At 34.8% G+C, this 57,671-nt stretch carries 55 protein-coding genes (1 of these 55 running past the window's edge); 19 read left to right on the top strand and 36 right to left on the bottom strand.

Translation table 11 applies throughout. The annotated features are described in order from the left end of the window. On the top strand, positions 1-537 hold the 3' portion of the coding sequence (locus tag GGR32_RS05675) for a bifunctional 5,10-methylenetetrahydrofolate dehydrogenase/5,10-methenyltetrahydrofolate cyclohydrolase (protein ID WP_183477225.1). 351 nt of this gene lie to the left of the window's left edge; 537 of the gene's 888 nt are visible here — the last part of the coding sequence; its start codon lies off the left edge, out of view; it ends in the stop codon at positions 535-537. 74 nt (positions 538-611) lie between these two features. Here the strand turns inward: GGR32_RS05675 and lpdA are convergent, their stop codons facing one another. From lpdA to msrB, 3 genes are all read right to left on the bottom strand, one after another. Next, positions 612-2,003, bottom strand: a complete 1,392-nt coding sequence (gene lpdA / locus GGR32_RS05670; RefSeq protein WP_183477224.1) for a dihydrolipoyl dehydrogenase — start codon at positions 2,001-2,003, stop codon at positions 612-614. Between the two features lie 124 nt (positions 2,004-2,127). Next, complete coding sequence (locus GGR32_RS05665; protein WP_183477223.1) at positions 2,128-2,643, bottom strand: hypothetical protein; 516 nt, start codon at positions 2,641-2,643, stop codon at positions 2,128-2,130. A 5-nt stretch (positions 2,644-2,648) separates the two neighbouring features. Beyond that, positions 2,649-3,053: a peptide-methionine (R)-S-oxide reductase MsrB gene (msrB, locus tag GGR32_RS05660; RefSeq protein ID WP_246415182.1), complete on the bottom strand. Its 405-nt coding sequence runs from the start codon at positions 3,051-3,053 to the stop codon at positions 2,649-2,651. Positions 3,054-3,238: 185 nt separating this feature from the next. On the opposite strand from msrB, the gene GGR32_RS05655 reads away from it, so the two are divergent. Continuing rightward, complete coding sequence (locus tag GGR32_RS05655) at positions 3,239-4,054, top strand: M48 family metallopeptidase (RefSeq protein WP_183477221.1); 816 nt, start codon at positions 3,239-3,241, stop codon at positions 4,052-4,054. 88 nt (positions 4,055-4,142) lie between these two features. On the opposite strand, the gene secA is transcribed toward GGR32_RS05655, so the two are convergent. The 11 genes from secA to GGR32_RS05600 all read right to left on the bottom strand — a co-directional run bounded on the left by secA (position 4,143) and on the right by GGR32_RS05600 (position 16,085). Next, entirely contained in the window at positions 4,143-7,511 is a 3,369-nt protein-coding gene (gene secA / locus GGR32_RS05650; RefSeq protein ID WP_183477220.1) for a preprotein translocase subunit SecA, read from the bottom strand. Positions 7,512-7,591: 80 nt separating this feature from the next. Further along, positions 7,592-7,813 (bottom strand): DUF2795 domain-containing protein, encoded by a 222-nt coding sequence (locus GGR32_RS05645; protein WP_006989959.1) that lies wholly within the window; start codon positions 7,811-7,813, stop codon positions 7,592-7,594. Positions 7,814-7,952: 139 nt separating this feature from the next. Then, entirely contained in the window at positions 7,953-8,525 is a 573-nt protein-coding gene (locus tag GGR32_RS05640; RefSeq protein ID WP_183477219.1) for a cob(I)yrinic acid a,c-diamide adenosyltransferase, read from the bottom strand. Positions 8,526-8,531: 6 nt separating this feature from the next. Next, positions 8,532-8,696 carry a hypothetical protein gene (locus GGR32_RS05635; protein WP_183477218.1) on the bottom strand — a complete coding sequence of 55 codons (165 nt, stop codon included), beginning with the start codon at positions 8,694-8,696 and terminating at the stop codon, positions 8,532-8,534. 333 nt (positions 8,697-9,029) lie between these two features. Beyond that, complete coding sequence (locus tag GGR32_RS05630; RefSeq protein ID WP_183477217.1) at positions 9,030-9,560, bottom strand: hypothetical protein; 531 nt, start codon at positions 9,558-9,560, stop codon at positions 9,030-9,032. Further along, positions 9,557-10,177: a hypothetical protein gene (locus GGR32_RS05625; RefSeq protein WP_183477216.1), complete on the bottom strand. Its 621-nt coding sequence runs from the start codon at positions 10,175-10,177 to the stop codon at positions 9,557-9,559. The genes GGR32_RS05630 and GGR32_RS05625 overlap by 4 nt, the downstream gene beginning before the upstream one ends. A gap of 57 nt (positions 10,178-10,234) precedes the next feature. After that, positions 10,235-10,549, bottom strand: a complete 315-nt coding sequence (locus GGR32_RS05620; RefSeq protein WP_183477215.1) for a hypothetical protein — start codon at positions 10,547-10,549, stop codon at positions 10,235-10,237. A gap of 353 nt (positions 10,550-10,902) precedes the next feature. Further along, the gene (locus tag GGR32_RS05615; RefSeq protein ID WP_183477214.1) at positions 10,903-11,448 is read right to left on the bottom strand and encodes a hypothetical protein; all 546 of its coding nucleotides are present in this window, start codon (positions 11,446-11,448) and stop codon (positions 10,903-10,905) included. Further along, positions 11,449-13,311 carry an ATP-binding cassette domain-containing protein gene (locus tag GGR32_RS05610; protein ID WP_183477213.1) on the bottom strand — a complete coding sequence of 621 codons (1,863 nt, stop codon included), beginning with the start codon at positions 13,309-13,311 and terminating at the stop codon, positions 11,449-11,451. A 58-nt stretch (positions 13,312-13,369) separates the two neighbouring features. Then, positions 13,370-14,962 (bottom strand): apolipoprotein N-acyltransferase, encoded by a 1,593-nt coding sequence (gene lnt, locus GGR32_RS05605; protein ID WP_183477212.1) that lies wholly within the window; start codon positions 14,960-14,962, stop codon positions 13,370-13,372. A 55-nt stretch (positions 14,963-15,017) separates the two neighbouring features. Then, a complete protein-coding gene (locus GGR32_RS05600) occupies positions 15,018-16,085 on the bottom strand; it encodes a putative type IX sorting system protein PorV2 (protein WP_183477211.1) in 1,068 nt (355 codons plus the stop codon). Between the two features lie 124 nt (positions 16,086-16,209). Here GGR32_RS05600 and GGR32_RS05595 point away from each other — a divergent pair, with 124 nt between their 5' ends. Then, entirely contained in the window at positions 16,210-16,962 is a 753-nt protein-coding gene (locus GGR32_RS05595) for a CDP-alcohol phosphatidyltransferase family protein (protein WP_183477210.1), read from the top strand. On the opposite strand, the gene GGR32_RS05590 is transcribed toward GGR32_RS05595, so the two are convergent. Genes GGR32_RS05590 through GGR32_RS05570 form a run of 5 tightly spaced genes read right to left on the bottom strand, consistent with a single transcriptional unit; the run spans position 16,948 to position 20,559 of the window. Continuing rightward, entirely contained in the window at positions 16,948-17,610 is a 663-nt protein-coding gene (locus tag GGR32_RS05590; protein ID WP_183477209.1) for a hypothetical protein, read from the bottom strand. The genes GGR32_RS05595 and GGR32_RS05590 overlap by 15 nt on opposite strands. 21 nt (positions 17,611-17,631) lie before the next feature. After that, complete coding sequence (gene lptB, locus GGR32_RS05585) at positions 17,632-18,369, bottom strand: LPS export ABC transporter ATP-binding protein (RefSeq protein ID WP_183477208.1); 738 nt, start codon at positions 18,367-18,369, stop codon at positions 17,632-17,634. Positions 18,370-18,380: 11 nt separating this feature from the next. Continuing rightward, positions 18,381-18,740, bottom strand: a complete 360-nt coding sequence (locus tag GGR32_RS05580) for a carboxymuconolactone decarboxylase family protein (protein WP_183477207.1) — start codon at positions 18,738-18,740, stop codon at positions 18,381-18,383. 13 nt (positions 18,741-18,753) lie between these two features. Then, positions 18,754-19,593, bottom strand: coding sequence for a twin-arginine translocase subunit TatC (gene tatC / locus GGR32_RS05575; protein WP_246415177.1), 840 nt, complete (start codon positions 19,591-19,593; stop codon positions 18,754-18,756). A 3-nt stretch (positions 19,594-19,596) separates the two neighbouring features. After that, positions 19,597-20,559, bottom strand: coding sequence for a KpsF/GutQ family sugar-phosphate isomerase (locus GGR32_RS05570; RefSeq protein WP_183477206.1), 963 nt, complete (start codon positions 20,557-20,559; stop codon positions 19,597-19,599). A gap of 86 nt (positions 20,560-20,645) precedes the next feature. On the opposite strand from GGR32_RS05570, the gene recQ reads away from it, so the two are divergent. The 3 genes from recQ to GGR32_RS05555 all read left to right on the top strand — a co-directional run bounded on the left by recQ (position 20,646) and on the right by GGR32_RS05555 (position 24,911). Next, positions 20,646-22,844: a DNA helicase RecQ gene (gene recQ, locus GGR32_RS05565; protein ID WP_183477406.1), complete on the top strand. Its 2,199-nt coding sequence runs from the start codon at positions 20,646-20,648 to the stop codon at positions 22,842-22,844. Between the two features lie 123 nt (positions 22,845-22,967). Further along, complete coding sequence (locus GGR32_RS05560; RefSeq protein WP_183477205.1) at positions 22,968-23,897, top strand: peptidylprolyl isomerase; 930 nt, start codon at positions 22,968-22,970, stop codon at positions 23,895-23,897. Between the two features lie 108 nt (positions 23,898-24,005). Next, complete coding sequence (locus GGR32_RS05555; protein ID WP_183477204.1) at positions 24,006-24,911, top strand: DMT family transporter; 906 nt, start codon at positions 24,006-24,008, stop codon at positions 24,909-24,911. A gap of 24 nt (positions 24,912-24,935) precedes the next feature. On the opposite strand, the gene GGR32_RS05550 is transcribed toward GGR32_RS05555, so the two are convergent. Genes GGR32_RS05550 through GGR32_RS05540 form a run of 3 tightly spaced genes read right to left on the bottom strand, consistent with a single transcriptional unit; the run spans position 24,936 to position 29,739 of the window. Further along, a complete protein-coding gene (locus GGR32_RS05550; RefSeq protein ID WP_183477203.1) occupies positions 24,936-26,159 on the bottom strand; it encodes a T9SS type A sorting domain-containing protein in 1,224 nt (407 codons plus the stop codon). Positions 26,160-26,195: 36 nt separating this feature from the next. Next, positions 26,196-27,623 carry an HmuY family protein gene (locus GGR32_RS05545; RefSeq protein WP_183477202.1) on the bottom strand — a complete coding sequence of 476 codons (1,428 nt, stop codon included), beginning with the start codon at positions 27,621-27,623 and terminating at the stop codon, positions 26,196-26,198. 1 nt (position 27,624) lies between these two features. Beyond that, positions 27,625-29,739, bottom strand: coding sequence for a TonB-dependent receptor plug domain-containing protein (locus GGR32_RS05540; protein WP_183477201.1), 2,115 nt, complete (start codon positions 29,737-29,739; stop codon positions 27,625-27,627). A gap of 149 nt (positions 29,740-29,888) precedes the next feature. Here GGR32_RS05540 and GGR32_RS05535 point away from each other — a divergent pair, with 149 nt between their 5' ends. The 5 genes from GGR32_RS05535 (at position 29,889) to GGR32_RS05515 (ending at position 34,553) form a co-directional block, all read left to right on the top strand. Continuing rightward, complete coding sequence (locus GGR32_RS05535) at positions 29,889-30,737, top strand: heme/hemin ABC transporter substrate-binding protein (RefSeq protein ID WP_183477200.1); 849 nt, start codon at positions 29,889-29,891, stop codon at positions 30,735-30,737. After that, entirely contained in the window at positions 30,727-31,761 is a 1,035-nt protein-coding gene (locus tag GGR32_RS05530) for an iron chelate uptake ABC transporter family permease subunit (RefSeq protein WP_183477199.1), read from the top strand. The genes GGR32_RS05535 and GGR32_RS05530 overlap by 11 nt, the downstream gene beginning before the upstream one ends. Position 31,762: 1 nt before the next feature. Continuing rightward, complete coding sequence (locus tag GGR32_RS05525) at positions 31,763-32,539, top strand: heme ABC transporter ATP-binding protein (RefSeq protein WP_183477198.1); 777 nt, start codon at positions 31,763-31,765, stop codon at positions 32,537-32,539. Between the two features lie 42 nt (positions 32,540-32,581). After that, positions 32,582-33,616, top strand: a complete 1,035-nt coding sequence (locus tag GGR32_RS05520) for a hemin-degrading factor (protein ID WP_183477197.1) — start codon at positions 32,582-32,584, stop codon at positions 33,614-33,616. Between the two features lie 67 nt (positions 33,617-33,683). Next, the gene (locus tag GGR32_RS05515) at positions 33,684-34,553 is read left to right on the top strand and encodes a ChaN family lipoprotein (RefSeq protein WP_183477196.1); all 870 of its coding nucleotides are present in this window, start codon (positions 33,684-33,686) and stop codon (positions 34,551-34,553) included. 58 nt (positions 34,554-34,611) lie between these two features. On the opposite strand, the gene GGR32_RS05510 is transcribed toward GGR32_RS05515, so the two are convergent. Next, the gene (locus tag GGR32_RS05510) at positions 34,612-35,862 is read right to left on the bottom strand and encodes a phage integrase SAM-like domain-containing protein (protein WP_183477195.1); all 1,251 of its coding nucleotides are present in this window, start codon (positions 35,860-35,862) and stop codon (positions 34,612-34,614) included. Between the two features lie 295 nt (positions 35,863-36,157). On the opposite strand from GGR32_RS05510, the gene GGR32_RS05505 reads away from it, so the two are divergent. From GGR32_RS05505 to guaB, 4 genes are all read left to right on the top strand, one after another. Next, positions 36,158-36,430 carry a helix-turn-helix domain-containing protein gene (locus GGR32_RS05505; RefSeq protein ID WP_183477194.1) on the top strand — a complete coding sequence of 91 codons (273 nt, stop codon included), beginning with the start codon at positions 36,158-36,160 and terminating at the stop codon, positions 36,428-36,430. Between the two features lie 29 nt (positions 36,431-36,459). Then, complete coding sequence (locus GGR32_RS05500; protein ID WP_183477193.1) at positions 36,460-36,855, top strand: hypothetical protein; 396 nt, start codon at positions 36,460-36,462, stop codon at positions 36,853-36,855. A 74-nt stretch (positions 36,856-36,929) separates the two neighbouring features. Further along, positions 36,930-37,565 carry a hypothetical protein gene (locus tag GGR32_RS05495; RefSeq protein ID WP_183477192.1) on the top strand — a complete coding sequence of 212 codons (636 nt, stop codon included), beginning with the start codon at positions 36,930-36,932 and terminating at the stop codon, positions 37,563-37,565. Between the two features lie 206 nt (positions 37,566-37,771). Next, positions 37,772-39,244, top strand: a complete 1,473-nt coding sequence (guaB, locus tag GGR32_RS05490) for an IMP dehydrogenase (RefSeq protein WP_183477405.1) — start codon at positions 37,772-37,774, stop codon at positions 39,242-39,244. 59 nt (positions 39,245-39,303) lie between these two features. On the opposite strand, the gene GGR32_RS05485 is transcribed toward guaB, so the two are convergent. The 5 genes from GGR32_RS05485 to GGR32_RS05465 all read right to left on the bottom strand — a co-directional run bounded on the left by GGR32_RS05485 (position 39,304) and on the right by GGR32_RS05465 (position 44,769). Next, positions 39,304-40,278 (bottom strand): ABC transporter ATP-binding protein, encoded by a 975-nt coding sequence (locus tag GGR32_RS05485; protein ID WP_183477191.1) that lies wholly within the window; start codon positions 40,276-40,278, stop codon positions 39,304-39,306. A 130-nt stretch (positions 40,279-40,408) separates the two neighbouring features. Continuing rightward, complete coding sequence (locus GGR32_RS05480; protein WP_183477190.1) at positions 40,409-42,088, bottom strand: peptide-N-glycosidase F-related protein; 1,680 nt, start codon at positions 42,086-42,088, stop codon at positions 40,409-40,411. Between the two features lie 128 nt (positions 42,089-42,216). Then, on the bottom strand, positions 42,217-43,083 hold the full coding sequence (locus tag GGR32_RS05475) for a hydroxymethylglutaryl-CoA lyase (RefSeq protein WP_183477189.1): 867 nt from the start codon (positions 43,081-43,083) through the stop codon (positions 42,217-42,219). A 49-nt stretch (positions 43,084-43,132) separates the two neighbouring features. Then, positions 43,133-43,750: a LysE family translocator gene (locus GGR32_RS05470; RefSeq protein ID WP_183477188.1), complete on the bottom strand. Its 618-nt coding sequence runs from the start codon at positions 43,748-43,750 to the stop codon at positions 43,133-43,135. Next, positions 43,750-44,769: a quinone-dependent dihydroorotate dehydrogenase gene (locus GGR32_RS05465; RefSeq protein ID WP_183477187.1), complete on the bottom strand. Its 1,020-nt coding sequence runs from the start codon at positions 44,767-44,769 to the stop codon at positions 43,750-43,752. The genes GGR32_RS05470 and GGR32_RS05465 overlap by 1 nt, the downstream gene beginning before the upstream one ends. Positions 44,770-44,880: 111 nt before the next feature. Here GGR32_RS05465 and pepT point away from each other — a divergent pair, with 111 nt between their 5' ends. Next, a complete protein-coding gene (pepT, locus tag GGR32_RS05460; protein ID WP_183477186.1) occupies positions 44,881-46,122 on the top strand; it encodes a peptidase T in 1,242 nt (413 codons plus the stop codon). Between the two features lie 450 nt (positions 46,123-46,572). Here pepT and GGR32_RS05455 read toward each other — a convergent pair whose 3' ends face one another. The 6 genes from GGR32_RS05455 to rsfS all read right to left on the bottom strand — a co-directional run bounded on the left by GGR32_RS05455 (position 46,573) and on the right by rsfS (position 51,437). Continuing rightward, positions 46,573-46,851, bottom strand: coding sequence for an acyl-CoA-binding protein (locus tag GGR32_RS05455; protein ID WP_183477185.1), 279 nt, complete (start codon positions 46,849-46,851; stop codon positions 46,573-46,575). A gap of 3 nt (positions 46,852-46,854) precedes the next feature. Beyond that, positions 46,855-47,517, bottom strand: coding sequence for a phosphatidylserine decarboxylase family protein (locus GGR32_RS05450; RefSeq protein ID WP_183477184.1), 663 nt, complete (start codon positions 47,515-47,517; stop codon positions 46,855-46,857). Continuing rightward, the gene (locus GGR32_RS05445) at positions 47,507-48,310 is read right to left on the bottom strand and encodes a phosphatidate cytidylyltransferase (RefSeq protein WP_183477183.1); all 804 of its coding nucleotides are present in this window, start codon (positions 48,308-48,310) and stop codon (positions 47,507-47,509) included. The genes GGR32_RS05450 and GGR32_RS05445 overlap by 11 nt, the downstream gene beginning before the upstream one ends. Before the next feature lie 30 nt (positions 48,311-48,340). Continuing rightward, positions 48,341-48,952 (bottom strand): LUD domain-containing protein, encoded by a 612-nt coding sequence (locus GGR32_RS05440; protein WP_343066426.1) that lies wholly within the window; start codon positions 48,950-48,952, stop codon positions 48,341-48,343. A 117-nt stretch (positions 48,953-49,069) separates the two neighbouring features. Then, on the bottom strand, positions 49,070-51,046 hold the full coding sequence (gene ftsH, locus GGR32_RS05435) for an ATP-dependent zinc metalloprotease FtsH (protein ID WP_183477182.1): 1,977 nt from the start codon (positions 51,044-51,046) through the stop codon (positions 49,070-49,072). Between the two features lie 19 nt (positions 51,047-51,065). Beyond that, positions 51,066-51,437, bottom strand: coding sequence for a ribosome silencing factor (gene rsfS, locus GGR32_RS05430; RefSeq protein ID WP_183477181.1), 372 nt, complete (start codon positions 51,435-51,437; stop codon positions 51,066-51,068). Between the two features lie 98 nt (positions 51,438-51,535). Between rsfS and GGR32_RS05425 the strand changes: the two genes are divergently transcribed. Further along, positions 51,536-52,264: a biotin--[acetyl-CoA-carboxylase] ligase gene (locus GGR32_RS05425; RefSeq protein ID WP_183477180.1), complete on the top strand. Its 729-nt coding sequence runs from the start codon at positions 51,536-51,538 to the stop codon at positions 52,262-52,264. Here the strand turns inward: GGR32_RS05425 and GGR32_RS05420 are convergent. Then, complete coding sequence (locus GGR32_RS05420; RefSeq protein WP_183477179.1) at positions 52,261-52,653, bottom strand: SRPBCC family protein; 393 nt, start codon at positions 52,651-52,653, stop codon at positions 52,261-52,263. The genes GGR32_RS05425 and GGR32_RS05420 overlap by 4 nt on opposite strands. 4 nt (positions 52,654-52,657) lie before the next feature. Continuing rightward, the gene (gene pyrE / locus GGR32_RS05415) at positions 52,658-53,293 is read right to left on the bottom strand and encodes an orotate phosphoribosyltransferase (protein ID WP_183477178.1); all 636 of its coding nucleotides are present in this window, start codon (positions 53,291-53,293) and stop codon (positions 52,658-52,660) included. Between the two features lie 8 nt (positions 53,294-53,301). Here pyrE and GGR32_RS05410 point away from each other — a divergent pair, with 8 nt between their 5' ends. Together GGR32_RS05410 and GGR32_RS05405 are read left to right on the top strand one after the other, a co-directional pair. Beyond that, positions 53,302-53,946 carry an NUDIX hydrolase gene (locus GGR32_RS05410; RefSeq protein ID WP_183477177.1) on the top strand — a complete coding sequence of 215 codons (645 nt, stop codon included), beginning with the start codon at positions 53,302-53,304 and terminating at the stop codon, positions 53,944-53,946. A gap of 435 nt (positions 53,947-54,381) precedes the next feature. Continuing rightward, on the top strand, positions 54,382-57,671 hold a 3,290-nt coding region (locus GGR32_RS05405), incomplete at its 3' end, for a choice-of-anchor Q domain-containing protein (RefSeq protein WP_221403695.1).

Raw genomic sequence — 57,671 nt, 5'->3', positions numbered from 1 at the left:
GTAGATGGTTTTCACCCAGAGAATTTTGGGAAAATGTCTTTAGATATGAGTTCTTTTATTCCTGCAACACCCTTTGGTATTTTAGAGCTTTTAGAGCGTTACGATATTCCTACCGAAGGTAAACATACCGTGGTAATTGGGCGTAGCCATATTGTAGGACGACCTATGAGTATTTTAATGGGGCGTCAAGGTTTTCCAGGGAACTCTACCGTTACATTAACTCATAAGTATACCAAAAACATTAATCAAATTACCTCTCAGGCCGATATTATTATCGTAGCTGTAGGGATTCCTCATTTCTTAAAAGCAGAAATGATAAAAGATGATGCGGTAATTATCGATGTAGGAATTTCACGTGTGCCAGACGATAATGCTCCTAAAGGTTATGTAATAAAAGGAGATGCAGATTTTAATAATGTATCGCAAAAAGCATCTTATATTACGCCAGTTCCTGGTGGTGTAGGGCCAATGACGATTGCCATGTTGTTAAAAAATACGCTTTTAGCAAGAGAGCGTCATCAGGCCAAAAGAGCTTAATTAAAGTATTTAAGAGATATAAAAAAAATCCGAACGTTTAACGTTCGGATTTTTTATTTCTACAACTTGTCTTTTTATAGATGAATTACTTCATCGTAAGCAGCAGCTACAGCTTCCATTACCGCTTCACTCATTGTTGGGTGAGGGTGAACAGCTTTTAGCACTTCATATCCTGTAGTTTCTAGTTTTCTTCCTAAAACAGCTTCAGCAATCATATCGGTAACACCAGCACCTATCATGTGGCAACCTAACCATTCGCCATATTTTTTGTCAAAAATAACTTTAACAAAGCCATCTTTTTTACCTGCAGCACTTGCTTTACCAGAGGCAGAGAAAGGAAATTTTCCTACACGGATGTCATAACCTTGTTCTTTTGCTTGTTTTTCGGTAAGTCCAACACTAGCAATTTCTGGCGATGCATAGGTACAACCAGGTATGTTTCCATAGTCTAAAGCTTCTACGTGCATTCCTTTAATTTTTTCTACACATAGTATTCCTTCGGCAGAAGCAACGTGTGCTAAGGCTTGTCCTGGTACAACATCTCCAATAGCATAAACACCAGGAACGTTAGTTTGGTACCATTCGTTTACAATAATTTTATCTTTATCGGTTTTTATACCTAAGTCTTCTAACCCAATATTTTCGATGTTGGTTTTAATTCCAACAGCAGATAAAACTACATCGGCTTCTAGTATTTCTTCTCCTTTTTTTGTTTTTACTGTAGCTTTTACACCTTTTCCTGAAGTGTCTACACTTTCTACAGCAGCATTGGTCATTACTTTAATACCTGCTTTTTTGAAAGATTTTTCAAATTGTTTAGAAACATCTTCGTCTTCTACAGGGACTAAGGTTGGTAAGTATTCTACAATAGTAACTTCGGTTCCCATTGCGTTGTAAAAGTGAGCAAATTCTACTCCAATAGCTCCAGAGCCAACCACAATCATTTTCTTTGGTTGCTCTTTTAATGTCATTGCTTCACGGTATCCAATTACCTTTTTACCGTCTTGTGGTAAGTTAGGAAGCTCACGAGAACGAGCTCCTGTTGCGATGATAATATGGTCTGCTTCGTAGGTAGTTGTTTTACCATCATCGGCAGTTACGTCAACTTTTTTTCCTGTTTTTAATTTTCCAAAACCATTGATAACATCAATTTTGTTTTTTTTCATTAAAAACTGTACGCCTTTACTCATTCCTTCAGCTACACCACGGCTACGTTTAACAACGGCATCGAAATCGTGCTTAGCATCTTTTACGGTTAATCCATAATCTTCGGCATGTTTTAAATAATTAAAAACTTCGGCACTTTTAAGTAATGCTTTTGTAGGAATACATCCCCAATTTAAACAAACACCACCAAGATTTTCTTTTTCTACTACAGCGGTTTTGAAACCTAATTGAGATGCACGGATAGCAGTTACATAACCTCCTGGTCCGCTCCCTAAAACAATAATATCGTATTTGCTCATGATTGTATTTTTTGCTGAATTAATGTGTTGCGAATTTAAACAATAATCCCCATAACCAAAAAAGCTTTTTTAATTACTTTACTGATTTATGGGGAGTGTCTAATTTGTATTTTTATAACTTAACTTAGTTTATCTCTTTTAGTTGTAAGCCTTGTGCTTCTATACTGGTTTTTAAGGCTTGGTAACTGCTTGTGTTTACAAACGGATCTTCGAGTCTTGCTGAAGGAATAATTACAATTCTGAACCATTGATTTTGATAAAATTCTGGGGCAAGGTTATTTAAATTTACACTTCCTCCTAGCATAATTTCAACATCGTAGAAAGTATGGTTGTAGGTGTAGGCTAACTCTCTACCGTCATCAAAATAAAAAGTTCTAGGTAAAGGCGTCCATACACTAACATTATTGTTTTCCACTTCACTGTCTAAAGAGTGGTAAACCAAAATAGCTTCATCTTCAAATACCTCGATACCATTTGCAGCAAAATCATATAGGTATTGGTTTTGGTTACCAAAGTTTACTTGAAATTCAATAGTAGTTCCTATTAAGCCATCTTGACCAGGAGGACCCATAGGACCTCGGTCGCCTTCACAAGCGGCAAGTGTAATAATGCTTAGGGCTAATAAAATTAATTTTTTCATAATAATTATTTTTGAGTGTTAAATTGAATACTTATCGAGTTTACGCAGTAGCGTTTTCCTGTTTCTGTTGGTCCATCGTTAAAAACATGTCCTATATGTCCATTGCATTTGGTGCAGCGTATTTCTGTTCTGTGCATTCCGTGGCTATTATCTTCTTTGTAAGCTATGCTTCCGGCTATGGCTTCATCAAAGCTTGGCCAACCGCAATTGCTTCTAAATTTTGCTTCGCTATTAAATAATTTTTGGTTGCAGCCAGCACAATAATAGTTGCCGTTTTCGAAGTGTAAATTGTATTTTCCTGTATGCGGAGCTTCTGTGCCATTTTCTCTTAGAATGTGATATTGTTCAGGCGAAAGTTCCTTTTTCCATTCGGCATCTGTTTTTTCTGTAAATTTGGTGTGTGAGTTCATGTTTTTAGTAGATTCTTTTAAGGTGTTACCATCTTTGTTACTTTGGCAAGAAGTAAATAAAACAATTACCACGTATAACAAATGTAATACTTTCATAAAGTAGTTTTTTATAAAAACACAAATATTGTACCATGCTTTAGTTTTATATTTGCAGTATACATCTTAGCGAATTTAAATGATATCTTATGAAAAGAAAAACAATTTTTGCATTAACAGCATCTTTTGTGTTGGCCGCATGTAGCCAAAATCCTTTTACAGGAAAAAAAACATTGGCCTTAGTGCCTAACTCACAGATTTTACCAATGGCTTTTCAGCAGTACGATCAGTTTTTAACCGAAAATAAAGTAATTACCAATACAGCTGATGCCAATATGGTTAAAAATGTGGGGCGAAAAATAGCAACTGCAGCAGAACGTTGGTTAAATGCTAATGGCTATGCAGGCTATTTGAAAGATTATAAATGGGAATATAATTTGGTGCAAGATGATGCTGTAAATGCATGGTGTATGCCTGGAGGAAAAATAGTTGTGTATACAGGGATATTACCTGTTACAAAGAGCGAGACAGGATTAGCGGTTGTAATGGGGCACGAGGTAGCTCATGCATTAGCAAATCATGGTCAGCAGCGAATGAGTGCAGGGCAGTTACAGCAAATAGGTGCCGTTGCGGGTAACGTAGCTTTGAGTGATAATGCAGAAGCACAGCAAATTTTTAATACGGCTTATGGGGTTGGTTCTCAAGTAGGGGTGATGCTGCCATTTAGCAGAAGTCATGAAACTGAAGCTGATAAAATAGGCCTTACATTAATGGCAATAGCAGGGTATAATCCCGATGAAGCTCCTGAACTTTGGAAACGTATGAAAGCTAAAAGTGGAGGACAAGCTCCGCCAGAGATGTTAAGTACTCACCCAAGTAGTGATACTAGAATAAAAAATTTAACCGCTTGGGCTGGAGATGCTAAGGCCGAAGCAAAGAAATTTGGAGTTACTAAATTTAAATAATCAATTGTTTTTAGTAAAATAAATCTACTGAATAAAAAAATCCGAGTTAGTAGCTAACTCGGATTTTTTTATAAGTTCTTAATTTCTATTAAGCATTTTCTTCTACCAATACCCATTCTCCTTTTTGTAAAAGCGGAATTGCTTGTTTATATTTTAAGCTTTTGCTTTCTCCTGTTTTTATACTTTTTATGGTTACTTTATCATTTCTACCAATTTTTGGTTGGTCTCGTGTAATGGTCTCGGTAACTTGAGGTTGATTTTGTTGTGCTTGTGCTCCAGCAGCTCTGTGTTGTGCGGCTTGTTCATCCATGTTAAGCACTTCTTCTTTAGAAATTTCTAAATTTTCTTGCTTAGCGGCTTGCTGTGCTTGTTGTATGTCTTGTGTTTCAGGCTGAGGTATTTCTCCTTTAAATAAGAAAGAAATCACCTCTTTGTTTACCTTATCAAGCATTGCCTTAAAGAGTTCGAAAGCTTCAAACTTATAGATTAATAAAGGATCTTTTTGTTCGTGTACTGCCAATTGAACACTTTGTTTTAACTCATCCATTTTTCGGAGGTGTGTTTTCCAGCTGTCATCAATAATGGCAAGGGTAACATTTTTTTCAAAGTCGGTTACAAGCGATTTCCCTTCAGTATCATAGGCCTCTTTTAAATCGGTAGTTACTTGAATGGTCTTAGCGCCATCTGTAAACGGAACTAAAATACGCTCAAAGCGATCGCCTTGTTCTTCAAAAACACGTTTAATAACAGGTGTTGCTTGTTGTGCATCACGAGCCATTTTTTCTTCGTAATTTTTATAGGCAGCTTTGTAAACAATTCCAGATAGTTTTTGGGCGTTTGCTTTTTCGAACTCATTTTCGGTTATGGGGCTTCCTATGCCTAAATACCTGAAAATTTCAAATTCAAAATTCTTGAAGTCTGAAGCATTTTTATTTGTTTCAGAAATGCTTTCTGCCAAATCAAAAATCATGTTGGCTATATCTACGCGTAAGCGTTCTCCAAATAATGCATTATAGCGGCGTTTGTAGATTACTTCACGCTGTGCATTCATTACATCATCATACTCTAAGAGGCGTTTACGGCTTCCAAAGTTGTTTTCTTCTACTTTCTTTTGGGCTCTTTCTATCGATTTAGAAATCATGCTATGTTGGATAACTTCGCCTTCTTCAAGTCCCATTCTGTCCATAAGTTTCGCAATTCTTTCAGAACCAAATAGGCGCATTAAATTATCCTCTAAGGATACATAGAATTGTGAACTTCCTGGGTCTCCTTGACGACCTGCACGACCTCGTAACTGACGGTCTACACGGCGAGAATCATGGCGCTCTGTACCTATAATGGCAAGACCTCCAGCATCTTTTACTTCTTTGCTTAGTTTAATATCTGTTCCACGACCTGCCATATTGGTTGCAATGGTCACAATACCAGCTTTACCTGCTTCTTCTACAATTTCGGCTTCTTTTTGGTGTAGCTTTGCATTAAGTACATTGTGAGGTACTTTTCTTATTTTAAGCATTCTACTTAAAAGTTCAGAAATTTCTACAGAAGTTGTACCGATAAGTACAGGACGTCCTTGTTGAGAAAGTTTGGTAACCTCTTCTATTACCGCATTATATTTTTCGCGCTTGGTTTTATAAACTAAGTCTTGTTTATCTTTACGGGCTATAGGTCTGTTGGTAGGAATTTCTACCACATCTAATTTATAGATTTCCCAAAATTCTCCTTCTTCTGTTATCGCGGTACCTGTCATTCCAGATAGTTTACGATACATTCTAAAGTAGTTTTGCAGGGTAATGGTGGCAAATGTTTGGGTGGCGTCTTCAATTTTTACATTTTCTTTTGCCTCGATGGCTTGGTGAAGTCCGTCGCTATAACGACGCCCATCCATGATACGCCCTGTTTGTTCATCTACAATTTTTACTTTATTGTCCATAACCACATATTCGGTATCTTTTTCGAATAAGGTATAGGCTTTAAGTAATTGTCTTAGGGTGTGAATACGTTCACTTTTTACGCTAAAGTCTCGTAAAAGGGCTTCTTTTTTCTCTGCTTCTTCTTCTTTAGGAAGGTTTAGGTTTTCTATTTTAGAAATTTCCATTCCTATTTCTGGCATAACAAAGAAGTTAGGGTCTTCTTTTCCAGAAAGGAACTCTACACCTTTATCGGTAAGATCAATTTGGTTGTTTTTTTCTTCAATAACAAAATACAACTCTGCATCTACTTTGTGCATTTCACGGTTGTTATCTTGCATATATTGAGCTTCGGTTTTTTGTAAAAGAAGTTTTATACCTTCTTCACTCAAAAACTTAATTAAAGCTTTATTTTTTGGTAAACCACGATAAACTCTAAGCAATAAGAAGCCTCCGTCTTTAGTGTTGCCTTCTGTTATAAGTTTTTTTGCTTCGGCAAGAACGCCTACGAGGTATTTGCGTTGTACTTCTACAACTTTTGCTATTTGAGGTTTTAAAAGGTCAAACTCGTGGATGTTTCCTTTTGGGATGGGGCCAGAGATAATTAAGGGTGTACGTGCATCATCAATCAACACAGAGTCTACCTCATCTATAATGGCATAATTGTGTTCTTGTTGTACTAAATCTTCTGGGGAGTGACTCATGTTGTCACGTAGATAATCAAAACCAAACTCGTTGTTTGTACCATAGGTAATGTCTGCTTTATAGGCGGCTTTACGTTCTGGTGAGTTAGGGCGGTGGTTATCGATACAATCAATGCTTAATCCGTGGAATTGGAATATAGGTGCCATCCAGGCGCTATCTCGTCGTGCAAGGTAATCGTTTACGGTAACTAGGTGTACTCCGCGTCCGGTAAGTGCATTAAGGTAAACAGGAAGTGTAGCTACAAGGGTTTTTCCTTCTCCTGTTTGCATTTCGGAGATTTTCCCTTGGTGCATGGTAATACCTCCAATTAGCTGTACATCGTAATGTACCATGTCCCATTGTACTTCTTTTCCTGCAGCATTCCAAGTGTTTTTCCAGATGGCTTTATCTCCTTCTAGGGTTACATAATCTTTATCGGCAGATAGAAATCGGTCGTACTCAGAAGCGGTTACCTCTAAGGTTGGATTGTTTTTAAAACGTTTTGCGGTTTCTTTAACTACGGCAAAGGCTTCAGGTAGTATTTCGTTAAGCACAGCTTCCGATTCTTCATAGGCTTTATCCTTCAGACTGTCTATTTTATTATAGAGGTCTTCCTTTTTATTGATATCGTCTGTAGTTTTAGCTTCTTTTTGTAAAGCTGAAATTTCTTGGTTGGTAGCTTTAGTGGCTTCGGCTATTTTTTCTTTGAAGCTAATGGTTTTGTTACGAAGCTCGTCGAGCGAAATTTGCTCAAGTTGTGTTTCGAAACTTTTTATCTTATCAACAATTGGTTGAATTGTTTTTATATCTTGTTTCGACTTATCGCCGACAAACATTTTAAGTACCGAGTCTAAAAAACCCATAGTATGTAATTTATTTTTTGTTTAAAAATACATAAAAAAAAAGCCTCGTAGTAGAGACTTTTTAATTTGTTTTTGCTTGTTTAATATTCATCCTCATTCCAGAGATAGTCTTCGTCTGTGGGGTAATCTGGCCAAATTTCTTCAATAGAGTCGTACGAGTCTCCTTCATCTTCTATCGATTGAAGATTTTCTACAACTTCTAGCGGCGCTCCAGTTCGGATAGCGTAATCTATCAATTCGTCTTTTGTTGCAGGCCAAGGTGCATCACTTAAATAAGATGCTAATTCTAATGTCCAATACATCTGATTATCGTGTTTGAATTTGTGCAAAAATAAATTTTTAATTGTAAAAGTCAAGTAAAAAGTTTATTTTTTGATCGTTATTTTTAAGAACTTGTTTTTCAAGGGAAAACCCTTTGTTTTAAGCTGTAAAGATTATTGTTTATTCTTTTTCAGGAATCCATTTTACTTCTTCAGCGTTTAAATCTTTAGTCAATTTTCGTGCCAATACAAATAAATAGTCAGAAAGCCGGTTTAAATATTTTAATATATTTTCATCAAAGGTTTCTAGGCTATATAATTGGGTAGCTAAGCGTTCTGCACGACGGCATACACAGCGAGTTATATGACAATATGACACAGTTGGGTGTCCGCCAGGAAGAATAAAATGTGTCATTTGCGGTAAATCTCCGTTCATGGTATCCATCTCTGTTTCTAACTGTTCGATGTGTTTTTCTCCAATTACAACAATGTTAAGCCTGTCTTTACCGTTTTTTAACTTTGCTTTTTCAGGGTCTGTAGCCAATTCTGCACCAAGGGTAAATAAGTTGTGTTGGATGTCTTTTAAAACGGCTCTTGTATGCACGTCTTTTACATTATCTCTTACTAAGCCCACGTATGAGTTTAGCTCATCTACTGTTCCGTAGCTTTCTATGCGAATATGGCTTTTAGGTACACGTGTGCCTCCAAAAAGTGCTGTCGTTCCTTTATCGCCAGTTTTGGTGTATATTTTCATTTTAAATTAATTGTTCTTGTGTTTTTTTGTTTTCTCGTAAAACCCTTTTCTGAAATTTCGTTTTTGTTTTTTGGCTTGGTTGCGTTTATTATTAAAAATCACCAATACAAAAAGGATTGCTAAAACAATAATAAGGATAATAAGCTGGGTTTGCTCGGAGAGTTGAAACATATTTTTTAGGTAAATATACAAAGTTAGCTTTTATTTTACCATCGTATTGTAAAATGTTCTTTAGCTTGTTCTTGCCTGAAAAATAATATTCCTAAAGAAAAACAATCTATACTTACCTTAACTTCGGGGCGTTTGCATAATTCTTGCCCATAACAAATTGTGTTATTAAACAAAATACAGTTTTAAGATTTTTTCGAATGATTTAAATATATTGAAATTTAGAAGTAAAAATAGTATTCTATTAAAGGTCTTATTTGACGATAATTTGAAATAAAGGTTAGTCTATTACGAAGTTATCATGGTGTTTTATTGAAAAATTGAAGTAAATCTAATTTACTTTATATACGTTTTTAATATTGCTATATGTTCTTCTACGCTTTGCTGATAGGTTGTATGTAGAATTAGTTGATTATCTTTACCGAAAATCATAAAATCAGTATACCCCATATCTTTATGATTGCAGGTTTCGCAGATTGCTTTTATAAGTTTACTATGAAAATTTAAAAAAAATGAATCATCTATGATATAAAATGGTTCGCTATAGTTATTAAAAAACAAATGATCTAGAAGCTCTTCTTGTTTTTTCTTTGGGTTAGTAGTAACTACAAATAATTCGAAGTTATGTTGAGTAGCTTGTTTATACAAACTATCTACAGAAGGGAAGCCTTGTTGGGTTGCTGAACAGTACTGCTTAAATAAATAAACAATTTTAAAGTCTTTTTTGCTAAAAGCAATTTTGTCTTTAAGTGCGGCAATGCTTAAGGTTGTAATATTATATGTAGTGTTACTTTTTGTTGTTTGGGTAATACCAAGCTTTATAAAAAGAAAACAAAACAACAGGGATAGTATAAAGGTCTTCTTCATCGTTGATTATCGCGTATATTTTCTGGGTTATTTACTTGTTCTAACATCCAATCTTTGGTTTCCTGAGAAATATCCCAACTGTTTTGCAAGTCGGTGTTTAATAAAATGAGCTGTATATCGGGATTATTTTCTTTTTGACGAAGTAAAACCTCATACCATTTACTGATAAGTTTAGCGGACTTTATTTTATTCCAATGAATTCCCCAACTCAACACAAAAATATAACCGGTTTGGTTATGTGTATATACTTGGTTGGTTTTAAGCGATACTATTTTTTCTTCCCAATATTTAAAATCGGGTGAATTTTTACTTTTTTTCTTCCGTAAACGTTTTAAATTACTTAACTTTTTTTCGGCATTATAAAAATTAATATACTCCGTAAATTCACCTTTTTCATTAAAAACAAAAATGACTGGCGATACTAAATTTCCTTCGCTGGTATAGGTTTTATAATCTTCTATGGTTTTTAAAATATAGATATCTTCTGTTAAAAAGGCTAACTGTTGTTCGTTTATATAGTTATTGATAGTTGTGCTGTCTTCGAATTTAAAGTTTCTTGGATTTTGAGCAGTTAAACCAAGCGTAAAAACACATATAAGGTAAGTGATGATTTTCATGAAATAAAAATTAATAGCCTGTTAATATGATTCATTAACAGGCTTTGGTTAAAAAGATTAAAGTTTGATATAATATTTATTTATTTCTTCATTTTCATATTTTTGAATAGGGTAGGTACCTTTCTTTATGGTGTATCCTTCTTTTAAATTCATTTGTGCTGCGGTTTCTATATCAAAAATAAAATCTTCCTCCATAATAAAATGGGATCCTCCTTGAATTTCAATCAATTGGTTTATAGCGTTTTCAGTGATTTCTAAAACAAGCGTGTCTCGTAAGCCATCAATTCGGTCAATAAAATAATTTGTTTGTATTTGATATTGAGGTGACTTTGGGTTTGTGTAAATTATAGTTATATCGTCAACATCAACCATTACTTTATCTATGCGACAAATACCCAGTCCTCTACAATTTTTAGACTTTTTTCCAATAGTAAATTTGGCGCCACCACCACCTATTTTAATTCCATTAATAACAAAATTGTTATCTTTTATAGTTAAACTTTTAGAAGAAGTATTGTTAAGATGTATATCTTCTTCTGTGTCAGTAGTACAAGATACAATATTAAAAAATGCGAATATAACTAGAATAACTATACTTAAATTTACTAGTTTGTTTGTTTGTTTTTCATTTCTCTAAGTTTTATGAGTTAGGTGTTAAATTTAAATAAAACTTTCAGAGATAAATGTTAAAAAACAATATGTTTTTTTATAATAATAAATATACATTACCATCTTATTGTAAAATGTTCTTTAGTTTGTTCTTGCCTGAAAAATAATATTCCTAAAGAAAAACAATCTATACTTACCTTAACTTCGGGGTGTTTGCATAATTCTTGCCAAATATTGCTTGCATGTTTCTGATGAATATTTGTAAGAATTACTAGGCTATCGTTATGCGAATGTTTTAAAATATTTTGCCATAGTGAAGTGTTTATGCTTAAAGTTGTTAAAAGAAAAGCATCAATCTTCTTTTCTTCCGTGTTGGTTAACGATGTTGTAGGGATGTTGTTAACTCCATTAAGAGGAGGGAAATTTATTATGTTTGTACTTAAGTTTTTTACAGAGAAATAATCCAATAATTTGATTATTTTTTTATTGGTTTTAGAAAGTTTTCCTTCGTTATTTTTACATAAGTTTTGGTAGTAAACGGTATTTTTTTTTGCATAAAAACACTGTGTTACTAGACTAAATACAAAAGGAGAATGTACCCCATGTTGATTGGTAGATTTTTTTAAAAAAGCCAAGTAATTTAGCCGTGTTTTTAAATTCATTTAATCTTCAATTTTCATAGAAAGTTCAAACCAGCGTTCGGTTTTTGTTTCTAATTGATTAATGATGTCTTGTAATTGTCCAGATTTGGTATTGATTTCCTCTTCGGTTAATTCTTGTAAAAATTCTTGTTGGACTTGTTCTTTTTCGCGTTCTAGTTTTTGGATATCACGTTCTAGGCGTTTGTATTCTTTCTGTTCGTTATAATCTAATTTTTGTTGATTATTGTTTGATTTCCAGTTTTTTTTAGGGGTGTCGGTTTGCTTTTTTTCTTCCTGAGCAGGTTGGCTTCCTTCGTAGCTGCGATAATCTGAGTAATTTCCTGGGAAATCTAAAATTTCTCCTTTTCCTTTAAACACAAGAAGGTGATCTACAATTTTATCCATAAAATAACGATCGTGCGATACCACAATTAAGCAACCAGGGAAATCTATCAAGAAGTTTTCCAATACATTTAGGGTAACAATATCTAAATCGTTAGTAGGCTCATCGAGAATTAAAAAGTTAGGGTTTTGGATTAAAACCGTACATAAGTAGAGTCTTTTGCGTTCGCCTCCGCTTAGTTTTTCTACAAAATCGTATTGTTTTTTTCGGCTAAATAAAAAACGCTCTAAAAGCTGTTGTGCAGAGATTTGTCTTCCTTTTTTTAGCGGAATATAATCGCCAAATTCTCTAATTACATCGATTACTTTTTGACCTTCTTTTATGGTTATACCTTTTTGTGTATAGTAGCCAAATTTTACAGTTTCGCCAATAATTATTTTTCCGTTATCTGGTGTTATGTTTCCTGTTAAGGTATGCAGAAAGGTAGATTTTCCTGTACCGTTTTTCCCGATAATACCAACGCGTTCGCCTGGCTGGAAGTTGTAGCTGTATTGGTCAAATAGTACGTTGTCTTGATAAGCTTTAGAAATTTTATGAAGCTCAACAACTTTGTTTCCGAGGCGTTCCATGTTTATTTCAAGTTGTACTTCTTGTTCTTGCCTGCGTTGTGAGGCTCGTGCTTTAATCTCGTTAAAATCGTCTATTCTCGATTTAGATTTTGTGGTTCGGGCTTTAGGTTGTCGGCGTATCCAACCAAGTTCTTTTTTATAAAGTTGTTTTGCTTTTTCGGTAGTAGTTTTTTCGTTATCTAGGCGTGCTTCTCTTTTTTCGAGGTAATAGCTGTAATTTCCTTTGTAGTTATAAAGGTTTCCTTCGTCTAGCTCTATAATTTCGTTACAAACACGTTCTAGAAAATACCTGTCGTGAGTTACCATAAACAAGGTAAATTGCTGTTGCTTAAAAAAGCTTTCTAGCCACTCAATCATGTCTAGATCTAAATGGTTGGTAGGCTCATCTAAAATAAGTAAATCGGGCTTGTTAAGTAAGGTAGTGGCTAGTGCTAGTCTACGTTTTTGCCCACCCGATAACAAGTGTACTTTTTGTTTTAAATTATCTAGTTTTAGTTGTGAAAGTATTTGTTTGTATTGTGTTTCAAAATCCCAAGCTTGCTCAGCATCCATACGATCTATTGCTTTTTGCATGGCTTCGGTATCGTTAGGATTTTTTATGGCTTTCTCATAAGCTGCTATTACGCGTAGGGTATGGTTGTCGCTTGCAAAAATGGTTTCCTCTACGCTTAGCGTTGGGTCAAGGTTAGGTTCCTGCGGTAAAAAAGCTTGTTTTAGGTTATTGCGATAATTTACTTGTCCAGCATCGGGCATTTCGGTAAGCGAAAGGATGTTTAAGAGCGAGGTTTTACCTGTGCCGTTTTTGGCGATAAGACCAATTTTTTGCCCTTCGTTAATTCCGAACGATAAATTCTCGAACAGCACACGCTCGCCGTATGCTTTACTTATATTTTCTACAGAAACGTAATTCACAATAATGTTTGTTTTAAGAAATTTAATTTTATCCTTACTCTTAACTAGAAATAAGGGGTTAGTTGGTTACACGGCGTCTTGTTAAGGCGTATAAAAATATAAAAAGACTTAAGAATAGAGAAATACGAGCAATATAATCGCCGTACTTGCTATAAAAAGTTAACTTGTTATTAAGGTTTATTTGGGCTTGTATGGCGCCTTGTTTTTCGTAACCTAATTGATTTAGAATTTCTCCTTTTTCATTTATAAAAGCAGAAATCCCGGTATTGGCACTACGTGCAATGCTTTTGCGGGTTTCTATAGCTCGTAGTCGAGCATAAGAAAGGTGTTGTTTATGCCCTTGGGTATTGTCCCACCAAGCATCGTTGGTGATGATGGCTAAAAACTGAGCTCCATTTTTCACATAGTTGCCAACATATTGCCCATATACCGATTCATAGCATATAATTGGGGCAACTTTTTTATTGTTGTTTAATAAAAAAACTTCTCGTTTAGGTTGGGTGGTTTTCATGGCTACGGTTCCGCCCATATCTAGCATAACGTCGCCTAAAATTGGTTGTAAAATTTCCTTGTAAGGAAAAGTTTCTACACCAACCACTAGTTTAGATTTATGGTATAATTGAGGAGTTTGAGAATTGTTCCATAAAAAAGCACTGTTGTAATCGTTAAACCAAAAACCTTCTCTTAAAAAATTACTTTGGTAAGTGATTTCCGCAGGATTTCTAATGGGTTTGTATAACGAAATTCCTGTTAAGAAATTAGTATGAGGAAATTCTTGTAGCAGTTCTCTTGAACTTTGTATGGCTGTAGAATTTAATAAATTGTTGAGGTTGGTGCCATCGGCAAAAACAGTTTCTGGGGCTATGATAATCTGGGTAGAGTCGGTAGCATATTTTTTGCTTAAGCTATTTAGGAGCTTGCCAATGCGTTTATCTGTAGTGTTGTATTTTTCGGTATAAGGGTTTATATTGGGTTGCAATACAAGGGCGTTTATTTTCCCTGTAGAGGAAGGGGTGTATGTGTAATAGATACTTAAAGAAACCCCTATAGGAATTAAAATAAGTAATCCTCCTTTTACAGCCCCTCGTATTAAAATATTTTTTTCTTTGTATTTCTGAAAAAGTAAGAAGCTTTTAAAAAGGGTGAAGTTTACAGCCCAAACCCAAAGCGATCCGCCAAAGGTTCCGGTATATTCATACCATTGTATCCAAGAGAAATATTCGGAAAAGCCATTGCCTAAATTTAGCCAAGGCCATGAAAAATCCCATATTAAGTGAAGCTTTTCAAAGCTTATCCATAACGTAATTAGAAAAAGGCTGCCAATAAAAAAGTTTACTTTTTTTGCAATAATATGGTAAATAAGAAACACCAAACTCATGAGTAGGGTGTTTACAAGTACGGCAAACCACATGCCAAATGGCGTAGAAAAATAGAGCCAAGAGGTGGTAATGATGTTAAAAATAAAAAAGCTTAAGTATGCGTAAGCAAAAACTTGTATTTTTTTTGGGTTATTAGAAGGAGTTAATCTAAGTTGGTATTCTATCCAAAGTAAAGGGATAAATCCAAAAAATAACAACAAAGGGAAACCGTAAGTTGGCCAACCGCCAGCAAGTAATAGTCCCGAAAGTAATGCTAACACTATTTTTTTCATAAAAAATTGCCTTAAGTGGCAAAGGTAACAAAGATGCGGTTGTCTTATCTAATAATTACCTAAAAACACGCCAATCTATTTTTAGCGAAAAAACGTTGGAATATAAAGCGACACTTTGGTCGCCAATATCGGTAAAGGCATAATCTAAGTGCACACCTTTGTATTTAAAACCAACCCCAAAACCAGGTTGAAAACCTAAATTGGTTGTTCCGTCAAATTGCTCTACATTCTGAAAATTACCTACACCAGCTCTTAGGTAAACCATATCGATATAGCCAACCTCAAACCCAAAGGAAGGTGTTATGCTTACGGCTTTGGTGCTTATTAAATCGTTGGTTTGTGTAAAACGAGTGTGTAGGTTTAGCTCTGTTTTAAAATCGAAATCATGGCGTATGGTGAAGTTTTTTGCAATTCCCAATTGGAGTTTTGGCAGGGTGATTTCTGTGGTTTCAGGGAGCTCTTGATTTTTACCATCGATAGCTCCTTGAATTTTTTTGTATTCTTCTTCGTTTATATTCCAAGTATTGTATGTAGTGGTAATATCTCTTGCCATAAAACCAAAATGCCAATTGTTTTTGGTTTCGAATTGTATTCCTGCATCGAAGCCAAAACCCCAAGCATCGGCAAAATCACCAATAATTCTTCTAATAACTTTAGCATTTATTCCGTAAGAAAATCCATCTAAAGGCATTTTTCTAGCGTAGGAAAAGGTAAAGGCATAGTCGGCGGCAGAAAATAAACTTATTCTGTTGTAGTCAATATTTCCTTGCTCATCAATAAGCTGGGTAGTGTTCATAATATCGTCTACTCCAAACCTGATAAGGCTAAAAGCAGCTACGCTGTTGTGATCTAGCGGCATAGCCCCAGCAATATAATCGTAATTGGCAATGTTGGCAAAATAGTTGGCGTGCATTAAAGCTATCTGGTTGTCTTCGAGTTGTGTGAGTCCTGCGGGATTCCAATAAGCGGCATTAACGTCGTTTGTGTTGGCAACAACAGCGTTTGCCATCCCGAAAGCAGCAGCATCTACTCCAATGTTTAAAAACTCGTTAGAATATTTACGAGTTTGGGCATAACTATTTATACTAAAGAGTAAAATTAAAAGAATATAAATTTCTCTCACCTAATTTTTTTTTGGGTAAATATCTTATTATTTTATCATATAAACTTTATTTAGGCTTAGATATTGTTTTTCTGATGTAAATAGATAAACTTGCTTTTGTATTTTTGCTTAAAAATTTACCCTTATGTTTAAAAGAAATATTCCGAATTATATTACCCTACTTAATTTATTTTCAGGCTGTATAGCTGTGTTGTTTGCCGTTAATGGCGATTTTGTAGGTGCTGCTGCTTTTGTTGCTTTAGGAATATTTTTTGATTTTTTTGATGGGTTAGCTGCTCGAAGTTTGGGAGTGTCTAGTAAATTAGGGTTAGAGTTAGACTCCTTGGCAGATATGGTAACAAGTGGAGTAGTGCCAGGAATTGTTATGATGAAGTTGCTAGAGGAAAGCTTTACCATTTATTCTGGGAAGCTAAATATGCAACCCGAAGATTTTATGGGAGATGTTTTTAACTATTTGCCTTTAGTTGGTTTTGCGGTTACATTAGCGTCGGCTTATAGGTTGGCAAAATTTAATATAGACGATAGGCAAACAAGCTCATTTATTGGTTTGCCCACTCCTGCAAATGCATTGTTAATATTGAGTATTCCGTTGATAATAGAATATCAAGAAACTCCTGCATTAGAAGGGTTTTTGCTTAATCCGTGGTTGTTGTTAGGTTTAACGGCTTTTAGTAGTTACATTCTTAATGCCGAGCTTCCGTTGTTTGCTTTAAAATTTTCGAAATTTTCATGGAAAACACAAGGTTATAAACTGGTGTTTCTTGTGTTGTGTTTAATTTTATTAGGAGTGCTAAAATTTATTGCTGTTCCTATAATAATTATAGCTTATGTGTTACTGTCTGTAGTTCTTAATAAGCTGAAATTAACCCGAGATTAATTTTGTTACATTCTCGGCAATTCGAGAAATATCGGTTTTTAATCCTATAAATAAGACAACAGCGTCTAGGGTTACGCCTTGTACTTTTCTAAAATTATGAGACCAGCTCATTTCGGTAAACAATAAAAAGCGTTCTAATTGATAATCTAAACCAACTCCAGTACGCCAAGTAGGGCTTACACGTAATCTGTTTTTAATATGAACTACTTTGGTTTCGTGATTAACTTCGGCACGAGGCTCGGACATAAAACCAACTCCAGGACCTAAAAAGGCATATAGTTTTAATTGGGAGAATTGTTTTTTTATTCCTACAGAAAAATTGGCATTGTAGTAGTTGCTTTTACTTTTCTTAATGATGTAGGGGTAATCTTTATCCTGTTCTATTTGATTATAATTAAAGGAAAGAAAATCTATAGACGGGTACCAAAATAAAAATTCTTTATCGGAGGCTATGTTGGCGCCTAAAATATTAGAAAATTTTGGAGTGAAAACTTCTTTTGTTTCCTCGCCCATTGGAAATCCCCATCCTATACCACTAACAATATAAATTTCTCTTGTTGTATTAGGAATAGTATTATTAATGTTTTCTTCTTGGCTAAAACCTATTGTTACAAAGTATAGAAAAAATATGGTTAAAAATTTATGCATAAAAAATAAAAGAAATTATAGCTAGAAAAGCTTTTTTTTGCGGAGTTCGAAATTTTGCCCTAAGTAAACCTTTCTTACCATTTCATCTTCGGCTAGTTCTTCTGGTTGGCCGTGTTTAAGAATACTTCCTTCAAACATCAAATAAGTTCGGTCTGTAATTGCTAATGTTTCTTGGACGTTATGGTCGGTAATTAAAATGCCAATATTTTTGTTTTTTAGTTGGGCAACAATGCGTTGGATGTCTTCTACGGCTACGGGGTCTACACCAGCAAAAGGTTCATCTAATAGAATAAACTTAGGGTCTGTGGCTAGTGCTCTGGCAATTTCGGTACGTCGGCGTTCTCCTCCAGAAAGTAAATCGCCTCGGTTTTTTCTAATATGACCAAGACTAAATTCTTCTATCAGGCTTTCCATTTTATGAATGCGTTCTTTTTTAGAAAGTTTAGTTAATTCTAATACACTCATTATATTATCTTCTATACTTAACTTACGAAAAACCGATGCTTCTTGGGCAAGATAACCAATCCCGTGTTGTGCGCGTTTGTACATTGGGAATTTTGTAATGTTGAGGTCGTCTAAATGGATAGCACCTCCATTAGGTTTTATGAGCCCTACAATCATGTAAAAAGAGGTGGTTTTTCCTGCGCCATTAGGGCCAAGTAAACCAACAATTTCTCCTTGATTTACTTCTACAGAAATTCCTTTTACAACTTTTCTGCCTTTATATGATTTTACGAGGTTATCTGCTTTTAATTTCACAAATGTTTAATTTAATTATTATTCTTTTCTAAAGCTTCCCAATATTCATAAGCTCTGCGTAGGTGAGGTATTACAATAGTACCACCCACAAGTGTGCCTATGCTTAGCGTTTCTGAAATTTGTGCTTTAGTTACCCCGGCATTATAGCTTGATTCAAGGTGATATTTAACACAATCGTCGCACCTTAATACCAGTGATGCTACTAAACCTAATAACTCTTTTGTTTTTACATCAAGCGTTCCTTCGGCATAAGCATTAGTATCAAGATTAAAAATACGTTTAAGTACTTTGTTATCGTCTTCTAGAATTTTATCGTTCATCTTGGTGCGATAATCATTAAATTCTTTTATTAAATCTTTTTCTTTTGCCATTTATTGTGTTGAATTACGATTGTTGAGCTTTAATCTCGTTTTTCTGTTGTTTTTTTAGTACAATTTTAGAGATAAAAATACTTATTTCGTATAAAATTAAAACAGGAATAGCTACAATTATTTGGCTGGCAATATCTGGCGGGGTGATAATAGCCGATACAATAAGGATTCCTACAAGGGCAAATTTTCGGTAAGACCTAAGTGTTTCGGGAGTTACTAATCCTATTTTTGTTAGAATATAAATAAGGATGGGAAGCTCAAAAATGAGTCCGCTTGCCAGTACAGAGGCCCTGATTAAGCCAAAATAACTGCTCAAATCTATATCGTTAAATACTTCTTTGCTTACTTGGTAAGAGCCTAAAAAGTTGATGGATAAAGGGGAAACAATGTAATACCCAAAAAGGACACCAATAAAAAATAATATAGAAGCTACTAATATAAAGCCACGAGAGGCTTTACGTTCTTTAGAATGTAAGCCTGGGGCAATAAATTTCCAAAGTTCATAAATAATGTAGGGGAATGCGATGATAAACCCTGCTGTGATGGCCGTCCACATGTGTGCGCTAAATTGTCCAGCCATGGTTCTACTTTGAATACGAAAAGGAATTTCTGTAAAGCAAAAACTTTCATCTAAACCTATGCTTTTAGAAACATTGCAGAGAATGCGATAGGTGATAAAGTTAGGGTCTTTAGGGCCAAAAAGAATAACGTCGAAAATAAAGCTCTTTGCTAGAAAAGCGACACCCGAGATGATAATAATTGCTATAATGCTACGAATAAGGTGCCAACGTAGGGTTTCTAAATGGTCTAAAAAAGACATTTCCTGCGGATTGGCTTTTGTTTTTTTAGGCATAATTTATACGATTCCTTCTTTAATAAGATTATGTAAGTGTATTATTCCTTTATATAGACCGTTTTCTTGTGCAATTAGTTGTGATACGCCATAGTCCTCTAATAAATTACGCGCATCTATTGCCATTGCATTATTATCGATTAATTTAGGAGAAGTACTCATAATATCTTTAGCAGTAAGTAGAGAGAAATCTTTGTTTTCTTTAATCATTCTTCGTAAGTCTCCATCGGTAATAACACCAACAATTGTATTGTTTTCTATTACCGCTGTTGCTCCGAGCATTTTTTCAGAAATCTCTACGATTACTTCCGTAATAGGAGTATCGGGTGAAACTTGAGGTTTATTGTTATTCGCTGTAATATCACTAACCCGTAAATAGAGTTGCTTTCCTAAAGCACCACCAGGATGATACTTGGCAAAATCTTGAGAAGAAAAGCCTTTAAGTTCTAACAAGCAAACAGCCAAGGCATCGCCCATTACTAATTGAGCGGTAGTGCTGGTGGTAGGGGCAAGGTTGTTAGGGCAAGCCTCTTTGTCTACATAGGTGTTTAGTACATAATCTGCTTGGTTGGCTAAAAACGAAGCAGAATTCCCTGTAATGGCAATAAGAGGGTTTTTAAAATTTTTAATAAGTGGTACCAGTACTTTAATTTCTGGCGTGTTTCCACTCTTAGAAATGCATATCACCACATCGTCCTCTAGTATAATTCCTAAATCTCCATGTATAGCATCTGCAGCATGCATAAAAATAGCTGGCGTCCCGGTAGAATTTAGTGTAGCAACAATTTTATGAGCAATTATTGCACTTTTTCCTATACCAGTTATAATAACTCTGCCTTTTGCGTTGTATATTTGCTCTACAGCTTTTGTAAAAGTGTCGTCTAGAAAGTTCTCTAAATTAGCAATAGCTTTTGCCTCGTTAGCGATGGTTTTTTTTGCGATAGAAAGAATATTGTTTGGTAACATTAATTTTTAGATATTTGATGTTTGTTACTCGTCTAAAATTATGTATTTTTAGAGAAACAAAGGTAGTTAAAATTGTAACATAAATAATTAGTTTGGCAGAAATCGATTTACACCAGGAGTTAAAAAAGTATTTTGGCTTTAGTCAATTTAAAGGATTACAAGAAGAGGTAATCAAAAGCATAGTAACCAATCATGATACGTTTGTCATTATGCCTACAGGAGGAGGAAAATCATTATGCTATCAGCTTCCTGCATTGATAAAAGAAGGTACTGCTATTGTAGTGTCCCCTTTAATAGCTTTGATGAAAAATCAAGTAGATGCTATACGTGGGATTTCTTCAGAACCAGGAATTGCGCATGTGCTAAATTCTTCACTTAATAAAACGGAGATAAAACAAGTAAAAAAGGATATTGAAGATGGGGTTACCAAACTACTATATGTAGCTCCAGAATCGCTTACCAAAGATGAAAACGTAGAGTTTTTAAGGAAGCAAAAAATATCTTTTTTAGCCATAGATGAAGCTCACTGTATTTCTGAATGGGGACACGACTTTCGTCCAGAATACCGTAATTTAAGAAGTATAATTAAGCGGATTGGCGAAAATATACCCATGATAGCCTTAACAGCAACAGCAACACCAAAAGTACAAGAAGATATTCTTAAAAACTTAGGCGTTACCAATGCAAATACATTTAAAGCTTCTTTTAATCGCCCTAACCTTTTTTACGAAGTAAGACCTAAAACTGCCCAAGTAGATGCAGACATTATTAGATTTGTAAAACAAAATGAAGGAAAAAGTGGTATTATTTACTGCCTCAGCAGAAAAAAAGTAGAGGAACTAGCACAAACCTTACAAGTAAACGGAATTTCTGCAGTGCCTTACCATGCTGGTTTAGATGCAAAAACCAGAGCAAAACATCAAGACATGTTCCTTATGGAAGACGTAGATGTTGTGGTGGCAACAATTGCTTTTGGAATGGGAATAGATAAACCAGATGTGCGTTTTGTAATCCATCACGATATTCCTAAAAGTATAGAAAGTTATTACCAAGAAACAGGAAGAGCAGGAAGAGATGGCGGAGAAGGCTACTGCCTAGCATTCTATGCATATAAAGACATAGAGAAACTAGAGAAGTTTATGAGCGGTAAACCCGTTGCAGAACAAGAAGTAGGACATGCCTTATTGCAAGACGTTGTTGCTTACGCAGAAACATCAATGTCGCGCAGAAAATATATTCTGCATTATTTTGGCGAAGAATTTGATAGTGAAAACGGCGAAGGTGCCGATATGGATGATAACATCCAAAACCCTAAAAAGCAACATGAAGCTAAAGCAGATGTAGACTTATTATTGCAAGTAGTAGCAGAAACAAATCAGCTTTATAAAGGTAAGGAATTGGTAAATGCCTTAACCGGTAAAGTTAATGCGCTTATAAAAGCTCATAAAACAGATGAGCTGCCAATTTTTGGAAAAGGAAAATCTAAAGAAGCACAATATTGGATGGCTTTGATACGCCAGGTAATGGTAGCGGGCTATTTAAGAAAAGATATAGAATCTTATGGCGTGTTAAAACTAACCCCAAAAGGAAAACAGTTCTTAGAAACTCCAACTTCATTCATGATGACAGAAGATCATGTATATAAAACAGAAACTACAGAAAATATAATTACCTCAAGTAAATCCTCAGGAGCTATAGATGAACAACTCATGCGTATGCTAAAAGATTTACGTAAAAAAGTAGCTAAACAAAAAGATGTTCCGCCATTTGTTGTTTTTCAAGACCCATCTTTAGAAGATATGGCTATCAAATACCCCACTAGCTTAGAGGAACTAAGCAATATTCATGGGGTAGGAGAAGGGAAAGCAAAAAAGTTTGGACGTAAATTTGTAGAGCTTATCCAAAATTATGTAGAAGAAAATGACATTATCAGGCCCGACGACTTGGTGGTAAAAACTACAGGAGCCAATAGCGGATTAAAATTATTTATAATTCAAAGTGTAGATAGAAAGCTGTCTTTTAACGATATAGCGCATGCTAAAGGAATAGAAATGGATGCGCTTATTAAAGAGATGGAAGCCATTGTATATAGCGGAACTAAACTAAATATTAGCTATTGGGTAGATACTATGCTAGATGAAGATCAACAAGAAGAATTACACGATTATTTCTTAGAAGCAGAAACCGATAAAATCGATGAAGCGATGGATGAATTTGATGGCGATTATGAAGATGAAGAAATTCGTTTATATAGAATTAAATTTATTAGTGAAGTAGCTAATTAAATAGAAAAATACACACCCTTATTAATTTAAAAGCCAAGCGGAGACGTTTGGCTTTTATGATTTTCAAATTAGGAAGAACTCTACTTAAATTATACCTTTGCACTTTAAATAAAAAAATAAAAAATGGATAACGGATTATACGCACGTTTAACAACGACCAAAGGAGAAATCCTTATAAAGCTTACACACGATAAAACCCCAGGAACCGTAGGGAACTTTGTTGCACTAGCTGAAGGAAAAATGAAGAATTCAGCTAAAATCATAGGCGAACCCTATTATGATGGACTTACTTTTCATCGTGTAATTTCAGACTTTATGGTTCAAGGAGGAGATCCAAATGGTACAGGAGCAGGAGGACCAGGATATAAGTTTGACGATGAAATTCATCCAGAATTAAAACACGATAAACCCGGAATTTTATCAATGGCAAATGCTGGCCCAGGAACTAACGGGAGTCAGTTTTTTATTACACACGTACCAACACCTTGGTTAGACGGGAAGCATACCGTGTTTGGCGAAGTTGTTTCTGGTCAAGACGTGGTAGATAGCATAGAACAAGGTGATAACTTAGATAAAATAAGTATAGAAAGAATAGGTGAAGAGGCAGAAAAATTTGATGCGCTAGAACGTTTTGAAAATTTTAATGCAGAAAAAGAAAAACGAGAAGCAGCGGCAAGAGCAAAGGCAGAAGAAGCTATGAAAAAAATAACCGAAGGCTTTGAGAAAACAGCTTCAGGATTATATTATAAAATTACAGAAAAAGGAAATGGTAAAAAGGCCGAAAAAGGCAACCCGGTAAGTGTACATTACCGAGGGATGTTGCTTGACGGAACTGTTTTTGATTCTTCTTTTAAAAGAAACCAGCCTATAGAGTTTTCTGTAGGTGTAGGGCAAGTAATTCCTGGTTGGGACGAAGGTATTTTATTGCTTTCTGAAGGCGATAAAGCACAATTGGTAATTCCTGCAGATCTAGCCTATGGGGCACAAGGAGCAGGAGGTGTTATTCCGCCAAATGCTACATTACTATTTGATGTAGAGCTAGTAAAAGCTTAAAAAGTTTTATAAAATTATTGAAAAAAATCCCGTTTCAAACGGGATTTTTTTGTAGTATTCATGTTTTAGTTTTTTCTTTTTTCACCATTATTATAAGCTTATAAGTCTATGAAAAATCAACAAAAAGCCTATATATACGCTGGTCTTTCGGTTTGTATTTGGGCAACTGTAGCTTCTGCTTTTAAAGTATCTTTAGTTTATTTTGATTCGCTTCAACTGTTATTTTTCTCTTCAATTACTTCCATCCTTGCGCTGTTTAGTATACTTTTCTTTCAAAAAAAAATACATTTATTAAAAAATAGCCGTCTACGAGATTATATAACGTCTGTTATCATGGGCTTTATAAATCCTTTTGTATATTACCTGGTTTTGTTTAAAGCTTACGCTGTACTTCCTGCTCAGGAAGCACAACCGCTAAATTACACTTGGCCTATCATGCTTACGTTACTTTCTATTCCGCTATTAAAACAACGGGTAAAATGGATTAGCGTTTTTGCTATTTTGATTAGTTTTATTGGTGTTTTTATTATTTCTACAAAAGGAGACCTTTTAACTTTTAAGTTTTCTAACCTCAATGGGGCTTTGCTCGCCCTAAGTACAGCCATTATATGGGCCTTGTTCTGGATTTTTAATATAAGAGATAAACGAGATGATAGTGTAAAACTTTTTTTAAGTTTTATATTTGGGTTTATTTATATTAGTATTGCCACCTTCTTTTTTTCTGATTTCAACATCCCTAATTCTCAAGCTTTATGGGGTACTGTATATATTGGTTTGTTTGAAATGGGAATTACATTTGTTTTATGGGCAATGGCGCTTCAGTACTCAGAAACCACGGCTAAAGTTAGTAAGTTTATTTTTCTCACCCCTTTCTTATCGCTTATTGTGGTGTACTTTGTTGTGGGAGAGAAAATTTTGTCTTCTACCATTATTGGTTTACTTTTTATTGTTGCTGGTATTATTTTAGAACAAGTATTTGGACAAAAAAAGCAGCTTGAAAACCAAGCTGCTTAACAATAACCTAATTATAAAAAATAATTACTGAAGAATAACTTTTTTAGTTAGCGTATCTGTACCCGTTTTTATTTGTAACAAGTAAACTCCTGTTTGCAAATGGTTTAAATCTAAGGTTTGTTGATTTGTGCTATTTGGTGATTTATTTTGTTTAAAAACAAGTTTCCCTTGCATATTATACAGCTCTAAGCTTGTTTCAGCTACCGAATTGTCTAAAGCTACCGTTAATTGTTTATTTACTGTTGGATTAGGGTAAACGGTTACGTTTTTAGTATTCACTTTTTTTACATCCATTTGATCGGTTATATTTTCTACTTGGAAACTAAGGTTTCCTGTACTTGAGCCATCAAAAGTTAAAAAGTTAAGTTTATACACTTCTTCCTCTGCGGTTTTTATATAGTAATATACATCTGAGCTTACGGTATAAGCACCTCCCGTAAAAGATTTCCAGTCGTATCCAATGGTATTAATATCTGCGCTATAAGTTAAGTCTTCTTTTACAGAGGTAGCTGTTCCTTTAGCAATCTCTACTGCTGGGTGGTGTAAAACTCCGGCTACTACATAAGGCATTGTACCACCTTGTACAGGGTAAGCTGTAGTAAATTTTGTAAATACAATATCCCAGTCTGCTGCTGCAGGTTCTGCGATTACTTCGTTCCCTTGTGTTAGGTTGTAATAGTTAAAATATCTATCGGTATTTTGGTTGTTAGGTATTGTTACAGTTTGGTCTGCATCCCAAGTACCTGCTTGTTCATTCCATTTAGCATATTTAAAAGTATAACCCGAGAAATAATCGTCGATAAAGAATTTGGTATATTTATTTTCTCCGTGCTCTATTACAAAGATGATGCTTCCACGAACATGGTGGTCACTTCCGTATTCTCCCCAGCCATAAGAAGCCGAACCTTGGTCAAAAGCACCTAAATCCCATATTAATTCGCTATTATGTAAGGCTGTCCATGTACTCGTGTTGGTAACATCGATATTATTCCAATCTGCCACATCATCAGAAACCTCGTAAACTTGAAGTCCTAATTGGTCGTTAATACGAGTTGCAAAAGCATACGGACTTGTTCTTAAAAAAGCAACTTCCCAATCGCTAGCGGTATATGCCTGCGTATTATCTGTGGCTAATTTATAAAATACACGATCGGTATAACCGCTACCCATGCTTAGATTTACGGTTTGTTGTGCAAAACCTAGTGCACAAATTCCTATAAAAGAAAGAAATGATAATAGTGTTTTCATGATAATTTATTTAGATTTATAGTTTTAGTTTATTTATTATTTTACAAGTTCATACTCAAAAGCAGGGAAACCTCGTACGCCTCTATCGTTTTTAAATGCTGTAAATTTTAGTTTGTATATGTTTCCGGCAGTATCTTTTATGATATAGTACCTATCAGCATGGAAATCTGAGAATACATCTCTCCAATTTGCACCTATTACACGTTGGTCTATCTGGAATTTTTCTTCGGCTATATTATTTACAGAGAAATTAGCATAAGAAACCTCGTCTTCGTTTACCTGATATACTGCTACTTTTTGGTAAGTATTTGTTAGCACATAATCTGAAAATCCGTAGGCTGTATTAGCATCTTGTCCTGGTAGTTCCTGAACTTCGGTATGCGTGGTGAAGCAAATGTCCCAATTTTCCTTTTCTGGCGCTACTGCTACTTCTTGCTGATTTACAATGCTATAAAAAGTAAAGTTATGTGTTGATGAGCGCTGGATAGTCACCTCTTCATAAGTAGTTGATTCTAGGTCTGCATATTGTAGTAGATAGGCATCTGCTTGCTTTAACACTCGTATTTTTTTCCAACCACGAGCCTCGCCTGAAATTGCCACACCGCCTACATTTGGTGTTTCTGTACCTACCTCAAAGCCCATTTTTAGTAAATACACCTTATTGTTTTCTGGAGTAGCTACAATTTCTTGAATCACGGTTCCATTAATATCACCAGAAGGATCATCTACATAGGCATCTGAACCCGATACAATGAAATCCATATCTGTTTTCAATGCTTCTACTTCATTCATATCAATATTGTTAATATCGGTACTTGTTAGTGGAGCTGCAAACATGTATAAAGAGCTGTTTAATTTTACTCTAAACTCGTTATCTAAGCTATAAAAAGCCAAATCCCATTTTTCACGATGTGAAATGTGTTCTGCATTAGCACTTAAATCAATAAAAACTTGATTCTGCTCGTTTGGTCCACCAACACTTGGGTTTAAGCTACCACCTATCGATGCCGTGTTGGTAAAATAAACCGCTAGGCTTGTGTTTCCTGTTGCGTAAACTTGTTCTAAATTTACTTTCCCTATGGTAAAGGTTACGAGAGGTTCTTCTGCGGGATTAGTGAAATTTGTTTTGGTTAATGTAAACGAGGCCGCTTTGCTTCCTGCTTCTACAGGGATTGTAATAACTCCCGTTTCTCCTTCTGGAAGTGTTGTATAATCTTCTCCATAAGCGGTGTTGTTTGAGGTATAGGTTACTTCTATCGTTCCACTTTTTACAACCTCTTTAGAAAACACTAACTGAACAGTTACTGCAGAGGGTTCTGTAACAGCGATAGATTTTTCCTGAAAAGCTACTGCTGCATCTGTGGTTTTTATGCTGTCGTCATCGCTACTACAAGCTGTAAAACCAAGTACTAATAGCAGTAATAAGCTAAATTTTGCATACATATTTTTAGGTATTGATTTCATGTTATTTGAATTTTATGGTGTATAATAATTTTAAAAAATAAGAGCGACCATAGCCTAATCCTCGGGTGGTCGATGTGCCTCCATGTGAGCTTCCTTGCCCGTTAATTACAGTAACATCGGTTACATCTAATAAATTTCTTGCGCCTAGGCTAATTTCTAATCCGTTTTTAAATTCTTTTCTAACAGAGGCATCTAGCCAGCTAAAAGCTTCAATTTTTTGTTTTTCATAGTTGTCGTTATCGGCATTGTACCAATATTGATATTGGGCTCCGTTATGTTTATAAGCAAGTGTTGCGTAGGTGTTCCATTTAGGGAATTTATAGTTTAGGTTAGCATTGGCCTGTAGGGCATACAGAAAATCATCTTTAAAACCAGCTACACTTTTTAAATCGCGTGCTTCTGCCAAAAAACCTATTCCTAAATTTGCCGAGAGATTTTTATATGTTAATTGATTGCGTAGTACCGCACCCCAAGTTTTATATAAATCTATATTTTGGTGTTGAATGGTTAAGGGCTTGTTGCTAATTACTATTTGGTCTATCTTATCGGCAACATCTAAATAATGAAGTGTAATTTTAGGGGTATAACTAAGGGCATCGGTTAACCAGTATTTTTTCTTTATATGTAGAAAAACAGATTTTCCCTTTTCTGGTAATAAATCCTCATTTTTAAGCACATTATGGTTAGAATCTACTAGGTAATAATACAACTCTTCGAAACTAGGAAGTTTGGAAGCCAAGCCAAATATGGCGCGCACTTGATAACCAGTATCTGAAAAATAACTTCCGCTTAAAGATGCCGTATAAGTTGGTTTAAATTTAGAAGACGCCATGTACCTAAAGCCTGGACGAAGCGTAAATTTATTTAATGAAATTTCCGAAGCCATAAAACCGCTATAGAAATTAAGCGTATGTTTTTTTATGTCTTCATTTTTATTTTGAGGAGAAAGATCGCCAGCTGTTCCTTTATCATGCTTAATTTCGTAGCCTAATTGTAGGGCTATATTTTCATTTTTAAGGAAATTGGAAAATGTTCCCCTAGAGAAAAAGCCTTTACGAGTATTAAAATCTAAAGAGACGTTATCTTGTTCTTCTTTTGTATTTAGTATATAAGTGTAATCTTCTCTGCTTTTTTTCTGGTCTTGATAAGAAGCTGATATATTGTAATCTACCGTATTTTTAACTGTTCCCGTAAAGTTTAAATGATGGTAAAACCTCGTATTTTTAAATAAAACATCTTGAGCTGTCGGGTTTACCTCATTAAAAATGGGATTGTAATTAAAGTTTACATCTTCGGCATAATCTTCTGTGATATCGGTATAATATTCAAACCTATAAAAGGCTTTAAAATTAGCTATTTTGTAGTTTACTAACGCCTTTGCATTGTGTTGTTTTTTGGGTAGCCAATCGTAGCCGCGTAATCCGTCGTTTTCTCTCGCAGGGTTAAAATAATTTTTCCCTTTATTATTGTTTAAAAAGCCTTGAAAATCTGTTCTTACATAATTTAGTGTTGCATATAATTTGTCGGAAAAATTATGTCCTAATTTTATTCCTTGTATATGCTTTCCTTTATCAAACCAAGCATATTCGTTTCCGATGGTTTCTTCTTGAATAAAAGGGGAAATCTCCCAAGTATAGTTTGATGATTTTTTAGTAATAATATTAATAACTCCTGTAACTGCATTGGCTCCATATTGCACGCCCATTGCGCCTTCTACAATTTCTATTTGTGCGATATCGTCTAAATTTATTTGAGAAATATCTATAGCATTCCCAAAACCTTGGTCTCCAATTACGGGAACATTATCTACCAATATTAAAACATACTCAGAATCAAACCCAAACTGCTCTATCCCCATACTTCCTTTATCGCTTCCTGGTAAAACATTCATATTTAAATGTTGTGTAAGTACATCATTAAGGCTATTGGCAGCTAAGTTTTTTATGGCTTCTTGATTGATTATTTTTACTTCAAAAACAGACTTATCTATAGATTGTTGATTGGTAATTTGCCCTGTAAGCACTACTTCTTTTAATTTATTGTATGTACTGTCATTTACTTGAGCAACAGTAGAAAGGGCGACAAAAAATAGGAATGTTAAAACAGTGTACTTCATTATTTTTAATAAGTCTTAATAAATTACAAGTGCAAATATATAGGTTATTTTTAAACAATCTAAATAAATTTATTATTTTTGCCGAAGTATAAAAACCTATTTCTCGGTAGAGAGAAGGGGACATGTTCAATTTTTAACTTAACATCATCATGAAAAAAATAAGTTTATTATTTCTAACGGTATTACTTATTATAAGCTGTAAAAACAAACCAGCCGAAAAAGAAGCAACAGCTAAAGAAACCTTGAAAATTGTTTCGCTTAACGGCGCTATTACAGAAACCATAGCAGCCTTAGGAAAAGGAGATAACATTGTAGGAAGAGACGTAACCAGTAGCTTCCCAGATAATTTAAAAGCTAAAGATCTTGGCCATGTAAGAAGCTTAACCATAGAGCCTATATTAGAAGTGTCACCCAACCTTATACTTGCTTCTAATAAAGATGTAAACCCAGATTTAAATGCTAAGATTGAAGCTTCTAAAATTAAAACACAATTTATAAATCAAACTTTCTCTGTGGTAGGAGCAAAAAAACTCATCGAAAATGTAGCAAATGCCATAGGTGTAGAAAACTATACAAGTTTACAAGAAAATATCACTAAAGATATTGCTAAACTAACCCCTATCGAAAAAAAGCCTAAAGTACTTTTTATATACGCAAGAGGACAAATGCTTATGGTTGCAGGGACTAATACTCCTATGGAAGCTTTAATTAATATTGCCGGTGGAGAAAATGCAATTACCGAATTTGAAAATTTTAAGCCCTTAACGCCAGAATCTCTAATCGAAATAAACCCAGATGCTATCTTAATGTTTAACTCTGGACTTAAAAGCGCTGGCGGAATAGATGCTATGCTACAAGTATCGGGTATGCTACAAACACAAGCAGGAAAAAACAAACGCATACTTACCATGGATGGAGGCTTAATCTCAAACTTCGGCCCTAGAATTGGAAAAGCAGCTTTAGAACTTAACAAACTACTGATAGAAAGTGCTCAATAAATTAAACATATACATAGCAATAAGTTTTTTATTACTAATATTATTAAGTATTGGTGCTTTATACATTGGAGTATATAATTTTGAAGATAAATCGCCTTTAACAGTACTTAGTAATGTTATCTTTAATCCAGCAGAAGTTTCGTTAAGCGAAAAGTATGTTATATGGGATATCAGGTTAGCACGAATTGTAATGGCTATCTTAATAGGGAGCATCCTTGCCGTTTCTGGTACAGTTATGCAAGGCATGTTTAAAAACCCACTTGCCACACCCGATTTAATAGGTATTTCGGCAGGAGCAACATTAATGGCTGCTATTACCATTGTGTTAGGGGCTCATTTTAAACACTTTTTGCCAGATTTTCTTCAGTTTTCATTACTAAGTATTGCAGCATTTATTGGAGCATTAGGTACCATGCTATTGGTGTATAAAATGTCTACCTCAAATAATAAAACCAATGTGGTAATTATGCTTTTATCTGGAGTGGCAATTTCTGCACTGGGGTTTGCTGTAGTAGGTCTTTTAATATACCTTTCTAGTGAAGAGCAATTACGAGATTTAACTTTTTGGAATTTAGGAAGTTTAGGCGGAGCTACATGGACAAAAAATGCCGTTCTTTTTACTGTATTAGTGTTTTCTTACGTTATACTATTGCCAAAAGGAAAAGCTCTTAATGCCATGATGCTAGGCGAAAAAGATGCTGAACACATAGGTATTCCTGTGGAGCGGATCAAAAAACAAATTATTGTACTTACAGCACTCATGGTTGGTACCTGTGTAGCCTTTTCGGGTACTATAGGTTTTGTAGGACTTATTGTTCCTTATATTTTAAGACTATTATTCAAATCTAATTACCAACTCATTTTGCCATTAGCTGCTGTAATGGGGAGTATATTGTTGTTAATTGCAGATACCATTAGTCGCTCTATTGTTGCTCCTTCAGAAGTTCCTATTGGAGTACTTACAGCATTTATGGGAGCACCTGTTTTCATCGCCATTTTAATTCGTTTTAAAAACTCTATGTAATATGATAAAAGCGCACCAAGTTTCTTACAGCCATAAAAAATACCATATTCTTAAAGGAATAGATGTCTCTATAGAATACGGAGAGCTTTTAGCTATTGTTGGACCTAATGGTGCAGGGAAGTCTACATTGCTAAATGTATTGGCAAATGAATTAAAAACAAAAGATACAGAACGTATTTTTTTTAAAGAGAAAACATTTTCAGAATGGAATATCGATGATCTTGCAAAAAATAAAGCTAAATTCTCTCAACACAACCCTGCAGATATTCCGCTTCTCGTAAAAGATGTAGTTATTATGGGACGCTATCCGTTTTTTGAGGCTTCCCCCAGAAGAGAAGATCTTGAAGCAGCAGAAAATGCCATGAGAAAAACCGATGTTTTTCACATGAAAAATAGAGCCTATAACTCACTTTCTGGAGGAGAAAAACAACGTGTACACCTCTCGCGAGTTTTAGCGCAACTTGAAAATAGTATAACACATAAATTACTTTTTCTAGATGAACCTCTAAATAATTTAGATGTAAAACATCAACATAAAATACTAAAAACAATAAAAGATTTTACCCAAAAGGCTAATACAACCATTGTGGTAATTCACGACCTTAATCTTGCTGCACAATTTGCCAACAAAGTAGTATTGATGGATAAAGGGAAAATAGTTTCTCAGGGAGAACCATCAGTAGTTTTTACCGAAGATATTATTACCAAAACCTATGGCTTTCCGTGTAAAATTTGTGACAACCCAATTACTAAAAAACCCATGATTATTTTCGGGTAATCTAAAAAAATATAAATAAAACAACTTAAAAAATAAATTACCATGAACACAACAGCACAAAATACCTTAAAAGAAAAATGGGATGCTTTAAAAGAAGAGCAACCTAAACTACGCATTAGAAATGCCGCAGAATTATTACAAGTAAGCGAGGCAGAATTACTCGCAACAAAAATAAACGAAGGCGTAACACGTCTAGAGCCTAAGTTTGCAGAAATTCTTCAAGAAATAGAATCCCTTGGTAAAGTTATGGGGCTAACACGTAATGAAGAATGTGTACACGAGCGTAAAGGAACTTACTTAAATGCAGATTTTAGTAGCCCACACGCACAACTTTTTGTAGGAGATGATATAGATATGCGTATTTTTCTTACCCATTGGAAATTTGCATTTGCAGTAGAAGAGGGAGAAAGAAAATCTTTACAGTTTTTTGGAAAAGATGGGATGGCAATCCATAAAATTTACCTTACCAAAACCAGTAATGAGGAAGCTTATACAAATCTTGTAGAAAAATATAAAAGCATAGCGCAAGATGCCTTAGTAGATACCGAAGAGGTTGCCCCAAAACCAATAGAAACTCCAGATAATGAAATCGATGTGAAAAGCTTTCAAGAAGATTGGGTAAATTTAAAAGACACCCACAATTTCTTTGGAATGCTACGCAAGTATAAACTAAATCGCTTACAAGCCTTACGCCTTGCGCCTAACGAAACTCTTGCAAAAAAAATAGACAATAAAAAAGTTGTTAGCTTGTTAGAAGAAGCCGCAAAACGCAAATTACCTATTATGGTTTTTGTGGGTAACCGCGGTAACATCCAAATTCATACAGGAGCAATTAAAAAAACGATGTGGCACAATACGTGGATTAATGTTTTAGACCCTGATTTTAACCTTCATTTAAACACCGATAAAATTGCAGAAACTTGGGTGGTGAGAAAACCTACTGAAGATGGCGATGTTACAGCTGTTGAGGTTTTCAATAAAGAAGGTGACATTATTGTGCAGTTTTTTGGAAAAAGAAAACCAGGAATACCTGAATTAGAAAGCTGGAGAGAACTTGTTAAAGACCTTGAAGCTTAATACAACTAAATAAATTATACGCCTAAATTGATTAACTTAGGCGTATGATTTTTTTTAAAAATACGCTATGAAATATTTACTACTTTTTACCTTTATTTTTAGTTTTACTATTACCACTGCTCAAAAAGCTAAAGCCTTCCAGTTTTATAACGAAAAAGGCAAAAAAGTAAGTTTTACAAAACTTACAAAAAAATTAGCAAAATACGATGTAGTTCTAATAGGCGAACACCATAATAACTCCATTAACCATTGGTTGCAATTACGTATTACCAAAGCTCTTTATGCAAAAAAAGAAGCGAAATTAACCTTAGGTGCCGAAATGTTTGAACGTGACAATCAGCAGGCTTTAAACAGCTATTTAAAAGGAAACATCGCTGCAAAAAACTTAAAAGACAGCATGCGCTTGTGGAATAACTTTAAAACCGATTATAAGCCTTTGGTCGATTTTGCTAAAAATAATCAGCTAGAGTTTATCGCTACCAATATACCAAGAAGGTACGCTGCTATTGTTGCTAAAAAAAGTTTAGACAGTTTAAATAGTGTTTCGCCAGAAGAAAAAAAATACATGATGCAACTTCCTGTAGAAGTTACGTTAGAAACACCTGGTTACCCAGAAATGATAGAGATGATGGGAGATCATGCAGGAAGCCGTGCTATGAATTTTGTAGCTGCGCAAGCCGTAAAGGATGCTACTATGGCAGAATCTATTGCTAAAAACTTACAAGAAAATTACCTGTTTGTACATTATAACGGAGATTACCACAGTAAACAACATGGCGGTATTTATTGGTACCTTAAAAAACTTAAGCCTAATTTGAAAATTGCCGTAATCCAACTATTCGAAGCCGAAGATGAAAAACTAAGTTTGCCAACAGAAAATTACATCCCTACCGAATTTAACCTGGTGCTTCCTAAAGATATGATTAAAACTTATTAAAATATTAACGATAATAGCATAAAAAATACTTGCTATAAAATATTAAAACCTGTTTAGATTAAACCTGAACAGGTTTTTTAATTAGATTAGCATGTATTTCGTTAAAATAATTACTTAAGGTTTCTATACGAGTTTCATCTATAGGGTTTATGTATTTTAGAAACATTTGTTCTGTACTATGCCCTGTAGCAGACATCAATAAAGGTGTAGGTATTTTACCATAAAAATTTGTAGCAAAACTTCTCCTTCCTATATGGCTAGAGATAAGTTCCCATTTTTCTGTTTCTACGTATCTTGAGCGGTAACCTAAACGTTTATTAGCTTTAATCCTTTTGGTGAGATTGGCTAGTTTTGCAATAACTTTAATTTGTTCGTTATATTCGTTTATGTCTAAACGTCTTGGGAAATTTCCATTGTTATTCTCTAAAACTTTTAATACTACGGGATGTAGTGGTAATAAAATTTTCTTTTGAGTTTTTTGTTGAATAAAACTTATGCATAACTTATTATTTATTGTTGTTAATTGTTTTTTAGAAAAACCCATAAAATCAGAAAAACGCTGTCCAGTATAGCAACTAACTAAAAGCCATGACTTGGCAGCTTGAAGTCCTGGGTTTACCTTTGTTTTTCTTACCGTTACTAACTCTTGTTCTGAAAGGGTTACTACCTCTTTATGTTGTTTTTCTCTACGTATATCTAGTTCACGCACGGCTGTTCTAATACCTTGTCGCTCTGCAAAGTTTAAAATTGTTTTTATAAAATGAATACTTCGGTATATGGTGTTTTCGCTATATTCTTCTTGTGCTCCAAATTTTAGAAATTTTTTGATAAAGCTACTGTTTATTTCTGTTATTGTTAATTGTTTGATTATAAAGCCTTCAAAACGTTCAAATAATCGGTAAAATACCTTGTATCTTTTATAAGTAGAATGGCAAATAAGCTCTTTTCTAGTATCTATATACCATTGCATGTAATGCAGTAATGAGTTTTTTGGAAGTGTTGTTTCCTGTTGTAAACAAACTTCTTTAATTTTTTTTAGTATTTCTTTTTGTTTGGCGTATTTGCTTAAATGCTTTTTTTCTTCAAGAAGTTCGAGTAAGTGTTTTTTTATATTGTTTAGTTTTATATTTAACAATTTATACTTTTTAAGGTATATATTTATGGGGCGTTGCTTGTCTGCGTCCCAATCCTTTTTTGTGATTTTTAATGGTGTTTTTAAAGTATAAGTTAATCCATTGCCTAACTCGTTAACTTTTATATAAATATTTTTTAAAAACTCTTGCTCTGATAAGAAAAATGTAAATGTCATTTTATCGATTTTTTAGGTAGATAATCTACAAAATTTATTAGGATATAAGTAGTCCTATTTAGACCATTTTGTAATATACTAATTTACAGCTCAATAGCTTTAAGTTAATTTTCACTTTAAAGTATCTTATTTAAGTAAAAATTAACACTACTTAACAAGTCTAGATAATAATTATATAGTGTTGTTTTTTAAGCACTTAAGCAATTATTAAACATTTTTTTCCTATATTTGAGTTTAAAATTTTAGTCTAAATAGGACTACTTTTTAATGTGCAATTAACGAAACAAGAAATATTATGGATAGAGTAATTGAGGTAATAGATGTCCTTGAAAGACTCAAGAAAGAATTCAACTTAAAAACAGATCGTAAGCTTTGTAAGCTCTTGGGAGTAAAACCCAATACGCTTTCTAATTGGAAAAAACGAAACAGGCTAGACTATGAGGTTATTCTAGCTATTTGTAAACGAAATAATCTAGACCTTAATTATATTTTTTATAAGACTTCAGAGAAATCAGGTTCTAAAAACTATACAAGTTTTCAATATTCGTATAAGGAAAATATGGCATAAATAACCCTAACTAACCAAAATAATATTTAATGAATTTAAGAGCGCTTATAAAAGAAAAGCTTCTGGAGAATATAGAAGATGACGATTGCCCTAAGCTAACAAAACAGCAAAATATAGATAAAGTTTTAGATACTATTATGGAATCTATACTTATTCAAAAAACAGAATGTATAAAATCTAAACCCTTAGATATCGATGTCCTAAAAGAGTTAGGCTTTGAGTTGCAAGGAGCCATTTGCGAAGAACACTTTTGCATTGAAGAATGGAGCTGCCCTCTTATTGTTTACAGCATAACCATATACTTTTATTTTTATAAAAACGGAAAAACTTCTTACCGAGTAGAATTATATGGAGGCTACGAAATACAAAACATAGGCCAAGATGGTCTTGTTATGTTAATGAATATTTTACCAAGATCTTCATAAAAAAGTGTTTTTTTTTAAATATTACTATTTTTAATTATATTTATTGCTTCGTATAGTCTTAAAATTTTAATTTTATGAAAACCTTGCTATTGTCAATCTTTTTATTGGTGTGTTTTGCATGTAATACAAACCATAAAGATGCAACTTTACATCAAAATACAATTGATAAAAATGTAACTGCTACACAAAAAAGTAGCCTTAATAACCTAAATGAAGAGAACCACCATACTTTTGCGGTAGTTAAACGAAATGATAAAGCAATTAATAATTTCCAAGTCAGTTTAGGTATAGATAATAAGGTTGTTAATACCACTTTAATTTATTCAGATGAAGTATATTTTTTTAGAACATTATACGCTAATAATAAAGCAGCAACTTCAGCTTTATCTGTATTAGAAAACGGAGCAGTAGTTTACAAAGGTATCACTTGTACTTCTATATGTTCAAAAGATGCAACTATGTGTATTCCTGATAAAAGCAAAAACTTTAAAGCTTGTACACCTTGTAATTCTGGTGCTGGTGATTGCACAAAGAGGTTATCTGAAGGTGGTGAACAAATAACTATGTTTCAAGATTTCACCCTATATACAGAAGGTTCTGAAAATGAGGAAATCACCTATGAGATTCTAGTGAAAAAATATCCTCTCAAAGCAGGTTATGTAGTGCTTCCGGTAAGTAATAGTTCTTATAGTGAGGTTAATGTTTTTTAATAAAAGTATTATATAATTAGATAAAAACGGTTGGTACATGCCAATCGTTTTTATTTTTTACTTCACACAGACAAAAATATTTATTTAACTAAGTAGCAATGAGTAAAAGAACTTTTTTTAAAAAAACTACCTATAAAAACTAAAAAGTATTAGTCTGTTTTTTATACAAAATCGTATATTTGTATGCAATTAAATCTCTAATTGCCATGACAGCACACCAAAACAAAATTATAGGAGAAGGCTTAACATACGATGATGTATTGCTTATCCCCGCCTATTCCGAAGTACTTCCACGAGAAGTAAATATCACAACAAAATTCACGAAAAATATAAGCCTAAACGTTCCTATTGTATCTGCTGCAATGGATACAGTTACCGAATCGCGTATGGCTATAGCTATAGCTCGTGAAGGAGGTATTGGTGTATTGCACAAAAACATGACAATAGAGCAGCAAGCCCTAAAAGTACGAAGAGTAAAACGTGCCGAAAGCGGAATGATTATAGACCCTGTTACGCTAGCCGAAAATGCTCTTGTAAAAGATGCAAAAACAGCCATGAAAGAACATAGTATTGGTGGAATTCCTATTGTAGATAAAAATAAAAAACTTATAGGAATTGTAACCAATAGAGATTTGCGTTTTGAAAAAAACCTGCAACGCCCTATTACCGAAATCATGACGGCAAAAAGTCTAGTTACCGCTTCAGAGGGAACTTCGCTTAGTGATGCAGAAGAGATACTACAACAACACAAAATAGAAAAACTCCCTGTAGTAAATTCTGATTATCAATTAGTTGGGCTTATTACTTTTAGGGATATTACAAAATTAACCCAAAAACCAATTGCTAACAAAGATCAATACGGGCGCCTACGCGTTGCCGCTGCAATTGGAGTTACTGCCGATGCTGTAGATCGTGCCGAGGCTCTTATCAATGCAGGGGTAGATGCTATTATTATTGATACAGCCCATGGGCATACCAAAGGTGTAGTTCAAGTATTAAAAACCATTAAAGAAAAATATAAAAATATAGACGTTGTTGTAGGAAATATAGCCACACCAGAAGCTGCTAAATATTTAGTTGAAGCAGGAGCCGATGCAGTAAAAGTAGGTATAGGACCAGGATCTATTTGCACAACTCGTGTAGTAGCTGGCGTTGGTTTTCCTCAATTTTCTGCCGTATTAGAAGTTGCTGATGCTATAAAAGGTAGTGGTGTTCCTGTAATTGCCGACGGAGGAATCCGTTATACAGGAGATATCCCTAAAGCACTAGCCGCCGGAGCAGATTGTGTAATGCTAGGCTCTTTACTTGCTGGTACAAAAGAATCTCCAGGAGAAACCATTATTTATGAAGGTAGAAAGTTTAAATCTTATCGAGGAATGGGTTCTGTAGAAGCCATGGAAAAAGGTTCTAAAGATAGGTATTTCCAAGATGTAGAAGATGACATTAAAAAACTTGTTCCTGAAGGTATTGTAGGGCGTGTTCCTTATAAAGGAGAACTTTATGAAAGTATGACACAATTTATAGGAGGCTTACGTGCAGGAATGGGGTATTGCGGCGCTAAAGATATAGAAAGTATGAAAAGTAACGCCAAATTTATAAAAATTACAGCTTCAGGAATTAATGAAAGTCATCCACACGATGTTACCATCACTAACGAAGCTCCAAATTATTCTAGATAAATAGTTTTATTTTTTTAGGAAAAAGGTTTTTATATTTCGGTATAAAAACCTTTTTTGATTTATCGTATACGCTTGTTCCAAAGGCTTTCCTCTACATACAGCGCTATTTTTTCCTGCTTATTATAAGGTATCTGAGAAGTAATCAAAATAACCTCACCTCTGGTTAATAAAACTTCTATTAAGTAATTTTCTCCTGTAAAATAACTTTTAATTACCTGCCCTGTAATAAAACCGTTTGAGGTTTCTTTTATTTCAGAAGGGTAGAGTAATACGTGCTTTTTTAAAGTATTTTTCTTGTCAAAATAAGTTAAAGGTATTTTATTTACTTCACTTAACAAGGATGCTGTGTAGTAATTTAGCGGATTATTATACAATTGTTCTGGCGTGGTGTTTGCTATAATTCTCCCTTCCTTCATCACTAAAGCTTTATCGGCAAAACCCAACATATCGGTACTATCGTGTGTTGCAAATACACATGTAATGTTGTTGTTTTTTAGGTAACGGAAAACATTTCTACGTAAATTATTTTTCTTAAAGTTATCTATAAAATTAAAAGGTTCATCTAGCAACAATACTTTGGGAAGTTTAGCTAACACTTGCGCTAGTGCTACACGCTGTTTTTGTCCGCCGCTTAGAAATTTCACCTTGGTATTTGCATAAGTTTCCATGTCTATTATCGCGAGTAATTCGTGAGCTCTATCATTACTTTGTGTTGCTTGTTGCCTACTTAGAAATTTTTTAATGTTTTCTAAAACACTTATATAGGGCATTAAGGAGTTTTCTTGGGTTAAAAACTTCATGTAAGCTTCCCCAGGAATAAGGTTATATGCTGGACCTAAAATTTGTTTTTCTTTCCAAAATAATTTTCCTTCGTCCAAATCTAGTAAACCATAAATGGCTTTTAACAAAGTACTTTTTCCGCATCCGCTTTCTCCTATTATGCATACGTGCTCTCCTTGTGGAACGCTGAACGAAATGTTGTTAAGTACTTTATTGTTTTGGTAGGAAAAATGTAAATTTTCTGCGGTAAGCATTTTTATATTTTTCTTTCAAAGATAACAGCTTTTTAAGGCTTCTTGCTTTACTTTGGTATAAAATAAAAGCTACCAGAAATTTCTGATAGCTTTTACATGGTTTAGACTTCTTTTAATTGTTTTTACAAAACTACTTTTTTATCACTTGGAAGCTTTGTTCTTTATCGTCTGCCAAGCGCACTTTTACCAAATAAACTCCTCTTGATAAATGAGAAATATTGATGCTGTCCTGTGTAGTGCTTCCCTGAAGTTGCCCTAAAGTATTGTAGATATTTATTTCTGAAACGGGTTGGTTATCTGAAGTAATGTTAAGTACATCTGTTACGGGGTTAGGATAAACCTTTACTAATGGCTTTTCTGTTGCAAGAACCGATAAGGATTCGTTTACTTGTATGTAATAAGGCTCAGACCAAAGGCTTTCGTTTCCGCTTTGGCATATTGAGCGTACATAAACTTGATATACTGTATTATCTTGTAAGTTAGCTAAAAAATGCTGATCTGTTGCAGGATTTACCAGAGCAAAGTTTTCTGGATAGTATGAGTTATAGAGATCTTCGTCTGTATTGCCTTCTATTTTTCCATAAAGTATTTCCCATTGGTGTGCATATTCTAAGCAAGTTACGGTTATATCATTTTGATTGGAAGCTAAACTAATATCGTAAGCTTGTGTACATTCGGTTAATGTTGCATTGTCTCTGTTTTGGATGTATGCCGTTACAGGAATATAACCTTCGCCGTTAGAGAAAACAGCATCGGGAACATCTATTTTTAGGGTATAAGTTCCTGCGGTTAAGTTTCCTAAAGCTACTTTACGTATCGGGATTTTATCTCCAGGGCACCAATTGTTCCATTCCATCCAATAGCGTCTAGGGTGTGGACTGTTGTTAAATCCTGTTGGTTTACCGTGATATATTCCGTTTCCTTGTGTATTGTACTGGCGGTATGGCTCGCAAGACTTACCTCCTGGGATATAATTGTAAATCAAATTATTATCTAAATATACAAAATGCCTTCTTCTGTTATACTCTTCTCCATTAGAGTTTGCACCATGGTTGGAAGTTATCAAATATAAATAAGCATTATTAATAGGGTTTTGTATAGTAAAACTCATCAATTTGGTTGTTTCTCCTGTTACATCGGTAGCATTATAATTGTTTAAATTTTCTCGTGTACTAAGTGATATAAACTCCATATCGTCTGCATAGCTTACACTAGTATCTACTCCTGTGGTAAATGTAAGTGTTCCATAAAAAGTATCTATCCTATCTGTACAACCGGCTACTTGGGTTTGTGCAGCATAAGGAACGCCAGATACATCTAATTCTGCCCAAATATCATAGGTATTAAGTGTAGCAGTATCGGAAAGTAAGTAAGAGATATTGTCTAAAGAAAATTGATAAGAAACCTCGTTGCTTCCTACATTTTTATTCATAAAAGGGGTTATAAACCTTGCTATTTCTGTACGTAAAACATTAGCTGTATTGTAGGTTTGCTGTCCTTTAGGTACAAACGATAGGTAAACATGCCCTAAGCGGTCGTAATTATCGCAAGCTGCATTTATAGTAACCTCGGCAGATAAAGTATTGCCTATACTTGCTAATTGTTGGGCGGTTAGTTTTTTTGCATATAGCGTATTTGAATGCCTAATAATATCGGGCGATACAGGCTCTAACAATTCAGAGTCGCTAAGTAAACTGGTGTAGGTGTCGTAATACAATACATTATCAAATACAGTAAACTGTGTAGTTTGTTGGGCGTAAGTACAGATATACATCAGTAAAAACGCTCCTAGGAATAGTTTTTTGTTCATTGTTAAGTTTTTAGTGGTGCTTGCAAATATATAATTTTTTAGCACTTTTCTTATCAAAAAACAAATACTTGTAATGTAGCTAAAAGCAAAAACTTAATAAAAGCACTTTTGTATACTTTTATTATCATTTAATGATAAACGGAGAATAGCTCGGTTGCTTTGTTATAAGCCGCTTCAAAGCTTGTCATTTTCACTCCAAAATCTATTTCTTTTTGTTGAGTAAAGTACGAAAGCATTTTTTCTGTTGGCATATTTCCAGTTAATTTATCTTTTGCCATTGGGCAACCTCCAAAGCCTTGTACCGCACCATCAAAACGTCTGCAACCTGCTTTGTAAGCAGCATCTACCTTTTCGTGCCATTGAGTAGGGGTAGTATGCAGATGCGCTCCAAACTCTATGTGCGGATATTTCGGAATTAAATTCTCAAACAAATAGGTAATTGTATCGGGGGTAGATGTACCCACAGTATCGGAAAGCGAAAGTATTTTTACGCCCATCTCAGAAAGTCGTTCGGTCCAGCTGCCTACAATATCTACATCCCAAGGGTCGCCATACGGATTACCAAATCCCATAGAGAGGTATGCCACGACTTCTTTATTAGTCTTTGCTGCTATAGATAAAATTTCCCGAAGTACCTCTACAGACTCCTCGATAGTTTTATGGGTATTACGCATCTGAAAATTTTCAGAAATCGAAAACGGATATCCTAAATATGCTATTTCTGGATGTTTTGCTGCATCTGCTGCACCACGTACATTGGCTACTATTGCCAAAAGTTTACTTGTTGTGGCCGATAAATCTAACTTTGATAAAACTTCTGCCGTATCAACCATCTGCGGAATTGCTTTTGGCGATACAAAACTTCCAAAATCTATCGTATCAAAACCGCAATTTAATAAAGCTTGTATGTACCTTACTTTTTTTTCGGTCGGAATAAAACTTTTTATTCCTTGCATAGCATCTCTAGGGCATTCTATTATTTTCAACTTATCCATGCTTCAAATATACATTTTCTTACCTACAAACTAAATATTTTTAGTCCTACTAACTAAATAAGATAAGTATTCCTAAAAGGCTAAACATAAATACTTGTACATAAGCTATGGCCTGTAATGCGTTTTTGTGCGTTAGTATATATTTTTTTAAAGAAGATGCCATTACAGCTATCAATGAAAATATAAGCAAGCCCTGCACGATAAAAATACCTCCTAACAAGTAAAATTGCTTAATTAGCTGCGTATCTTTCCATAAAAAACCAGGAAAAAACGATAAGAAAAACAGCAACACCTTTGGGTTTAGCAAGTTCATAAAAAAGCCTTGCCTATAGTAATACCACGCACTTTTTTGTACTATTGGGTTGGTTTGATTAAGGTTTATTTCGGGTTTTGCTTTAAACGCTTTATACGCTAAATAAAACAAATAGAAAGCTCCTATCATTTTGATAAAAAAGAAAAAAGTAGGCGAGCTTTTTAACAAGGCAGAAACCCCAAAAGCCACCAAACTTGTATGCACCAACACACCTGTAACTAAGCCTAAACTTATTACAATCCCTGTGCGTTTACCATAGGCTATGCTTTGCACAAGCACATAAACCACATCGGGGCCTGGCATAAGCGTAAGTATTACCGATGCCGTTAAAAACGGAATTACCTGTTCTAACATTATTTAGCAAGCAGTGCTTTTTTAATTTGTTTAATCAAGCCTGGGCCCTCGTAAATAAAACCTGTGTATAATTGCACCAAACTCGCCCCAGCAGCAAGCTTCTCTAAAGCATCTGCTGCCGAGTGTATCCCACCAACACCTATTACAGGGAAAGCATTTCCACTTTGTTCTGTTAGAAATTTAATCACTTCCGTAGAACGTTTTGCTAAAGGTTTCCCGCTTAATCCGCCAGTTTCTTTTTTATTCTCAGCTACTAAATTATCACGCCCAATAGTAGTATTGGTAGCTATTACACCAGCTATCTGCGTTGTTTGTACAATCTCGATAATATCCAGCAACTGCTCGTTGGTTAAATCGGGTGCTATTTTTAAAAGTATCGGTTTCTTTTTAGGTTTTTCCGCATTAAGTATTTGCAAAGTCTGTAACAAGTTGGTTAAAGGCTCTTTTTCTTGCAAAGCCCTTAAATTAGGAGTGTTAGGCGAGCTAACGTTTACCACAAAATAATCTACATAAGGATACAAAGCCTCAAAACAAATTTTATAATCCTCTACCGCAGCCTCATTAGGCGTAACTTTGTTTTTACCAATATTTCCACCTAATAATATCGACGGATTTCTGCCTTTCAAACGTTCAACTGCCGCAGCAACCCCACCATTATTAAACCCCATTCGGTTAATAATTGCTTTATCCTCCTTCAACCTAAACAAACGTTTTTTAGGATTTCCCAGTTGAGGTTTCGGCGTAAGCGTACCAATTTCTACAAAACCAAAACCTATTTGGCTCATTTCATCAAAATATTTCGCATCTTTATCAAAGCCTGCTGCCAAACCAATAGGGTTTTTAAACTTAAGCCCAAACACCTCACGTGCTAGCGCCTTATCTTCCAACCCATAATGCCTTCTAATACCCCAACTTAAAAGAGGCGTTTTTAAAGAAAATTTAAGCATCGAGGTAGTAAAATGATGAACTTTTTCTGGATCAAAACTAAATAAAATCGGGCGGATAAAGGCTTTATACATAAGTTTCTAAATTTTAGCAAAAATACGCTAAATAAAAAAAATGCAAAGCCTTTGCCCAAGTCTTTGCAACTAAATTTAGGTTGTTGTATTTTTGAAGAAAATTAGCATATTATGATAGATAAACAACACCTGATAAATAGATTTATAAGCTACGTTACTATAGATACCGAAAGTGACCCAAATAGCAACACCACCCCAAGTACCGAAAAACAGTGGAACCTAGCCAACAAACTAGCCGAAGAGCTTAAAACAATAGGATTACAAGACGTTAGCATAGACCAAAACTCCTACGTAATGGCAACCCTACCTAGCAATGTATCACACAAAGTTCCCGTGATTGGCTTCGTAGCACACTTTGACACTTCGCCAGATTTTACCGGAGCAAACGTAAAACCACAACTCGTAGAAAATTACGATGGTAAAGACATTATGCTTAACGCCGAAGAAAACATTGTACTATCGCCAGATTATTTCGAAGACCTACTCCAATACAAAGGGCAAACATTAATTACTACAGACGGAACAACCCTACTAGGAGCCGACGATAAAGCCGGAGTAACCGAAATAGTAACCGCCATGGAATACCTTGTAAAACACCCAGAAATAAAACACGGAGAGATAAGAATATGCTTCACCCCAGACGAAGAAATTGGTAGAGGCGCACACAAATTTGATGTAAAGAAGTTTGGAGCAGAATGGGCATACACTATGGACGGAAGCCAAATAGGCGAACTAGAATACGAAAACTTTAATGCAGCAGGAGCAAGCGTAAAAGTAAAAGGGAAAATAGTACACCCAGGCTACGCAAAAGGCAAGATGATAAACAGCATGTACATAGCACAAGATTTCATAAACTCCTTACCACGCCTAGAAACCCCAGAACATACCGAAGGCAGACAAGGCTTCTTCCACCTAGCACAAATAAACGGAAAAGTAGAAGAAACAAACCTCTATTACATTATAAGAGACCACGACAAAGAGCACTTCGAAGCACGTAAAGAAGTAATGCAAAACCTTGCCAACGAAATAAACAAACAACACGGCAATACCGTAATAGAACTCGATATAAAAGACCAATACTACAACATGCGCGAAAAAGTAGAACCCGTAATGCACATTGTAGATATTGCAGAAGAAGCCATGAAAAACCTAAACATTACCCCCATTATAAAACCAATACGTGGCGGTACAGATGGCTCACAACTATCCTTCATGGGCTTACCATGCCCAAACATTTTTGCCGGCGGACATAACTTTCACGGCAGATACGAGTACGTTCCTGTAGAAAGCATGATAAAAGCCACAGAAGTAATCTGTAAAATAACCGAGCTTACCGCAGAAAAATACGCATAAACAATCGGAGAAAAATAAATTAAAAATCGTCTTTTTGTTCCTCAAAAAACAAAAAGACGATTTTTTTTACCTTAAAAACACCCAAAAAAGTACCGCAGTTTTTTAAAAAAACACCTTAACTTTTGTTTAAATACTGCAGAGCTTTTAAAAAAAACTGCGGTACTTTCAATCCAAAACTCTAGAGTATTTTTTAAGAGCACCGCAGTATTTTAAAAAAATAAGTTTTGTTGCTAAAAATCTCTCTTTTTTATTCAAAAAAATGCTTTTATGGCTATGTAAAAACTGTGTAAAAACTTTAAATTTTACCCCGAAAAACAATAAAATAGTGGTTTTTTTAGTAGAGAAAGCAGTAAAAAACTCTTTTTGGAAAACTAAATTTTACTTAAAAACGCTTACTAATTCCTTAAGGATTTATAAGGAAAACGGTTAAGGTTAGCAGTAGTTATGAGGTTATTTTTTAGTGGGAATATATTTGTTTACTAAGGCAATGTATTTTTCCTTAGCTTGCTCTTTGCTCAAGCTTTTTACTTGTATTAAGGCATTCATTTTAAAAGCTTTGATGAGGTGTTTTGCTTTGTGAGAATGGTCTAGTTGGAGTTTTGGGTTTTCTCCTAGGGCGTGTTTGTAGTATGCATAAAATAATAAAAGTACATCAGGAGGAAACTCCTGAGAAGTGCAGCTAGCACGTTCTATTGCGTCGTTAAATTTTTTGTCTAGCTCGGTATTCATAAGTTAAGCAATGGGAGAGGAGGCTGCTATAATGGTTTCTGCACCTTTAACTTTCTGGTTAAGTTTCACATTAATTTTTGTGCCAATGGGTAGGTATACATCTACACGAGAGCCAAACTTTATAAAACCACTATCGCTACCTTGTACGGCTGTATCGTTTACTTTTGCATAATTTACAATTCGTCTTGCTAATGCTCCTGCAATTTGCCTGTGTAGTACATCTCCGTAAACGGGCGAGTTAACAACAACAGTGGTGCGCTCGTTTTCTTCGCTAGATTTTGGGTGCCATGCAACTAAGTATTTTCCAGGATGATATTTACTGTAAACAACTTTTCCTCCTACAGGGTAGCGGGTAACGTGTACATTGACTGGAGACATAAAAATGGATACTTGTAAACGTTTGTCGTTAAAGTATTCTTTTTCAAATACTTCTTCAATAACAACAACTTTTCCATCTACTGGGGCTACTACGTGATTGGTGTTGATCTCTGCAATACGCTTAGGGTTTCTAAAAAATTGGAGTATGAGTATAAGGAATATAGCGCTTATACCAAAAATTAAATACCGTAACCAATTTTGAGGTATTCCGTATGTAGCTGCAAAATTAATAAGAATAAAAACTATTAATGTTACAAGGATTATTTTAAAGCCTTCTTTATGAAACATAGTTTATAATTAACATATACGTATAAATAAATGTAGAGGAAAAGAGTATACTGTCTAACCTGTCTAGTAAACCGCCATGTCCTGGCATTATTTTTCCGCTATCTTTTACATTTGCTTGGCGTTTTAGTTTAGATTGGATTAGGTCTCCAAGGGTTCCTGTTATAGTTATAATTAAGCTTAAACCAAGCCAAATGATAAAACTTGTAAAAATATCAGTACAAATATATAAAATATAACTGGCTAAAATGCTAAAAAAAGCACCACCTAAAAAACCTTCTATTGTTTTTTTAGGTGAAATTCGTTCTAAGAGCTTATGCTTACCAAGGTTTTTACCTACCAGGTATGCAAAACTGTCATTAACCCAAATAAGTGTATAGCAGCTAATTAATAGTAGTGGAGTGAATTTTTGCTCTTGAAAAGGAATTAAAAGCATAAAAACAATTGCTGCTATTAAATAAAAAAAGATAAAAAGGTGTTTTTTGTGTTTAAAAAAAGAAGTTTTATGGGTAGAGAATAAATCTTTTATCAGTAAAGCATTAAAAATTAAGGTAGGAATAAGTAAAAAAATATCACTTAAACTATCCTTGTATATTGAAAAATAGAGGATAGAAAAGATAAGGAGTAAGTAAGAAAAGTAGTTTTTTACTTGTAATAGTTTTTGTAATTCGATTAAGCTTCCTATCCCAAAGAAAGCTAATAATGCATAAAAACTATATTCTGAAAAGTAAGTAGCACTAATTAATAAAATTATGTATAAAGCTCCAGATATACTTCTAGTAAGGGTTTCGCTCATAAATGGTGGTTAAAGAGTACCAATGGTAAATTACAAATCTTCCAAAAGCAGCAAATATAAGTTTTTACTTGTACATCCATAGGTCATAAAGTCACCATCTTTTTTATCTCCAAAAGTTTTAATTGTACTTATGTTGGAAGGGATAGTTCCTTTACTTTTTATTTTTATGCCTCGTAGCCCTTCGCTAATAGTTTCTATAAGTTGGCTAGTGGTTGCCATTATGATAAAATTGTCGGGGAGATCTACTAATTTTTTTTCTTTTATCTGGTTAGATGAAATAAGTATAGCTCCTGTATCTGCAATTAAATATTCGCAGTCTGAGAGAAAAAAATCGGCGTCTTTGTTGGTAGAAAATTCTAGCCCGAAATTATTAAAAATACTTTTTAAATTATTATCATAACAAAAGCAATTGCCATTATACCAGGTGTTTTCGGCCATAATTTCGCTAAAAACAGTCTGTAATTCTTGCTCGTTTTCACAATAGAGAAACTTTCCTCCGTTCCCAATAAAGTTTTTCATAAACTTTTCATCGGTTGGGGTGCTAGGTTCGGGCATATACTTCCCGTGTTCTTTTTGTTTAGGGACGTGTTTTTCTTCAGAAGTTTTTGAACCAAACAGTTTCTTAAATAGGTTCATAGGCATATTAACAATAACTATTTTTTTGGGCTTATCTCCAAAGATAAAAAAACTTGATTTAACTATTAATTAAATCAAGTTTTTTCTAAAATGTTAACAGATTTTAACAGAATAAGCTGTTTTTTAATCTTTAGGTTCTGTTATATCTTCTCTAAATTGTTCTTTTTTTACGGTCTCTTCTTCTTTAGCAAAAGGACGATCTCCAAAAATACGCTGTAAATCATCTTTAAAAATCACTTCTTTTTCTAATAGAATATCGGCAAGAGCAGTAAGTTTATCTTTGTGCTCTGTAAGTAGCTCGATAGCACGTATGTACTGAGATTCTATAATGTTAGAAATCTCTTTGTCTATTAACTCGGAAGTTTTTTCGCTATAAGGTTTTGTGAAATTGTATTCACTTTGTCCAGACGAGTCATAATAGGTGAGATTTCCTATTTTTTCATTAAGCCCGTAGATGGTAACCATTGCTTTGGCTTGCTTGGTGACTTTTTCTAAATCACTTAATGCTCCTGTGGAAATTTGGTTGAACATTACTTTTTCTGCAGCACGCCCTCCCATAGTAGCACACATTTCGTCTAACATTTGCTCTGGTGTTACTATAAGTCTTTCTTCTGGTAAATACCAAGCGGCTCCTAACGATTGGCCTCTAGGTACAATGGTAACTTTTACCAGTGGTGCGGCATGTTCTAACATCCAGCTAACTGTAGCATGACCTGCTTCGTGGTAAGCTATGGTTTTCTTTTCCTTTGGGGTGATTATTTTGTTTTTCTTTTCTAGACCTCCTACAATTCTATCTACGGCATCTAGAAAATCTTGTTTTCCAACTGCTTCTTTACCTTTACGGGCTGCAATTAATGCGGCTTCGTTACATACATTAGCGATGTCTGCGCCAGAAAATCCTGGTGTTTGTTTAGCTAAAAACTCGGTATCGAGTTCTTCGTTAACTTTTTTTAGGGGTTTTAGGTGTACTTCAAAAATTTCTTGACGCTCTCGCAAGTCTGGTAAATCAACATAGATTTGTCTGTCAAAACGTCCTGCCCTCATTAATGCTTTATCTAATACATCGGCGCGGTTGGTTGCCGCAAGTACAATTACATTGGTATTGGTACCAAAGCCATCCATTTCTGTAAGCAGTTGGTTAAGTGTGTTTTCGCGTTCGTCGTTAGAGCCAGAAAAATTGCTTTTACCTCTAGCGCGACCAATAGCGTCTATTTCGTCTATGAAAATTATAGAAGGCGATTTTTCTTTTGCTTGTTTGAATAAGTCACGAACTCTAGATGCTCCTACGCCCACAAACATTTCTACAAAATCTGATCCAGATAAGGAGAAAAACGGTACTTTGGCTTCTCCTGCAACGGCTTTAGCTAATAAGGTTTTTCCGGTTCCTGGAGGGCCAACTAATAGGGCTCCTTTTGGAATTTTTCCTCCTAGGGAGGTATATTTTTTAGGATTTTTTAGAAAATCTACAATTTCTTGTACTTCTTCTTTAGCTCCTTCAAGTCCTGCAACATCTTTAAAGGAAACTTTAATGTCGGTATTTTGGTCAAATAATTTTGCTTTAGATTTTCCGATGTTAAATATTTGTCCGCCAGGACCTCCAGCACCGCCACCGCTCATTCTTCTCATGATAAAAATCCATAGTGCTACAATAATTATAATAGGTAGGGCTTGGATTAGGATGCTTCCCCAAATGTTAGATTGGGTATCGTAAGTACGTATGGTTTTTAGGTTGTTTTCGGCAATTATTTTATCGAAATTATTCTCGAAGTTTTGTAAGTCTCCTAATTCAAAAGTATAATCTGGTGTATCTCCTGTTGGAAAAAAATCACTTTCTTTAGGTTTTTTGTGTTTTTCTAGTGCTTCGGCTTCTTTGGTAAGGTAAACGTTGGCAGTTTGCTTGTTAACTACCACTACTTTTTGGATGTCTCCGTTTTTTAGAAACTCTTCAAATTGCGCTAAGTTTGTTTTTTTAGGTTCGTTAAAGCTTGAGCCTCCAAAAAATTGTATCCCTAAAAATATTAGGATAATACCAATATAAATCCAATAAGAACTAAATTTAGGCTTATTGTTAGGGCTCTTTTTAGGCTGATTCTTTGTCATATATCAAAAAAAAGGTGTATTAGTAATTTGTTTCGATGGTGGTAGTTTTAGCATCTCCCCATAGGCTTTCAATATCGTAGTAGTCTCTAATTTGTTTTTGGAAAACATGTACAACGATGTTTACGTAATCTATAAGTACCCATTCGGCATTATCGGTTCCTTCTACGTGCCAAGGTTTTTCTTTTAGGGTTTTGCTTACTACTTTTTGGACGCTGCTTACAATGGCATTTACCTGAGTATTAGACGAACCGCTACAGATAATAAAATAATCACAAACCGTATTTTCAATTTCTCGTAAGTCTAAAAGGTTTATTTCTTCTCCTTTTACGTTTTCTATTCCTTCAAGAATGGCAGCTATCAGTTGGTCTGTGTTGTATTTTTCTTTAGCCATGTATAAATTTTATAAGTTAATCTGCAAAGTTATTATTTTTTGGCTTTCTTTTGTAGCCTTAACAGAACATTATTCTTTTGTTTTGTAAAAATATTTATATGCGTAGTATCAAAGTTCATACCACCAATTCTACTAATGTGTTTTTAAGTGCCTATTATCGTGAGCAAAAAGCTTGTGGTAATGTATATGTTGTTGCGGAAAAGCAGACTTCTGGGAAGGGGCAAATGGGAACGGTCTGGCATGCGGAAGCGGGTAAAAACCTTACATTTAGCGTGCTGATAAAGGATGTTGATATTTTGCTGGCCGAACAGTTTAAGTTAAGTGCATTGGTGGCTTTAAGTGTGATAGAAGTGTTGGAAGCTATAAAAATTCCGAAAGTGGAAATAAAATGGCCTAACGACATTTTGGCAGATAAATGTAAAGTAAGTGGCATTTTGATAGAGAATGTGGTTGTGGGAGCTAAAATTAATGCCAGTATTATTGGGATTGGTTTAAATGTTAATCAGCTTTTGTTTGATAGCCTGCCTAAGGTAACTTCATTAAGTGCTGTTACAGGAAAAAAATACGATTTGGAGGAGTTGGCAGAAAAGCTAGCCAATACGATAGAAACCAATATTTATGAAAAACAAAAACAGCCGATAGAGGCTGTTTTGGCTGTTTATTATCAAAAGCTTTTAGGATATAAAAAAGTAGCTACATACCAATTGCCTTCGGGCGAGAATGTGGTAGGGGTAATTACAAAGGTTACCCCTAGTGGTTTTTTGAATTTAGCGTTAGAAACGCAAGAAAAACAATTTGCGATAAAAGAAATAAAGCAATTGTATTAAAGCTTTCCTAAGTTTTCGCTTAGTGTATTTACAAATTTTTTAAGTGGAGACTTTATCATCATAGCCATCATGCTATTAAATTCTCCGGCAAAAACTAGCTGAATATCACTAGTAGCCTCTGTTGTGGCCGTAATGTTTCCTGTAAGGGAAAAAGCAAATTTATCACTTATCGAGCCTAGTACTACGGTGTCGTTTGGTTTTTGTTCTTGGATTTTAAGTCCTATTTCTGGCATTCCTTTAAGCTGAAATAAGAATTTATTATCGCTCAAAATTTCAAACTTTTGGGTATTTTCGGGCATTATTTTTTCGTAGTTAGCCACTTCTGTAAGAAAGTTAAATAATTCTTCCTGACTTTTGTTTACGCTGGTATTTGGTCCTTCTATTTTCATAATGTTATTTTCCCCAAGTTGCGGGGTTTTGTTTCCATGTTTTTAGTGTTTCAAACTCTTCTTTATTTAGGTAACTGGTTTGGAAGGCTTGTTCGATAAGGTGGTCGTAATCGCTTAAAGTATTTAGAGGTGTGTTTTGTAAATTTTCTTTAGCGGCATCAAATCCATAAGAAAATATAGCGAGCATACCTTTTACATTGGCGTCAGCTTTTTTTAGTGCATTAATGGCGTTAAGGCTACTTTTTCCTGTGCTTATCAAATCTTCTATAACTACAACTTGTTGCCCAGGTGTTAAGTGGCCTTCTATTTGGTTTTGGCGACCATGTTTTTTTGCTTCGGGCCTAACGTAAATAAAGGGCAGATTTAGGTATTCTGCAACAAGCATACCTATGCCAATGGCACCTGTAGCTACTCCGGCAATTACGTCTGGTTTCCCGTAAAGGGCTTCTACTTGTTTGGCAAGATTTTCTCTGATGTAGTTACGAATAGGAGGGTAGGAAAGTATAATTCTGTTGTCACAATAAATAGGTGATTTCCATCCACTAGCCCATGTAAAATAATCTTGTGGTTCTAATTTTATTGCCTTAATTTGCAATAATAATTGTGCTGTCTTTTTGGCGGTTTCTTTATCTAAAATCATAACGGTAAATGTACAAAGTTTTTATAAACGATATTCCGATAATTCTATCTACAGAAAAGAAGGTGGGTTCTCAATACGCTTCTTTTCCTATCAAAAAAGCAAAAATAAAAAAGCTTATCAAAAAAATAGAAAAAGGAGAACTTCTTTATGTTAATCTTTATCATGAAAAAGAAGAAAAATTATTGAAACATCTTCGTAAGCAGTTAAAATCTGTTATTGCAGGTGGTGGTTTGGTGTATAATACTAAAGGGGAAATTTTATTTATTTATCGAAATAAACGTTGGGATTTGCCAAAAGGAAAGGCGGATAAAGGCGAAACAATAGAAGAAACAGCCATTCGTGAAGTTGAGGAAGAAACAAAAGTAGAAGGTTTAGAGATTACGCGTTTTATAGAAACTACGTACCATATATTAAAGCGTAACGGTAAATACAGACTAAAAGAAACTTATTGGTTTGAAATGAAAACTGCTTTTACGGGAGAGCTTAGCCCTCAGCTAGATGAAGGGATTACCAAAGTGAAATGGAAAAACTTTGAACAAACACAAAAAGCATTACGAAATTCTTACGAAAACATAAAGCTGTTATTTCCGAAGGAGTATTTAACAATACATCCAAACGATAGAGAAAAAGAAAAACAAAAAGCTTCTGTTTAGTTTTTATCTCCAGTAATTTTTTTGATCCGTACTATTCTTAATACGATTATTTTTAGTTAAAGATGTAAACCCAATGGGGTGTTTATGTTCTGTAAATACATTGTAGCCTGTTAAATTTAGTTTCAGTTTTATGCCTGTGTGTGAAATTCTTTCACAGTAATCTTCATTTTTTGATTTATTCTGTTGTGAAATAAATAAACTTTAAGCGTCTTAGTTGGTGTTTTAAGGTGTTTTTTTGGTTTTATTCTTTAGAAACCCATCTTTAATTAATACATTTTTAGTCACTTATAAACTGTAACGCTTTTGTAACGCTGCTTTTTTTGAGGTGAAAAACAAAAGAGCTTCTTTTACACTTTTATTATTTAAAGCTACAAAACTCTTCTTTTTATTTAGTAACACCTTAAAAATTTTATCCTATAAAAATCAATCAAAATTATGAGAAATTATTATCAAACAAGTTTGTATGTTAAAAGCATACTTTCCTTATTGTTTGCACTATGGGTTGCTTATCCTAGCACAGCACAAGCACAAGCGCAAACACCAACACCAAGCAATGGGATTCTTTACGTAAATAAAAACGTAACAGGCGGTAATGGCTCTGGAAACTCTTGGGCTAACGCCATCCCAGAACTTGCCGATGCCTTAAAATGGGCTAGAACAGAACACGATGCCAACAACAGTTGGCTACAAAACGATAGCCTGCAAATTTATGTAGCCAAAGGTACGTATAAGCCTTTATACAGTGCCAATGATGGAAACTACACCAATGATGCTAACCGTGACAACGCTTTTGTTATGGTTAAAAACGTACAACTATACGGAGGCTTTGACCCTACCAATGGTGTTACCAACTTAAGCCATACCCGAGATTTTTCTGAAACAACAGGAAGTATTTTAAGTGGAGATGTTAACGATGATGATGTAATAACAGGAAGCGGGGCTACACTAAGCATTACCAATAATACAGAAAATGCTTACCATGTGGTTATTTCTGCAGGAAATAATGGTAGTTCCTTAATAGATGGCTTTAGTATTACAGGAGGGAATGCTAGCAATTCCAATGGCACTTATGTTAACTTATTATACGTAGGACAACGAAATGGAGGAGGGATTTATAATGTAAATTCTTCAACTAACTTAACCAGTGTAAGCCTTACAGGAAACGCTGCAAATTCTGGTGGGGGGATGTATAATTATTCTTCTTCGCCTAGCCTAACCAATGTAAGCCTTACAGGAAACGATGCAAATAATGGTGGTGGGATGTATAATTCTTCTTCTTCTTCTACACCTAACTTAACCAATGTAACCCTTACAGGAAACGCTGCAGATTCTGGTGGAGGGATGTATAATGATCAGTTTTCTAAACCAAGCTTAACTAATGTTACAATTACAGAAAACTCTGCTACTGATGGTGGAGGGATGTATAATGATCGGTTTTCTAAACCAAGCTTAACTAATGTTACAATTACAGAAAACTCTGCTACTGATGGTGGTGGGATATATAATTATTATTCTTCGCCTAGCTTAACCAATGTAACAGTTGCTGGGAATACAGCAACTCAAAGCGGTGATGGGATGTATAATAATTCTTCGTCACCAGCCATAAACAATACCATTGTTTGGGGAGGCTTATATAAGGGTTGGAACGGTAATTACACCGCAAACCACTCACTGATAGAAGGAGACAACAATACAAATAACGGCAACATCGATGCTACGGGCTTAAGCGAAACCGATATTTTTACAGACCCTGCCAACGGCAATTATAGCTTAAAATACAATAGCCCTGCCATAGATGCAGGAGATAACACCGCTTACACCAACGCAGGTGGAGACCTAAATAACGATACCGACTTAGCAGGAAATACACGTTTATTTGGCAGTTTTATAGATATGGGAGCTTATGAAAATCAACCCGTTACTATTAACCCAAGTACTAACAACATTCTTTATGTAAACAAAAATGTTACTGGAGGCACACAAGCAGGAGATTCTTGGGCAAACGCCACCCCAGAACTTGCCGATGCCTTAAAATGGGCTAGAATACAACAAGATGCAGATAGTTCGGTTTTTGATAGTCAGCCCCTACAAATCTACGTAGCTAAAGGAACATATAAGCCTTTATATAGTGCCGAAGACGGAAATTACACCAATGATGCCAACCGTGACAACGCTTTTGTGTTAGTTACAAACGTACAACTTTATGGGGGTTTTGACCCCGTCAATGGCATTACCAACTTAACGCATACTAGAGATTTTTCTGAAATCACAGGAAGCATTTTAAGTGGAGATTTTAACGATGATGATATCATAACAGGAAGCGGGGCTACACTGAGCATTGCTAATAACACAGAAAATGCTTACCATGTGGTTATCTCGGCAGGAAATAATGGTAGCTCCTTAATAGATGGCTTTAGTATTACAGGAGGAAATGCTAGCAGCTACAATGGTACTTATGTTAACTTATTATACGTAGGACGAGGAAACGGAGGAGGAATTTATAATGTAAATTCTTCGCCGAACTTAACCAATGTAAGCCTTACAGGAAACGCTACAAATTCTGGTGGTGGTGGGATGTATAATCATTCTTCTTCGCCTAGCCTAACCAATGTAAGCCTTACAGGAAACGCTGCACATAATGGTGGTGGGATGTGTAATTATTCTTCTTCGCCTAGCCTAACCAATGTAAGCCTTACAGGAAACGCTGCATATGCTGGTGGGGGGATGTATAATACTTCTGCTTCGCCTAGCTTAACCAATGTAAGTCTTACAGGGAATTCAGCAACTGTTGGTGGGGGGATGTATAATATTTCTTCTTCATCACCCAACTTAATCAATCTTAACATCATAAAAAACAAAGCATATAATGGTGGTGGAGTATATAATTATCATTCTTCACCAAGCTTAACCAATGTAAGCATTACAGAGAACTCTGCAACTAATAACGGAGGGGGGATGTATAATTATAATTATTCTTCGCCTAGCTTGACCAATGTAACAATTGTAAATAACATAGCAACTCGAAGCGGTGGCGGGATGTACAATGATTATTATTCTTCGTCAGCCATAAACAATACTATTGTTTGGGGAGGTATAGTTAATAATAACAGTAATTATACTGCTATTCATTCTCTAATAGAAGGTGATAGTAATACAGTTAACGGAAACGTCGATGCTACGGGCTTAAGCGAAACCGATATTTTTACAGACCTTTACAACGGTGATTATAGCTTAAAAGATGGAAGTCCTGCTATAGATGCAGGTAGTAACAATCTTTACACAGGAGACCTAAATAACGACACCGACTTAGCAGGAAATACACGTTTGTTTGGTAGCACTATAGATATTGGAGCTTTTGAACATCATGGAATTAAAACCTATTGGACAGGTAACATAAATACCGACTGGCATACCGCAGGAAACTGGACAAGTGGATTGCCTAGCACTACCAGCAATGCCGTTATAGACCAAGTTACCAACCAACCTTTGGTTGCTGCTACAAACTCAGCAGAAGCTTACAGTATTGTAATTAACCCAGGAGCAAGCCTATCTGTATTAGGAGATTTAAGTTTCCAAACAAGTTTAACCAATCACGGAGATTTACTATTCTTAAGCAATGCCAATGCCACCGGTCAATTAACCGAGCTTCCTGAAGGAGCAAGCATCACCGGAAACCCTGCAGAGGTACAACGTTATATTCCTAGCGGAACAAGAGCCTTTAGGTT

This window comes from Mesonia hippocampi, from assembly GCF_014197445.1.
Taxonomy (GTDB): Bacteria; Bacteroidota; Bacteroidia; order Flavobacteriales; family Flavobacteriaceae; genus Mesonia; species Mesonia hippocampi.
This window is presented reverse-complemented; position numbering and strand designations above follow the sequence as displayed.

Coding starts and splice junctions, on each gene's coding strand:
- lpdA (WP_183477224.1), bottom strand. CDS start 2,003: ATGAGCAAATACGATATTATTGTTTTAGGGAGCGGACCAGGAGGTTAT.
- GGR32_RS05665 (WP_183477223.1), bottom strand. CDS start 2,643: ATGAAAAAATTAATTTTATTAGCCCTAAGCATTATTACACTTGCCGCT.
- msrB (WP_246415182.1), bottom strand. CDS start 3,053: ATGAACTCACACACCAAATTTACAGAAAAAACAGATGCCGAATGGAAA.
- GGR32_RS05655 (WP_183477221.1), top strand. CDS start 3,239: ATGAAAAGAAAAACAATTTTTGCATTAACAGCATCTTTTGTGTTGGCC.
- secA (WP_183477220.1), bottom strand. CDS start 7,511: ATGGGTTTTTTAGACTCGGTACTTAAAATGTTTGTCGGCGATAAGTCG.
- GGR32_RS05645 (WP_006989959.1), bottom strand. CDS start 7,813: ATGTATTGGACATTAGAATTAGCATCTTATTTAAGTGATGCACCTTGG.
- GGR32_RS05640 (WP_183477219.1), bottom strand. CDS start 8,525: ATGAAAATATACACCAAAACTGGCGATAAAGGAACGACAGCACTTTTT.
- GGR32_RS05635 (WP_183477218.1), bottom strand. CDS start 8,696: ATGTTTCAACTCTCCGAGCAAACCCAGCTTATTATCCTTATTATTGTT.
- GGR32_RS05630 (WP_183477217.1), bottom strand. CDS start 9,560: ATGAAGAAGACCTTTATACTATCCCTGTTGTTTTGTTTTCTTTTTATA.
- GGR32_RS05625 (WP_183477216.1), bottom strand. CDS start 10,177: ATGAAAATCATCACTTACCTTATATGTGTTTTTACGCTTGGTTTAACT.
- GGR32_RS05620 (WP_183477215.1), bottom strand. CDS start 10,549: ATGGTTGATGTTGACGATATAACTATAATTTACACAAACCCAAAGTCA.
- GGR32_RS05615 (WP_183477214.1), bottom strand. CDS start 11,448: ATGAATTTAAAAACACGGCTAAATTACTTGGCTTTTTTAAAAAAATCT.
- lnt (WP_183477212.1), bottom strand. CDS start 14,962: ATGAAAAAAATAGTGTTAGCATTACTTTCGGGACTATTACTTGCTGGC.
- GGR32_RS05595 (WP_183477210.1), top strand. CDS start 16,210: ATGTTTAAAAGAAATATTCCGAATTATATTACCCTACTTAATTTATTT.
- GGR32_RS05590 (WP_183477209.1), bottom strand. CDS start 17,610: ATGCATAAATTTTTAACCATATTTTTTCTATACTTTGTAACAATAGGT.
- GGR32_RS05580 (WP_183477207.1), bottom strand. CDS start 18,740: ATGGCAAAAGAAAAAGATTTAATAAAAGAATTTAATGATTATCGCACC.
- tatC (WP_246415177.1), bottom strand. CDS start 19,593: ATGCCTAAAAAAACAAAAGCCAATCCGCAGGAAATGTCTTTTTTAGAC.
- GGR32_RS05570 (WP_183477206.1), bottom strand. CDS start 20,559: ATGTTACCAAACAATATTCTTTCTATCGCAAAAAAAACCATCGCTAAC.
- GGR32_RS05560 (WP_183477205.1), top strand. CDS start 22,968: ATGGATAACGGATTATACGCACGTTTAACAACGACCAAAGGAGAAATC.
- GGR32_RS05555 (WP_183477204.1), top strand. CDS start 24,006: ATGAAAAATCAACAAAAAGCCTATATATACGCTGGTCTTTCGGTTTGT.
- GGR32_RS05550 (WP_183477203.1), bottom strand. CDS start 26,159: ATGAAAACACTATTATCATTTCTTTCTTTTATAGGAATTTGTGCACTA.
- GGR32_RS05545 (WP_183477202.1), bottom strand. CDS start 27,623: ATGAAATCAATACCTAAAAATATGTATGCAAAATTTAGCTTATTACTG.
- GGR32_RS05540 (WP_183477201.1), bottom strand. CDS start 29,739: ATGAAGTACACTGTTTTAACATTCCTATTTTTTGTCGCCCTTTCTACT.
- GGR32_RS05535 (WP_183477200.1), top strand. CDS start 29,889: ATGAAAAAAATAAGTTTATTATTTCTAACGGTATTACTTATTATAAGC.
- GGR32_RS05525 (WP_183477198.1), top strand. CDS start 31,763: ATGATAAAAGCGCACCAAGTTTCTTACAGCCATAAAAAATACCATATT.
- GGR32_RS05520 (WP_183477197.1), top strand. CDS start 32,582: ATGAACACAACAGCACAAAATACCTTAAAAGAAAAATGGGATGCTTTA.
- GGR32_RS05515 (WP_183477196.1), top strand. CDS start 33,684: ATGAAATATTTACTACTTTTTACCTTTATTTTTAGTTTTACTATTACC.
- GGR32_RS05510 (WP_183477195.1), bottom strand. CDS start 35,862: ATGACATTTACATTTTTCTTATCAGAGCAAGAGTTTTTAAAAAATATT.
- GGR32_RS05505 (WP_183477194.1), top strand. CDS start 36,158: ATGGATAGAGTAATTGAGGTAATAGATGTCCTTGAAAGACTCAAGAAA.
- GGR32_RS05500 (WP_183477193.1), top strand. CDS start 36,460: ATGAATTTAAGAGCGCTTATAAAAGAAAAGCTTCTGGAGAATATAGAA.
- GGR32_RS05495 (WP_183477192.1), top strand. CDS start 36,930: ATGAAAACCTTGCTATTGTCAATCTTTTTATTGGTGTGTTTTGCATGT.
- guaB (WP_183477405.1), top strand. CDS start 37,772: ATGACAGCACACCAAAACAAAATTATAGGAGAAGGCTTAACATACGAT.
- GGR32_RS05485 (WP_183477191.1), bottom strand. CDS start 40,278: ATGCTTACCGCAGAAAATTTACATTTTTCCTACCAAAACAATAAAGTA.
- GGR32_RS05480 (WP_183477190.1), bottom strand. CDS start 42,088: ATGAACAAAAAACTATTCCTAGGAGCGTTTTTACTGATGTATATCTGT.
- GGR32_RS05475 (WP_183477189.1), bottom strand. CDS start 43,083: ATGGATAAGTTGAAAATAATAGAATGCCCTAGAGATGCTATGCAAGGA.
- GGR32_RS05470 (WP_183477188.1), bottom strand. CDS start 43,750: ATGTTAGAACAGGTAATTCCGTTTTTAACGGCATCGGTAATACTTACG.
- GGR32_RS05465 (WP_183477187.1), bottom strand. CDS start 44,769: ATGTATAAAGCCTTTATCCGCCCGATTTTATTTAGTTTTGATCCAGAA.
- pepT (WP_183477186.1), top strand. CDS start 44,881: ATGATAGATAAACAACACCTGATAAATAGATTTATAAGCTACGTTACT.
- GGR32_RS05455 (WP_183477185.1), bottom strand. CDS start 46,851: ATGAATACCGAGCTAGACAAAAAATTTAACGACGCAATAGAACGTGCT.
- GGR32_RS05450 (WP_183477184.1), bottom strand. CDS start 47,517: ATGTTTCATAAAGAAGGCTTTAAAATAATCCTTGTAACATTAATAGTT.
- GGR32_RS05445 (WP_183477183.1), bottom strand. CDS start 48,310: ATGAGCGAAACCCTTACTAGAAGTATATCTGGAGCTTTATACATAATT.
- GGR32_RS05440 (WP_343066426.1), bottom strand. CDS start 48,952: ATGCCTATGAACCTATTTAAGAAACTGTTTGGTTCAAAAACTTCTGAA.
- ftsH (WP_183477182.1), bottom strand. CDS start 51,046: ATGACAAAGAATCAGCCTAAAAAGAGCCCTAACAATAAGCCTAAATTT.
- rsfS (WP_183477181.1), bottom strand. CDS start 51,437: ATGGCTAAAGAAAAATACAACACAGACCAACTGATAGCTGCCATTCTT.
- GGR32_RS05425 (WP_183477180.1), top strand. CDS start 51,536: ATGCGTAGTATCAAAGTTCATACCACCAATTCTACTAATGTGTTTTTA.
- GGR32_RS05420 (WP_183477179.1), bottom strand. CDS start 52,653: ATGAAAATAGAAGGACCAAATACCAGCGTAAACAAAAGTCAGGAAGAA.
- pyrE (WP_183477178.1), bottom strand. CDS start 53,293: ATGATTTTAGATAAAGAAACCGCCAAAAAGACAGCACAATTATTATTG.
- GGR32_RS05410 (WP_183477177.1), top strand. CDS start 53,302: ATGTACAAAGTTTTTATAAACGATATTCCGATAATTCTATCTACAGAA.